Source organism: Streptomyces sp. MMG1121, assembly GCF_001280015.1.
Classification (GTDB): Bacteria; Actinomycetota; Actinomycetes; order Streptomycetales; family Streptomycetaceae; genus Streptomyces.
On the sequence record NZ_LGDV01000204.1, the window covers coordinates 1 to 57,304 of the forward strand.

General features: G+C 70.3%; 49 protein-coding genes, 9 tRNA genes, 2 pseudogenes and 1 riboswitch (1 of these 61 cut by a window edge). Of the genes and pseudogenes, 31 read left to right on the forward strand and 29 right to left on the reverse strand.

Going from position 1 to position 57,304, the window contains the following annotated elements:
- The 5 genes and pseudogenes from ADK64_RS27570 to ADK64_RS27590 form a co-directional block, all read left to right on the forward strand.
- Window positions 1-836 (forward strand): annotated as a pseudogene (locus ADK64_RS27570) (DNA polymerase III subunit gamma and tau); the annotation flags it as partial.
- An 837-nt stretch (window positions 837-1,673) separates the two neighbouring features.
- Complete coding sequence (purD, locus tag ADK64_RS27575) at window positions 1,674-2,951, forward strand: phosphoribosylamine--glycine ligase (protein ID WP_053663144.1); 1,278 nt, start codon at window positions 1,674-1,676, stop codon at window positions 2,949-2,951.
- Between the two features lie 299 nt (window positions 2,952-3,250).
- Window positions 3,251-5,032: a hypothetical protein gene (locus ADK64_RS27580; protein ID WP_053663146.1), complete on the forward strand. Its 1,782-nt coding sequence runs from the start codon at window positions 3,251-3,253 to the stop codon at window positions 5,030-5,032.
- Window positions 5,033-5,231: 199 nt separating this feature from the next.
- Entirely contained in the window at window positions 5,232-6,734 is a 1,503-nt protein-coding gene (locus ADK64_RS27585) for a N,N-dimethylformamidase beta subunit family domain-containing protein (protein WP_053663148.1), read from the forward strand.
- Between the two features lie 92 nt (window positions 6,735-6,826).
- Window positions 6,827-7,726, forward strand: a complete 900-nt coding sequence (locus ADK64_RS27590; RefSeq protein WP_053663150.1) for a phosphoribosylaminoimidazolesuccinocarboxamide synthase — start codon at window positions 6,827-6,829, stop codon at window positions 7,724-7,726.
- A 35-nt stretch (window positions 7,727-7,761) separates the two neighbouring features.
- On the opposite strand, the gene ADK64_RS27595 is transcribed toward ADK64_RS27590, so the two are convergent.
- The 8 genes from ADK64_RS27595 to ADK64_RS27630 all read right to left on the reverse strand — a co-directional run bounded on the left by ADK64_RS27595 (window position 7,762) and on the right by ADK64_RS27630 (window position 12,355).
- Window positions 7,762-7,837 (reverse strand) — tRNA-Gly (locus ADK64_RS27595).
- Between the two features lie 23 nt (window positions 7,838-7,860).
- Window positions 7,861-8,475, reverse strand: a complete 615-nt coding sequence (locus ADK64_RS27600; protein ID WP_053663152.1) for a response regulator transcription factor — start codon at window positions 8,473-8,475, stop codon at window positions 7,861-7,863.
- A complete protein-coding gene (locus ADK64_RS27605; protein WP_078992863.1) occupies window positions 8,472-9,704 on the reverse strand; it encodes a sensor histidine kinase in 1,233 nt (410 codons plus the stop codon). The genes ADK64_RS27600 and ADK64_RS27605 overlap by 4 nt, the downstream gene beginning before the upstream one ends.
- 46 nt (window positions 9,705-9,750) lie before the next feature.
- Window positions 9,751-10,581, reverse strand: coding sequence for an ABC transporter permease (locus ADK64_RS27610; protein ID WP_078992864.1), 831 nt, complete (start codon window positions 10,579-10,581; stop codon window positions 9,751-9,753).
- A complete protein-coding gene (locus ADK64_RS27615; RefSeq protein WP_053663156.1) occupies window positions 10,578-11,522 on the reverse strand; it encodes an ABC transporter ATP-binding protein in 945 nt (314 codons plus the stop codon). Before ADK64_RS27615 ends, ADK64_RS27610 begins: the two co-directional genes overlap by 4 nt.
- 125 nt (window positions 11,523-11,647) lie before the next feature.
- A tRNA-Gly gene (locus ADK64_RS27620) sits at window positions 11,648-11,720 on the reverse strand.
- Window positions 11,721-11,799: 79 nt separating this feature from the next.
- Window positions 11,800-11,871: transfer RNA gene (locus ADK64_RS27625), tRNA-Gly, on the reverse strand.
- 166 nt (window positions 11,872-12,037) lie between these two features.
- Entirely contained in the window at window positions 12,038-12,355 is a 318-nt protein-coding gene (locus ADK64_RS27630) for a histone-like nucleoid-structuring protein Lsr2 (protein WP_053663158.1), read from the reverse strand.
- Between the two features lie 310 nt (window positions 12,356-12,665).
- Here ADK64_RS27630 and purS point away from each other — a divergent pair, with 310 nt between their 5' ends.
- The 8 genes from purS to purM all read left to right on the forward strand — a co-directional run bounded on the left by purS (window position 12,666) and on the right by purM (window position 20,312).
- The gene (purS, locus tag ADK64_RS27635; protein ID WP_053663160.1) at window positions 12,666-12,938 is read left to right on the forward strand and encodes a phosphoribosylformylglycinamidine synthase subunit PurS; all 273 of its coding nucleotides are present in this window, start codon (window positions 12,666-12,668) and stop codon (window positions 12,936-12,938) included.
- Window positions 12,935-13,615, forward strand: coding sequence for a phosphoribosylformylglycinamidine synthase subunit PurQ (gene purQ, locus ADK64_RS27640; protein WP_053663162.1), 681 nt, complete (start codon window positions 12,935-12,937; stop codon window positions 13,613-13,615). The genes purS and purQ overlap by 4 nt, the downstream gene beginning before the upstream one ends.
- Window positions 13,612-15,870 carry a phosphoribosylformylglycinamidine synthase subunit PurL gene (gene purL, locus ADK64_RS27645; RefSeq protein WP_053663164.1) on the forward strand — a complete coding sequence of 753 codons (2,259 nt, stop codon included), beginning with the start codon at window positions 13,612-13,614 and terminating at the stop codon, window positions 15,868-15,870. The genes purQ and purL overlap by 4 nt, the downstream gene beginning before the upstream one ends.
- Before the next feature lie 82 nt (window positions 15,871-15,952).
- Window positions 15,953-16,141 carry a hypothetical protein gene (locus ADK64_RS27650; RefSeq protein WP_053663166.1) on the forward strand — a complete coding sequence of 63 codons (189 nt, stop codon included), beginning with the start codon at window positions 15,953-15,955 and terminating at the stop codon, window positions 16,139-16,141.
- Between the two features lie 9 nt (window positions 16,142-16,150).
- Window positions 16,151-16,948, forward strand: a complete 798-nt coding sequence (locus ADK64_RS27655; RefSeq protein WP_053663168.1) for a maleylpyruvate isomerase family mycothiol-dependent enzyme — start codon at window positions 16,151-16,153, stop codon at window positions 16,946-16,948.
- 56 nt (window positions 16,949-17,004) lie between these two features.
- Window positions 17,005-17,466, forward strand: coding sequence for an META domain-containing protein (locus ADK64_RS27660; protein ID WP_234384717.1), 462 nt, complete (start codon window positions 17,005-17,007; stop codon window positions 17,464-17,466).
- 213 nt (window positions 17,467-17,679) lie between these two features.
- On the forward strand, window positions 17,680-19,209 hold the full coding sequence (purF, locus tag ADK64_RS27665; RefSeq protein ID WP_053663172.1) for an amidophosphoribosyltransferase: 1,530 nt from the start codon (window positions 17,680-17,682) through the stop codon (window positions 19,207-19,209).
- Window positions 19,210-19,241: 32 nt separating this feature from the next.
- Complete coding sequence (gene purM / locus ADK64_RS27670; protein WP_053663173.1) at window positions 19,242-20,312, forward strand: phosphoribosylformylglycinamidine cyclo-ligase; 1,071 nt, start codon at window positions 19,242-19,244, stop codon at window positions 20,310-20,312.
- Window positions 20,313-20,378: 66 nt separating this feature from the next.
- On the opposite strand, the gene ADK64_RS27675 is transcribed toward purM, so the two are convergent.
- Window positions 20,379-20,630 (reverse strand): DUF3073 domain-containing protein, encoded by a 252-nt coding sequence (locus ADK64_RS27675; protein ID WP_053663175.1) that lies wholly within the window; start codon window positions 20,628-20,630, stop codon window positions 20,379-20,381.
- A 290-nt stretch (window positions 20,631-20,920) separates the two neighbouring features.
- The gene (locus tag ADK64_RS27680) at window positions 20,921-22,027 is read right to left on the reverse strand and encodes a Leu/Phe/Val dehydrogenase (protein WP_053663177.1); all 1,107 of its coding nucleotides are present in this window, start codon (window positions 22,025-22,027) and stop codon (window positions 20,921-20,923) included.
- A gap of 211 nt (window positions 22,028-22,238) precedes the next feature.
- Here ADK64_RS27680 and ADK64_RS27685 point away from each other — a divergent pair, with 211 nt between their 5' ends.
- Together ADK64_RS27685 and bldC are read left to right on the forward strand one after the other, a co-directional pair.
- Entirely contained in the window at window positions 22,239-23,081 is an 843-nt protein-coding gene (locus ADK64_RS27685) for a hypothetical protein (protein ID WP_053663179.1), read from the forward strand.
- A gap of 529 nt (window positions 23,082-23,610) precedes the next feature.
- Complete coding sequence (bldC, locus tag ADK64_RS27690; RefSeq protein WP_003949541.1) at window positions 23,611-23,817, forward strand: developmental transcriptional regulator BldC; 207 nt, start codon at window positions 23,611-23,613, stop codon at window positions 23,815-23,817.
- 460 nt (window positions 23,818-24,277) lie between these two features.
- Here bldC and ADK64_RS27695 read toward each other — a convergent pair whose 3' ends face one another.
- The 10 genes from ADK64_RS27695 to ADK64_RS27740 all read right to left on the reverse strand — a co-directional run bounded on the left by ADK64_RS27695 (window position 24,278) and on the right by ADK64_RS27740 (window position 31,889).
- Window positions 24,278-24,496: a DUF6274 family protein gene (locus ADK64_RS27695; protein ID WP_053663181.1), complete on the reverse strand. Its 219-nt coding sequence runs from the start codon at window positions 24,494-24,496 to the stop codon at window positions 24,278-24,280.
- 231 nt (window positions 24,497-24,727) lie between these two features.
- Window positions 24,728-24,802: transfer RNA gene (locus ADK64_RS27700), tRNA-Asp, on the reverse strand.
- Between the two features lie 97 nt (window positions 24,803-24,899).
- Complete coding sequence (hrpA, locus tag ADK64_RS27705) at window positions 24,900-28,844, reverse strand: ATP-dependent RNA helicase HrpA (protein ID WP_053663183.1); 3,945 nt, start codon at window positions 28,842-28,844, stop codon at window positions 24,900-24,902.
- 104 nt (window positions 28,845-28,948) lie between these two features.
- Complete coding sequence (locus tag ADK64_RS27710; RefSeq protein ID WP_053663185.1) at window positions 28,949-29,269, reverse strand: hypothetical protein; 321 nt, start codon at window positions 29,267-29,269, stop codon at window positions 28,949-28,951.
- Window positions 29,266-29,463 (reverse strand): DivIVA domain-containing protein, encoded by a 198-nt coding sequence (locus tag ADK64_RS46135; protein ID WP_053663187.1) that lies wholly within the window; start codon window positions 29,461-29,463, stop codon window positions 29,266-29,268. The genes ADK64_RS27710 and ADK64_RS46135 overlap by 4 nt, the downstream gene beginning before the upstream one ends.
- Before the next feature lie 66 nt (window positions 29,464-29,529).
- Window positions 29,530-29,603, reverse strand: a tRNA-Phe gene (locus ADK64_RS27720).
- Between the two features lie 24 nt (window positions 29,604-29,627).
- Window positions 29,628-29,702: transfer RNA gene (locus ADK64_RS27725), tRNA-Asp, on the reverse strand.
- Window positions 29,703-29,740: 38 nt separating this feature from the next.
- Window positions 29,741-29,813 (reverse strand) — tRNA-Glu (locus tag ADK64_RS27730).
- A gap of 80 nt (window positions 29,814-29,893) precedes the next feature.
- A complete protein-coding gene (locus ADK64_RS27735) occupies window positions 29,894-31,453 on the reverse strand; it encodes a metallophosphoesterase family protein (RefSeq protein WP_107093105.1) in 1,560 nt (519 codons plus the stop codon).
- 85 nt (window positions 31,454-31,538) lie between these two features.
- A complete protein-coding gene (locus tag ADK64_RS27740) occupies window positions 31,539-31,889 on the reverse strand; it encodes a metallopeptidase family protein (protein WP_053663189.1) in 351 nt (116 codons plus the stop codon).
- Window positions 31,890-32,013: 124 nt separating this feature from the next.
- Here ADK64_RS27740 and ADK64_RS27745 point away from each other — a divergent pair, with 124 nt between their 5' ends.
- The 4 genes from ADK64_RS27745 (at window position 32,014) to ADK64_RS27760 (ending at window position 36,618) form a co-directional block, all read left to right on the forward strand.
- The gene (locus ADK64_RS27745) at window positions 32,014-32,532 is read left to right on the forward strand and encodes a hypothetical protein (RefSeq protein ID WP_053663234.1); all 519 of its coding nucleotides are present in this window, start codon (window positions 32,014-32,016) and stop codon (window positions 32,530-32,532) included.
- A 228-nt stretch (window positions 32,533-32,760) separates the two neighbouring features.
- Entirely contained in the window at window positions 32,761-34,794 is a 2,034-nt protein-coding gene (locus tag ADK64_RS27750; protein ID WP_053663191.1) for a DEAD/DEAH box helicase, read from the forward strand.
- A 139-nt stretch (window positions 34,795-34,933) separates the two neighbouring features.
- On the forward strand, window positions 34,934-36,457 hold the full coding sequence (locus ADK64_RS27755) for an amino acid permease (RefSeq protein ID WP_053663193.1): 1,524 nt from the start codon (window positions 34,934-34,936) through the stop codon (window positions 36,455-36,457).
- A gap of 88 nt (window positions 36,458-36,545) precedes the next feature.
- Window positions 36,546-36,618: transfer RNA gene (locus ADK64_RS27760), tRNA-Lys, on the forward strand.
- Between the two features lie 34 nt (window positions 36,619-36,652).
- Here ADK64_RS27760 and ADK64_RS27765 read toward each other — a convergent pair.
- Window positions 36,653-37,789, reverse strand: a pseudogene (locus ADK64_RS27765) (site-specific integrase); the annotation flags it as partial.
- 144 nt (window positions 37,790-37,933) lie between these two features.
- A complete protein-coding gene (locus ADK64_RS46140; protein WP_159046341.1) occupies window positions 37,934-38,296 on the reverse strand; it encodes a hypothetical protein in 363 nt (120 codons plus the stop codon).
- Between the two features lie 439 nt (window positions 38,297-38,735).
- On the opposite strand from ADK64_RS46140, the gene ADK64_RS27770 reads away from it, so the two are divergent.
- The 7 genes from ADK64_RS27770 (at window position 38,736) to ADK64_RS27800 (ending at window position 45,941) form a co-directional block, all read left to right on the forward strand.
- Complete coding sequence (locus tag ADK64_RS27770; protein WP_159046342.1) at window positions 38,736-39,578, forward strand: TauD/TfdA dioxygenase family protein; 843 nt, start codon at window positions 38,736-38,738, stop codon at window positions 39,576-39,578.
- A gap of 64 nt (window positions 39,579-39,642) precedes the next feature.
- Window positions 39,643-40,542 (forward strand): 23S rRNA (adenine(2503)-C(2))-methyltransferase RlmN, encoded by a 900-nt coding sequence (locus tag ADK64_RS27775; RefSeq protein ID WP_053663197.1) that lies wholly within the window; start codon window positions 39,643-39,645, stop codon window positions 40,540-40,542.
- Complete coding sequence (locus tag ADK64_RS27780; protein ID WP_053663199.1) at window positions 40,539-41,642, forward strand: hypothetical protein; 1,104 nt, start codon at window positions 40,539-40,541, stop codon at window positions 41,640-41,642. Before ADK64_RS27775 ends, ADK64_RS27780 begins: the two co-directional genes overlap by 4 nt.
- A 116-nt stretch (window positions 41,643-41,758) precedes the next feature.
- Complete coding sequence (locus ADK64_RS27785; protein WP_053663201.1) at window positions 41,759-42,598, forward strand: TauD/TfdA dioxygenase family protein; 840 nt, start codon at window positions 41,759-41,761, stop codon at window positions 42,596-42,598.
- 14 nt (window positions 42,599-42,612) lie between these two features.
- Complete coding sequence (locus tag ADK64_RS27790; RefSeq protein WP_053663204.1) at window positions 42,613-43,428, forward strand: TauD/TfdA family dioxygenase; 816 nt, start codon at window positions 42,613-42,615, stop codon at window positions 43,426-43,428.
- Entirely contained in the window at window positions 43,425-44,543 is a 1,119-nt protein-coding gene (locus tag ADK64_RS27795) for a thioesterase domain-containing protein (protein ID WP_053663206.1), read from the forward strand. Before ADK64_RS27790 ends, ADK64_RS27795 begins: the two co-directional genes overlap by 4 nt.
- Before the next feature lie 159 nt (window positions 44,544-44,702).
- Entirely contained in the window at window positions 44,703-45,941 is a 1,239-nt protein-coding gene (locus tag ADK64_RS27800; protein ID WP_159046343.1) for an MFS transporter, read from the forward strand.
- Between the two features lie 570 nt (window positions 45,942-46,511).
- Here ADK64_RS27800 and ADK64_RS27805 read toward each other — a convergent pair.
- Window positions 46,512-47,090: a TetR/AcrR family transcriptional regulator gene (locus ADK64_RS27805; protein ID WP_053663211.1), complete on the reverse strand. Its 579-nt coding sequence runs from the start codon at window positions 47,088-47,090 to the stop codon at window positions 46,512-46,514.
- Between the two features lie 257 nt (window positions 47,091-47,347).
- Window positions 47,348-48,052 (reverse strand): TetR/AcrR family transcriptional regulator, encoded by a 705-nt coding sequence (locus ADK64_RS27810; protein ID WP_053663213.1) that lies wholly within the window; start codon window positions 48,050-48,052, stop codon window positions 47,348-47,350.
- 130 nt (window positions 48,053-48,182) lie between these two features.
- On the opposite strand from ADK64_RS27810, the gene ADK64_RS27815 reads away from it, so the two are divergent.
- Window positions 48,183-48,788, forward strand: coding sequence for an NADPH-dependent FMN reductase (locus tag ADK64_RS27815; protein WP_053663215.1), 606 nt, complete (start codon window positions 48,183-48,185; stop codon window positions 48,786-48,788).
- Between the two features lie 14 nt (window positions 48,789-48,802).
- Window positions 48,803-50,287 carry a DHA2 family efflux MFS transporter permease subunit gene (locus ADK64_RS27820; protein ID WP_078992869.1) on the forward strand — a complete coding sequence of 495 codons (1,485 nt, stop codon included), beginning with the start codon at window positions 48,803-48,805 and terminating at the stop codon, window positions 50,285-50,287.
- 2 nt (window positions 50,288-50,289) lie between these two features.
- Here the strand turns inward: ADK64_RS27820 and ADK64_RS27825 are convergent, their stop codons facing one another.
- A complete protein-coding gene (locus tag ADK64_RS27825; RefSeq protein WP_053663217.1) occupies window positions 50,290-50,934 on the reverse strand; it encodes a GTP cyclohydrolase II in 645 nt (214 codons plus the stop codon).
- A gap of 97 nt (window positions 50,935-51,031) precedes the next feature.
- On the reverse strand, window positions 51,032-51,589 hold the full coding sequence (locus ADK64_RS27830; protein ID WP_053663219.1) for a MarR family winged helix-turn-helix transcriptional regulator: 558 nt from the start codon (window positions 51,587-51,589) through the stop codon (window positions 51,032-51,034).
- Between the two features lie 64 nt (window positions 51,590-51,653).
- Here ADK64_RS27830 and ADK64_RS27835 point away from each other — a divergent pair, with 64 nt between their 5' ends.
- Complete coding sequence (locus ADK64_RS27835; RefSeq protein WP_053663221.1) at window positions 51,654-52,787, forward strand: dihydrofolate reductase family protein; 1,134 nt, start codon at window positions 51,654-51,656, stop codon at window positions 52,785-52,787.
- 72 nt (window positions 52,788-52,859) lie between these two features.
- Here ADK64_RS27835 and ADK64_RS27840 read toward each other — a convergent pair.
- A tRNA-Met gene (locus ADK64_RS27840) sits at window positions 52,860-52,933 on the reverse strand.
- A gap of 379 nt (window positions 52,934-53,312) precedes the next feature.
- Window positions 53,313-53,482, forward strand: a riboswitch (cyclic di-AMP (ydaO/yuaA leader).
- 7 nt (window positions 53,483-53,489) lie between these two features.
- On the opposite strand from ADK64_RS27840, the gene ADK64_RS27845 reads away from it, so the two are divergent.
- Together ADK64_RS27845 and ADK64_RS27850 are read left to right on the forward strand one after the other, a co-directional pair.
- Complete coding sequence (locus ADK64_RS27845) at window positions 53,490-54,509, forward strand: M23 family metallopeptidase (protein WP_053663223.1); 1,020 nt, start codon at window positions 53,490-53,492, stop codon at window positions 54,507-54,509.
- A 70-nt stretch (window positions 54,510-54,579) separates the two neighbouring features.
- Window positions 54,580-55,524 (forward strand): aldo/keto reductase, encoded by a 945-nt coding sequence (locus ADK64_RS27850; protein WP_053663237.1) that lies wholly within the window; start codon window positions 54,580-54,582, stop codon window positions 55,522-55,524.
- 12 nt (window positions 55,525-55,536) lie between these two features.
- Here the strand turns inward: ADK64_RS27850 and ADK64_RS27855 are convergent, their stop codons facing one another.
- Window positions 55,537-56,841, reverse strand: coding sequence for a PrsW family intramembrane metalloprotease (locus ADK64_RS27855; RefSeq protein ID WP_199829721.1), 1,305 nt, complete (start codon window positions 56,839-56,841; stop codon window positions 55,537-55,539).
- 67 nt (window positions 56,842-56,908) lie between these two features.
- Window positions 56,909-57,304, reverse strand: the end of a protein-coding gene (trmB, locus tag ADK64_RS27860; RefSeq protein ID WP_053663227.1) for a tRNA (guanosine(46)-N7)-methyltransferase TrmB. The gene runs 429 nt beyond the window's last position; the window shows 396 of its 825 coding nt (coding positions 430-825); its start codon lies off the right edge, out of view; it ends in the stop codon at window positions 56,909-56,911.

Consider the following 57,304-nt stretch of genomic DNA (forward strand, 5'->3'; position numbering starts at 1 on the left):
CGCCGGCGCAGCCCCCGGCCGCCCTTGCCGGTCCCGGCCCCGCCGCCCCCGGTGCCTGGCCCACGGCCGCTTCCGCGGGCGGCGGCCGGCGCCCCGGTGGCTGGCCCACGGCCGCGGCCCCGGCGGGCGGACAGCAGGGCCAGGCCCCAGGCCAGGGCCCGGGCCGCGGGCCCGCTCAGCCGCAGCCCCCGACAGGCCCGGCCCCCACGCCGTCCGCAGCACCCGCAGCACCCGCGGCCACGCCCCCGGCGGCGCCGGCCCCGGTGGCCTCCACCGGCGGCCTCGACCCCCGGGTGCTCTGGCCGAACATCCTGGAAGCCGTCAAGAACCGCCGCCGTTTCACCTGGATCCTGCTCAGCCAGAACGCCCAGGTGGTCGGCTTCGACGGCACGACCCTCCAGCTCGGCTTCGTCAACGCCGGTGCGCGGGACAACTTCTCTGGCAGCGGCAGCGAGGACGTACTGCGACAGGCGCTGGCCGAGCAGTTCAGCGTGCAGTGGAAGATCGAGGCGGTCATCGACCCGTCCGGCGGCTCCGCGCCCCCCGCGCCGGGCGGCTTCGGCGGCGCTCCCGCCGGCGGCGGTGGCTACGGCGCCCCGGCCGCACCCCGCCCCGCGGCTCCCCAGCCGGCCCCGCGGACGACCGCGCCCGCACCGGCAGCCCCGGCCGCGCCGACCCCGCAGCCCACGTCCGCCCCCGAGCCGCCGCCCGTCTCTCCCGAGGACGACATCCCCGAGGACGACGACCCCGATCTGGACGAGTCGGCGCTCTCCGGCCACGAACTGATCGTGCGGGAGCTGGGCGCGACAGTGGTGGAGGAAGTCTCGAACGAGTAGAGGGCCCTGAACCCCTCGGCTCCGGGCTTCTCCGACCCCGGGCCAGTCCGGGCCACCGGTTCTGTTCTGGACCACCGGTCTGTTCCGGGCCACCGGTCTCCCGGTTCCTGCCTGTTCCGGCTTCCGGCGTCCTCGCCCCGCCTCTTCCGGCCCTCTGCCTCGTCCGGATTCCGGGTCTCCGGGGCTCCGGGTTTCGCGGCTTCCGGGTCTCCGGTCCGGGCTTTCGGGTTTCCCGATCTCGGGGGCTCCGGGTTTCGCGGCTTCCGGGTCTCCGGTCCGGGCCTCCCGGTTTCCCAGTCTCCGGGTCTCCCGGCCTCCGAGACTCCCGGTTTCCGGTACGGGCCTCCCTGCCTCCAGGTCCCCTGCCATCCCGGTCTCTTCGCCCCGCCTCTTCCAGCTCCCGCCTCTCCGGCCCGGCCGCGCGCTCCGGCTTCTGGTCTCCAGGGCTGTGGCTTGTGCGGCTCCGGCCTCCAGGGCTGCGGCTTGTGCGGCTCCGGCCTCCACGGCTGCCGTCTCTCCGGCCCCGGCCTCCAGGGCTCCCGTCTCTCCGGCTCCGGCCTCCAGGGCTGCGGCTTGTGCGGCTCCGGCCTCCACGGCTGCCGTCTCTCCGGCCCCGGCCTCCAGGGCTCCCGTCTCTCCGGCCCCGGCCTCCAGGGCTGCGGCTTGTGCGGCTCCGGCCTCCACGGCTGCCGTCTCTCCGGCCCCGGCCCCCACGGCTGCCGCCTCTCCGCCCCTGCCACTTCAGGCGCCCGCTCCTGCCGTCCCCCACCCCCTTGGAGGAAACTCCAGCAAACCCGCCCCCGAACCTTCGGCAACCTTGCCAGTAGGCTGACCCCCGTGAAGGTCCTCGTCATCGGTAGCGGCGCCCGCGAACACGCCCTGTGCCGCTCCCTGTCCCTCGACCCCGACGTCACCGCGCTGCACTGCGCCCCCGGCAACGCCGGCATCGCGGAGGTTGCCGAGTTGCACCCCGTCGACGCGCTGGACGGAGCGGCGGTGGCCGAGCTGGCCGCGGGCCTCGGCGCCGAGCTGGTCGTCGTCGGCCCGGAGGCCCCGCTGGTCGCCGGTGTGGCCGATGCCGTACGCGCGGCGGGCATCCCGGTGTTCGGCCCGTCCGGCGAGGCCGCGCAGCTGGAGGGGTCCAAGGCCTTCGCGAAGGACATCATGGCGGCGGCCGGGGTGCCGACCGCCCGTTCCTACGTCTGCACGACGGCCGAAGAGGTCGCCGAGGCCCTCGACGCCTTCGGTGCCCCCTACGTCGTCAAGGACGACGGCCTCGCCGCCGGCAAGGGCGTCGTCGTCACCGAAGACCTCGACGAGGCCAAGGCGCACGCCGCCGGCTGCGACCGGGTCGTCATCGAGGAGTTCCTCGACGGCCCCGAGGTGTCCCTCTTCGCCATCACCGACGGCGAGAGCGTCGTACCGCTCCAGCCCGCCCAGGACTTCAAGCGCGCCCTGGACGGCGACGAGGGTCCGAACACCGGCGGCATGGGCGCGTACTCGCCGCTGCCGTGGGCCGATCCGAAGCTGGTCGAGGAGGTGCTGGAGACGGTCCTGCGGCCGACCGTGAACGAACTGCGCCGTCGCGGCACGCCGTTCTCCGGTCTGCTCTACGCCGGTCTGGCGATCACGGGCCGCGGGGTCCGGGTCATCGAGTTCAACGCCCGTTTCGGCGACCCCGAGACCCAGGTCGTGCTGGCCCGGCTGAAGACCCCGCTGGCCGGTGTCCTGCTCGCCGCCGCGAACGGCACGCTCGCCGATCTGGCGCCGCTGCGCTGGAGCGAGGACGCCGCCGTCACCGTCGTGGTCGCCTCCCACAACTACCCGGGCGCGCCCCGCACCGGCGACCCGATCACCGGCCTGGCCGAGGTGGCCGCCGAGGACGCGCCGCACGCCTACGTGCTGCACGCCGGGACGAAGCAGGACGGCGGCGCCGTCGTCAGCGCGGGCGGGCGCGTCCTGTCCGTCACGGCCACCGGGACGGACCTGACCGAGGCGCGCGAGCGGGCGTACCGGGCGGTGGACCGGATCCGGCTGGACGGCTCCCAGCACCGCACCGACATCGCTGCGAAGGCCGCACGGGAGGCCCAGGCAGCCCAGGCGGCCCGCGCCTGACCTGCGCCGCCTCCGGCCCGGTCGTCGGTCCCGTCGACGGCCCCGCTGCCACCCAGGCCCCGGATCCGAGATCCGGGGCCTGATCTTTGCTGTCTGTCACCCACCTCTGACCAAAGCCATTCCATCGAGTGAGCAATCGCCCATACGGCTGACGGGGGCCGGGGCCCCAACTAGGGTGCCGCGCAAGCGTTCCGGCACTTGGCCCACCGGCATTGCGATGTCAGTGGCGGGTGCCACAGTGGGGGAGTGAGCACCACCAGGCAAGCACGGCAACGGCAGCGAGGGGGTGAGGGCGGCACGTGAGCGGAATCGGTGTGGAGGCGTGCGTACAGGCCGCGCGATCCCGGGCCCTCGCCGTCCTGCGGGTCCGGGGCCGGGCGCTGGCCGCGGCCCTGCTGCCCGCGGGCGCCGCGGTGATCCTGCTGACCGGCGGCTCCACCGGCCACCTCGTCGGCCCGGGCTGGGACGCCGCCCGCTGGGCCGTGGGCGTGCTCGCCGTGCTGGTGCTGCTGGCCGCCGCCGGCATCGCCCTGGTCGTGGCCCGGGCCCGCCCCGCCACGACCCCCACGGTCCCGATCCCGGAGGAGTCCGCCCCGGACCTGTACCGGATGGTGCGCGACCTCGCCGAGCGGCTGGACGTGCCGGCCCCGTCGGCCGTGGCGCTCACCCCGGACTGCGACAGCTGGCTGGAGGACCGTACGCACGCGGCCCACGGCCCGCCCGCCCGCTCGGCGCCCGACGAGATAGCGGGCCCGAACGCCCACCGTCGTACGCCGGTCGCGCCGGTCCTGGTGATCGGCTCCCCGTTCCTGTGGTGGATGCGGGTGGGCGAACTGCGCGCGGTCCTCGCCCCGGTCGTCGCCGGTACGGGTCCTTCGGCCCACCCCGACATAGCTGCTGCCCGCCGTTTCGTGCGCGGGCTGGACGCGGCGCTCGCGGTCGCCTCGGCGCCCGGCCGCCGCCCGCCGGTCCGCGCGGTGTGCGCGGGGCTCGGCTGGGCGGCAGGGCTGATGCTGCGCGGCTGCCGGGAGCACGCGACGCAGATGGAGAGAGGGGTCGCCGCGGCAGCGGCCGAGCGCGCCCAGGCGGTCGACTACGGCCTCAGGATCGTCGCCCAGGAGCAGGTGGGCCTCGCCTACGCAGGCTGGGACCGGCTGCTGACCCGGGTCGCGCTGCCCGCCTGGCGCATGGGCCGCTGGCCCTCCCGGCTGGACGCGGGCGTGGTCGCGGCGCTCACCGAGCTGTCCCGGCGCGACCGGCTGGCCGAGGGTTTCGCCTCCCGGCTCGGCGAGCGTCCCGCCTGCGATCTGCTGGAGGAGCCCGGCGCGGTGGACGAGGCCACCTCGCTGCTCGCCGCCCGCCTCTTCCACGGCGGCCCCGCCGAGCCCGGCCCCGACTGGGCCCCGGTGGACTGGCAGGCGTATCCGGAGGAGGTCGTGGACCGCACCTGGCGCGCCGAGGCGGCCCGGCTGCACCGCGTGCTGGACTCCCTGGGCGTCCTGCCCACCCTCGATCCCACGGCCCCCGATCCCGGCGGTCCCACCCTGGCCCGGGTCCTGGACCATCTCACCGAGCCCGCCACCGCCCTGCCGCACCAGGCCCCCTTCACCGCCGAAGACCCCCGGGCCAGATCTCGCGAAGACGCCGAAGACCCTTACGGGGACGAGGACGGCGATCGCGGCACCGAGCGCAGCGCCGCCCTCGCCGCCGGCCTGAGCGCCGAGCTGGCCCGCGAGGAGGCCTGCGTGCCGAGGGGTGCGACGGCGGCGGGCCACGGTCCCGACAGCGCCCTGTGGGACGACGACGCGCTGCCCCTCGTCCCGCTGCAGCCCCCGCGCACCGGCCGCGATCTGCTCGCCGACCACGTGACGGCGATGGTGTGCTGTGCGGCCGTCGACACCGCCGGCGCGGTCCCGGCCCTGGACTGGCTGGACGGCCCCTCCCTGCTGCTGGACGGCGAGCGGGCCGCCGATCTCGCGCCCAAGGTGCTCAGCCTGATCGAGGAGGGGGACCCGGGCCCGCTGCGCGACTGGCTGACCGCGACCGGAATACGCCCAGAGAAGCCCGTACGACTGGTGTAAACGGGAGTCCTGTCTTCCACTTCAGGTCAATTCGCAACGACTAGTGACCGAGCCCGTGCGTTATGTGATGTGCTGGTGAGCGACCACGCACCTGGCAAAGGCGCGCGACATACGACAGTACGACCGAGCACAGTGCGCACGACGAGCACAGCGAGCACCACCGAGACAGGACACGGGGGCCTGAGGGAGGGGAGCGATCATGGCCTCGGACCACATCCGCCGCTGGGAGTCCGGAGCACTCGCGCACGCCGTCACGGACCCCTTCGGCCAGGGCCCGGTGCCCTGGCTGCGCGGCAGTGAGACCTATTTCGACGACACCGGGCACGTCGTGCCCTGGTACGTCGACGGATGCGTCGACTCCACCCAGCACACCACCACGGCCGCGCGCGTCCCCGCGCCGCGCAGCTCCACCGGCGGGCCCCGCTCGGCCGACGACGTGCACCGCCAGATCAAGGGCTTCACCTCCACCGGCGCGGTCGCGCCCGGCGAGGCGATCGACTTCCGCATCACGGTCGACCCGCCCCAGGAGTTCAGCGTCGACATCTACCGCATCGGCCACTACGGCGGTGACGGCGCCTCCAAGATCACCACCAGCCCGCGGCTGTCCGGCATCGTCCAGCCCGGGCCGCTGACCGCCGACCGCACGGTCTCCTGCCACCACTGGTGGCTCTCCTGGCGCCTTCAGGTGCCTCCCCACTGGAACATCGGCGCCTATGTGGCCGTCCTCACCACCGCCGACGGCTACCGCTCCCACGTGCCGTTCACCGTTCGCGACGACCACCCCGCCGACCTGCTCCTGCTGCTGCCGGACATCACCTGGCAGGCGTACAACCTCTACCCGGAGGACGGCCGCACCGGCGCCAGCCTCTACCACGCCTGGGACGAGAAGGGCCGGCTGCTCGGCGAGGCCGACGCGGCGACCACGGTCTCCTTCGACCGCCCGTACGCGGGCGCGGGCCTGCCCCTGCACGTCGGCCACGCCTACGACTTCATCCGCTGGGCCGAGCGCTACGGCTACGACCTCGCCTACGCCGACGCCCGCGACCTGCACGCCGGCCGTATCGACCCCACCCGCTACCGGGGCCTGGTCTTCCCGGGCCACGACGAGTACTGGTCGGTGCCGATGCGCCGGGCCGTCGAGGACGCCCGCGACCGGGGCACCTCGCTGGTCTTCCTGTCCGCCAACACCATGTACTGGCAGGTCGATCTGGGCGCCTCCCCGTCCGGCGACCCGGACCGGCTGCTGACCTGCCGCAAACGCAAGGGCCCCGGAAAGCCGGTGCTGTGGCGGGAGGTCGACCGGCCCGAGCAGCAACTGGTCGGCATCCAGTACGCGGGCCGGGTGCCCGAGCCGCACCCGCTGATCGTCCGCAACGCCGGCCACTGGCTGTGGGAGGCCACCGGCGCGCACGAGGGCGACGAGATCGACGGCCTGGTCGCCGGCGAGGCCGACCGCTACTTCCCGCGCACTCCGCTGCCCGAGCACGAAGAGCGCATCCTGCTCGCCCACTCCCCCTACACCGACAACGACGGCGTCCTGCGCCACCAGGAGACCTCCCTCTACCGCGCCCCCTCCGGCGCCTGGGTCTTCGCCTCCGGCACCTTCGCCTGGTCCCCGGCCCTGGACCGCCCCGGCCATATGGACCCCCGTGTCCAGCGGGCCACCGCGAACCTGCTGGACCGCATCTGCAAGCGCGACTGAATCCGCGCACTCGACCGACGACCCCCCCGGCCGCACTGGACCAGCCCATACGGGAGAATCGAGGCACTTGGACAGAACCACGGGGAGGAACCGTGTCCGGATTCGTAGAAAAGCCCGAGCCCATCCAGGTTCCGGGCCTGGTGCACCTCCACACCGGCAAGGTGCGCGAGCTGTACCAGAACGAGGCGGGCGACCTCGTGATGGTCGCCAGCGACCGCATGTCCGCGTACGACTGGGTGCTGCCCACGGAGATCCCCGACAAGGGCCGGGTCCTCACCCAGCTCTCCCTGTGGTGGTTCGACCAGCTGCGCGACCTGGCCCCGAACCACGTCATCAGCGCCGAGCTGCCCGAGGGCGCCCCGGCCGACTGGGCGGGCCGCACGCTGGTCTGCAAGCAGCTGAGGATGGTCCCGGTCGAGTGCGTGGCCCGCGGCTACCTCACCGGCTCGGGCCTGCTCGAGTACAACGAGTCCCGTACGGTGTGCGGCCTCGCCCTGCCCGAAGGCCTCGTCGACGGCTCGGAACTGCCCGCCCCGATCTTCACCCCGGCCACCAAGGCCGAGGTCGGCGAGCACGACGAGAACGTCTCCTACGAGGAGGTCGCCCGCCAGGTCGGTGCCGAGACCGCCGCCCAGCTGCGGCAGGCCACCCTCGCCGTGTACGGCCGGGCCCGGGACATCGCCAGGGACCGGGGGATCGTCCTCGCCGACACCAAGTTCGAGTTCGGCTTCGACGGCGACACGCTCGTCCTCGCCGACGAGGTCCTCACCCCGGACTCCTCCCGCTTCTGGCCGGCCGGATCCTGGCAGCCGGGCCGCGCGCAGCCCTCGTACGACAAGCAGTTCGTGCGCAACTGGCTGACCTCGGCGGAGTCGGGCTGGGACCGGAAGAGCGAGCAGCCCCCGCCGCCGCTGCCGGACGAGGTCGTCCAGAAGACCCGGCAGAAGTACGTGGAGGCGTACGAGCGCCTCACCGGCCTCGGCTGGGCGTAACGCGAAAGGCCCCCGGAGAACCGGGGGCCTTTTCATGGAGCGGACGACGAGGCTCGAACTCGCGACCTCAACCTTGGCAAGGTTGCGCTCTACCAACTGAGCTACGTCCGCACTGCGCCGTGGCGCGAGAGCAACTATACCCAACCTCGCTCCCGTGCGAGACGCACCGCCGCATGACGGTTCTCCGCACCGAGTTTCGTGACGGCCGAGGAGAGGTAGTTCCGCACGGTTCCCGGGGACAGCGCGGCCCGCTCGGCGATCTCCGTGACCGGCGCGCCGTCGGCCGCCAGCTCCAGCACCTCGGCCTCCCGCGGGGTCAGCGGCGAGTCCCCGGCGGAGATCGCGTCGGCGGCCAACTCCGGGTCGACGTAACGGTTCCCGGCGTGCACGGTCCGGATGATCTCGGCGAGCCGCCGGGCGCTGACGGTCTTCGGGACGAACCCGCGCACACCGGCCGCGAGCGCTCGTTTCAGATGGCCGGGGCGCCCGTGCCCGGTGACGATCAGCACCTGGCAGCCGGGCAGTTCGGTGCGCAGGGATGTGGCGACCTTCACACCGTCGGCGCCCGGCATCTGAAGATCGAGGACGGCCACGTCGGGTGTGTGGGCACGGGCCATGGCCAGCGCCTCGGGTCCGGTCGCGGCCTCGGCGACGACCAGCAGATCGTCCTCCAGCGACAGCAGCGCGGCCAGGGCGCCCCGGATCAGATGCTCGTCGTCGGCGAGCAACAGCCGTACCGGACTGCTCACAACGTGACTCCGCTCACTTCTTTCGTCTCCTGTGTCAGCGGCACTTCGGCCGTCAGCCGGAACCGGTCCGCGCCGACGCGCCCGGCCTGAAGCGTCCCGCCCACGACGGCCAGCCGCTCCCGCAGCCCGGCGAGGCCGGACCCCCCACCCCCGTCGGGGGTTCCGGCCACTCCGTCGTTCTCCACCGTCAGCACCACGCGCCCCTCCAGCACCTGAAGGCGCAAGGAACAGTGGCCCGGATCGCCGTGCCGCAGCACGTTGGTGGTGGCCTCGCGGACCACCCAGCCGAGCACGGACTGCACCTCGGCGGGCAGCCCCGCGGTCTGGGCGCCGACCTCGCAGTCGATCCCCGCGGCCGTCAACACGCCCTGCGCGCCGGCCAGTTCGACCCCGAGGTCGGCCTCGCGGTAGCCGCGTACGACGGCCCGCACCTCGCGCTGGGACTCCTGCGCGATGCGCTGCACCTCGACCATCTGCCCCACCGCCTCCGGCCGTCCGCGCCGGGCCAGTTGGACGGCCAGCTCGCTCTTGAGGGAGATGACGGAGAGGTTGCGCCCGAGGACGTCGTGCAGATCGCGCCCGAACCGCAGCCGCTCCTCGGCGACGGCGAGCCGGGCCCGGGTCTCGCGGGCCTCGTCCAGCTCGTACACGGAGTCGAGCAGCCAGACGGAGAAGAGGCAGGTGACGGCGAGGAATCCGGCGCACAGGAACACCAAGAACGCTCCGACCAGTGCGACGGGCCAGGGTACGCCCAGGGGCAGCGGGGCCAGGCCCGCGCCGGCGGCGAAGCCGGTGATGATCGCGAGCATGCGCCGTCGGCTGCGTACCCCGAGCGTCAGCATGCCCCCGCCCCAGGACATCAGACCGCCCGCGACTGTGCCCACGGAGGCCCCGGTGCCCCTGCCGACGGCGCCGTACCGGTGCACCGCGAGGACGGCCACCGTCAGGAGGACCGTGAAGGCGGCGAGCACCCACAGGGCCCGCACCGGCCGGGCACGCCGGCCTCGCGTCCAGTCCAGGGCCAGGGAGGAGGTCGCCGTGGTCACCACCGCGTGCACGGCGACGGCGGTGACCAGCCAGCCAGCGAGCCAGGACGGCACGTGCCCGACCGCGGGCAGTCCCACCCCGACGATCTCCACGACGGCGAAGAAGTAGAACGACCAGCGGGTGTACGTCTCCACCTGCTCCGGTCGGCTCTTGGCCCGCCACCAGCCGCGCGGCCCGCTCATCCCCGCATCCCCCGCATCCCCCGTCATCCCCGTCACAGTCGGTACGTCACCGCCGCGGTTCCCAGCGGAACCACCGCCGTCCAGCAAACACCGCCAGGATCGCCCAGGCCAGCGCGGTCCCCAGGGCGCCGAGGGCCTCGTACCCGCTCAACTGGCCGGTCCATCCCCCGCGGACCAGCCGGATCGCCGGAGTCAGCGGCAGCAGTCCGCAGACGGAGGCGAGCCGCTCGGGCATGACCTCGGGCGGGAAGGTGATCCCGGAGCCGATCATCGTCACGAACATGATCGGCAGTGCGGTGACCTGCCCGCTCTCCACGGTCCGGGTCCAGGCCGCGGTGAGTGCGGCGAGCCCGGCGCTGGTCACGAGCCCGGCGACCAGCCCCGGCAGCAGCAGATAGGGCGCCTTGGGCGCGCCCGTGTGCAGCAGCGCGGCGCAGGCGACGGACAGCACCACCGCCTGGGCGAGTCCGATGCCAACCGCGGGCAGCGCGGTGCCGGTGAGGATCTCGGCGTCGGAGAGTTCGCCGGTGCGCAGCCGCTTGAGGACGAGTTCCTCGCGGCGGGCGACGTAGGCGTTGACCAGCGAGCTGTAGACGGCGAAGAGGAAGGAGAAGCCGATCGCGGCCACCAGCAGGGTCGTGCCGATGCTCAGCCCGTGCTTCTTCAGATCGATCTGGTCGAGCGCCGGGCGCATGCTGAACGGCAGCAGCAGCGGCACGGCAAGCGCGGTGAACACGACTCCCCGGTTACGGCAGAGCAGGGCCAGCTCGGCCCGCCCCAGCGCCCGCAACCGGCGCCAGGCCGGCGCCCAGGCGCCCCCGGACCCGCTCAGGCGAACCGCCCTCGTCTCCCCGTGAGATGTCCCGGCCCCGCTCATGCCGCCGTCTCCCGTGCCTGTTCGCGCGCGATCCCGAGGAACGCCTCCTCCAGCGAGGCGGAACGCACATCCAGGGCGCGCAGTTCGACCCCGGCCCGCTCGGCCCAGGTCAGCACGCCGGTCGCGGTCCGCTGCGGCTGCGTCGTGCGCAGCAGTACGCCGCTGCCCTCGCTCTCGTGCCCGCAGACGCCGAGTTCGGCCAGCGGCGGCAGATCGCCGAGGAAGTAGCCGTCGGGCAGTTCGAAGGACATCCGGGACGGCCGGCCGGCGGTGACCTGGGCCGGGGTGCCGCAGAGCGCGATCCGGCCCTCGTGCAGGATCGCGAGCCGGTCGGCGAGGCCCTCGGCCTCCTCCAGATAGTGCGTGGTGAGCAGCACGGTGGTGCCCGCGTCGCGTAGCGCGCGCACCAACTCCCAGGTGTCCTGGCGGCCTTCCGCGTCGAGCCCGGTCGTCGGCTCGTCGAGGAAGAGCACCTCGGGGTCGCCGAGCAGGGCGAGCGCCAGGTCGAGCCGGCGCCGCTCACCGCCGGACAGCTGCTTGACCCGCACCGCGTGCTTGCCGGCGAGCCCCACCAGCTCCAGCACGTCCGCCTCCGGCCGCGCCCCGCTCGTGCACCCGGCCCACATGCGGGCGGTCTCGGCGACGGTCAGTTCGGCAGGGAATCCGCCCTCCTGGAGCATCACACCGGTGCGCGGCCGTACGGCGGCCCGCTCGCGGTAGGGGTCGTGGCCCAGGATCCGGATGCGGCCCGCGGCCGGTGCGGCGAGCCCCTCCAGCAGTTCGACCGTGGAGGTCTTGCCCGCGCCGTTGGTCCCCAGCAGGGCGAAGATCTCCCCGCGCGTCACGGAGAAGGAGATTCCGCGTACGGCCTCGAACCCGCCCCCGTAGACACGCTTGAGATCGGTGACCTCAATGACGTGTTCGTGTTCGTCGTAGTCCATGGCACCAGAGTCCCGGCGGCCGGAGCGGTTCGGCAGTGCGCGGTGTCATCACCCGGCATGACAAATGTCAGAGAGTCAGGGATACGAAAAGACCCCGGTCCAGAAGGACCGGGGTCTTATTCCCGAGCGGACGACGAGGCTCGAACTCGCGACCTCAACCTTGGCAAGGTTGCGCTCTACCAACTGAGCTACGTCCGCACTGCCTCCGACCGGCTCCCACCGATCGGTGCGAGCACCAGCCTACCTGATCCACAAGAGTGGTCGTGACCGGTGCCAGAGCGGGTGACAGGAATCGCACACTGCGCCTTCCCCCTGGAAGGAGGATGTTCTACTACTGAACTACACCCGCATGGTCCTCGGGGTTTCGGCCTTTCGGCCTCGCCCCTCGGCGTGTCCCAGACATTAGCTGATCGAGTGGGGGGTTGCGCAAGTCGGTCCCCCTGCGCGGCCCGTACAGCCAAGTGCACGGCCCTCAGGGTCCGCTGACGGACCCTGAGGGCTGCCCCTTCGCGGGCTCACTGCGCGGCGCTGAAGGCCTCGTAGACCTTCTTGGGGATGCGTCCGCGGGCCGGAACGTCCATCTTGTTGGCCTGGGCCCAGGCGCGGACGGCCGCCGGGTCGGGGGCGACCTCCGTCTGCTTGTACGCCTTGCCGGACCGCGACCGCTTGCGGCCGGCCTCGACGTAGGGCGCGAGCGCCTTGCGCAGTTTCTTGGCGTTGGATGTGTTCAGGTCGATCTCGTACGACTTGCCGTCGAGTCCGAAGGCGATCGTTTCCGCCGCTTCCGAGCCGTCGATGTCGTCAAAGAGAGTGACCACGACCTTTTGCGCCACGAATATCGGTCCCTTCGTGCGGCACGTCGATACAGCTCAACGCCGATGACATGCCGAGTATCGGCTATTGCCAATTCATTTGTACAGTGCCCGGCAATGCAAAGTGAAGCCCGACTAAATCCGTCTGCGTGTCCCAGTGCAATAGACGGACGGGGCGGACTGTGGAACTTTCCCAGAACTTTTCGCGACGGCACGGCTTCGACACCCGATCGTGATGCGCCTCACGTACTTTCCTCCAACTCTACTCGCGTAGAAATTTTGTACGGGTAGTCTGAAGGAACCTGCTCAGCACCACACACCGGGAGTGCCAGTGGCACGCGTCGTAGTCGACGTCATGCTCAAGCCGGAGATCCTCGACCCCCAGGGCCAGGCGGTCCAGCGTGCGCTGCCGCGCCTGGGTTTCGACGGGATCTCGGATGTACGTCAGGGAAAGCGTTTCGAACTGGAAGTTGACGGGCCTGTCGACGAGGCCGCGCTCGCCCGCATCCACGATCTTGCGGAATCCTTCCTCGCCAACACCGTGATCGAGGACTTCACCGTCAAGGTGGAAGAGGGCGCGGAAGTCGCGGAGGCGGCCAAGTGACCGCTCGTATTGGCGTCGTCACTTTCCCCGGGAGCCTGGACGACCGGGACACCCGGCGCGCGATCCGCCTCGCGGGCGCCGAACCGGTCGCCCTGTGGCACAAGGACAAGGACCTCCACCAGGTCGACGCCGTGGTGCTGCCCGGCGGTTTCTCCTACGGCGACTATCTGCGGGCGGGTGCCATCTCCCGCTTCTCGCCGGTGATGGGGACGATCATCGAGCAGGCGAAGTCCGGCCTGCCGGTCCTCGGTATCTGCAACGGCTTCCAGGTGCTCACCGAGGCCCATCTCCTCCCGGGCGCGATGCTCGGCAACGACCACCTCCACTTCATCTGCCGCGACCAGAAGCTGCGGGTGGAGAACGCGGAGACGGCCTGGACCGGTGATTACCGCGCCGGCCAGGAGATCCACATCCCGCTGAAGAACATGGACGGCCGGTACGTCGCCGACGACTACACGCTCGACAAGCTGGAGGCGGAGGGGCGGGTCGTCTTCCGTTACGTCGACTTCAACCCCAACGGCTCGCTGCGGGACATCGCCGGCATCACCAACGAGGCGGGCAACGTGGTCGGCCTCATGCCGCACCCCGAGCACGCCGTCGAGCCGCTGATCGGCACGGGCCGCACCGACGGCCTCCCCTTCTTCACCTCGATCCTCAAGAAGCTGGTCAACGCATGAGCCGGACGCCTCTGGACACGGTCGAGCACGCGGCCGCGACCCCCGACGTCGAGCTGCCCTGGGCCGAACTCGGCCTGAAGAAGGACGAGTACGAGCGTGTGGTGGAGATCCTCGGCCGCCGCCCGACCGGCGCCGAACTCGCCATGTACTCGGTCATGTGGTCCGAGCACTGCTCGTACAAGTCCTCCAAGGTCCATCTGCGCCAGTTCGGCGAGAAGGCGCCCGAGAGCGACGCCCTGCTCGTCGGCATCGGCGAGAACGCGGGCGTCGTGGACGTCGGCCAGGGCTACGCGGTCACCTTCAAGGTCGAGTCGCACAACCACCCGTCGTACGTGGAGCCCTATCAGGGTGCGGCGACCGGTGTCGGCGGCATCGTCCGCGACATCATCGCGATGGGCGCGCGCCCGGTCGCGGTGGTCGACCCGCTGCGCTTCGGCGCGGCCGACCACCCCGACACCAAGCGCGTCCTGCCGGGCGTCGTCGCGGGCATCGGCGGCTACGGCAACTGCCTGGGCCTGCCCAACATCGGCGGCGAAGTCGTCTTCGACTCCTGCTACCAGGGAAACCCGCTGGTCAACGCCGGTGCCATCGGCGTGATGCGGCACGAGGACATCCACCTCGCCAAGGCCTCCGGCGCGGGCAACAAGGTCATCCTCTACGGCGCCCGGACCGGCGGCGACGGCATCGGCGGCGCCTCGATCCTGGCGAGCGAGACCTTCGACGACGCCAAGCCGTCGAAGCGCCCCGCGGTCCAGGTCGGTGACCCCTTCCAGGAGAAGCTCCTCATCGAGTGCACCCTGGAGGCCTTCCGGGAGAAGCTGGTCGTCGGCATCCAGGACCTCGGCGCGGCGGGTCTGTCCTGCGCGACCAGCGAGCTGGCGTCGAACGGCTCCGGCGGTATGCGCGTCACCCTGGACGACGTACCGCTGCGCGACTCGACCCTGTCTCCTGAGGAGATCCTCATGAGCGAGTCGCAGGAGCGCATGTGCGCGGTCGTGGAGCCGGCGAAGGTCGACCGCTTCCTGGAGATCTGCGAGAAGTGGGACGTCATCGCCACGGTCATCGGCGAGGTGACGGACGGCGACCGGCTTGAGATCTTCTGGCACGGCGGCAAGATCGTGGACGTCGACCCCCGCACGGTCGCGCACGACGGCCCGGTCTACGAGCGCCCGTACGCCCGCCCGGACTGGCAGGACGCCCTCCAGTCGGACGACGCGAACAAGCTGCCCCGGCCGTCTTCGAGCGAGGAGCTCCGAGCCCAGGTCCTGAAGCTGGTCGGCTCCCCGAACCAGGCGTCCAAGAAGTGGATCACCCAGCAGTACGACCACTTCGTGCAGGGCAACACTGTGCTGGCCCAGCCGGAGGACTCCGGCATGATCCGCGTGGACGAGGAGACCGGCCTCGGGGTCGCGATCGCGACCGACGGCAACGGCCGTTACGCCAAGCTCGACCCGTACACGGGCGCGCAGCTGGCGCTGGCCGAGGCCTACCGGAACGTGGCGACGACGGGCGCGAAGCCGCTGGCCGTCTCGGACTGCCTGAACTTCGGCTCGCCCGAGGACCCGGCGGTGATGTGGCAGTTCGCGGAGGCCGTGCGCGGGCTGGCGGACGCCTGCCAGCAGCTCGGCACGCCCGTGACCGGCGGCAACGTGTCCTTGTACAACCAGACGGGCGAGGCGGCCATCCACCCCACCCCGGTGGTCGCGGTCCTCGGCGTGATCGACGACGTCGCCCGCCGCACCCCGGTCGCCTTCCAGGAGGAGGGCCAGCTGATCTACCTCCTCGGCGACACCCGCGAGGAGTTCGGCGGCTCGGCCTGGTCCCAGGTGGTCCACGACCACCTCGGCGGCCTGCCTCCGAAGGTCGACCTGGAACGTGAGCGCCTGCTGGCCGAGATCCTGATCTCCGCCTCCCGCGACGGCATGATCGACTCCGCGCACGACCTGTCCGACGGCGGTCTGGTCCAGGCCGTGGTCGAGTCCGCCCTGCTGGGCGGCAAGGGCGCGCGTCTGGTCGTCCCCGACGGCCTGGACGCCTTCACCTTCCTCCTCTCCGAGTCGGCCGGCCGCGCGATCGTCGCCGTGCCGCGCTCGGAGGAGGTCCGCTTCAACGACATGTGCGGCGCGCGGGGCCTGCCGGTGGCCCGCATCGGTGTCGTGGACGGTGAAGCGGTCGAGATCCAGGGCGAGTTCGCGCTGACCCTGGAGGAACTGCGCACGGCACACGAGGAGACGATCCCCGCGCTGCTGGCGTAGTCCCTCGAACGACGGTGCAGGCCCCGCCCGGTGATCGGCTTCCGGGCGGGGCCCGCTGCCGGGCCGGGTCGGTTCGGCGGACGTGGTTCTTGAGGATCTGCGTGTCGGGTTCGATGCCGACCGGGGCGACGTCCACGCCCTCCCGGCGACCGGCAACGCCCCCTCGTACGGCATCTGCACAACCCTCGGTTTCCGGCTCGCCGGCGACCGGGACGTGGACTTCGCCGGCCGGGTCGTCCACGGCGACCACTGGGTCTTTCCCACCCCATAGGCTCACCCCATGTCTCCGGCCAAGAAGCGTGCCCGCAGCTACGACCCCGCCAAGACCCGCGCCGCCGTCCTCGCCCAGCTCGGCAACGCGAGGGAGGCCGTCGGGGGCCTCAGCGCCGAGCAACTCGCCCTGCCCACGCGGCTCGGCGCCTGGACCGTACGCGATCTGGTCGCGCACATCGGCATGGCCGTCACCGCCGTCCCCCGCTCCCTCGACCGGCCGGCCCCGCCCCGGCAGAGCGTGACCGTCGAGCAGTGGCCCTTCGCCACCGCCGCCAACGCCTCCGCGATCGACGAGTTCACCCGGGGCCTCACCGACCGGCACCCCGACCTCGACGCCTACCTCGCCGACGTCGACGCGTCCCTGCGCACACTGCTCGACGCACACCCCGGCAGCCGGCTGCTGGAGACCAACGCGGGCGCGCTGCCCCTGGACGACTACCTCGTCACCCGGGCCGTCGAACTCGTCGTCCACACCGACGACCTCAACGCCGCCGTCCCCGGCCTGGACGTGCCGTACGACCGCCGGGCCCTGGCCGCCGCCACCCGGCTGCTCGCCGACGCCCTCGCCGTGAAGGCGCCCGGCGGCTCCACCGAGGTGCGGGTGCCGCCGTACGCCGTCGTGCAGTGCGTGGAAGGCCCCCGGCACACCCGCGGCACCCCGCCGAACGTCGTGGAGACCGACCCCCTGACCTGGATCCGGCTCGCCACCGGCCGCGTCGGCTGGAAGGACGCCCTGGCGGAGGCCAAGGTGAGCGCCAGCGGGGAGCGGGCGGACATCGGGGCACTGCTGCCGCTGATGTCGTAGCGGAACCGGCAGGACCGGTCCGGCGTCGAATCGCTATGAACCGGTACAAGCAACGCATGATCCTCGCACCCGCGGCCGCCGTGCTCGTCGCGGTCTCGGTGGCGTGCGGCACCGGGAAGGCGGACAGTGGTCCGGTGAATTCCCCACAGCCGGTGGCGGGCAGTCCCCAGCAGCCGGTGACCGGCATCGACTGGCGGGTCGACGGCCTCACCGTCGGCGGTACGACCCGGCACGCGCCCGCCGTCGCCCGGCTGCGCATCGACGCGGACGGCAAGGCAGCCGGCAACCTCGGCTGCAACCAGTTCAGCGCCCGGGCCACCGTGCACGGCGACCGGGTCACCTTCGGTGACCTGCGCACGACCCGGATGGCCTGCGCGCCGGAGCGCATGGACTTCGAGCGCGCCCTCGCCCGCGCACTGACCACCGGCACGCTCGTCGCCAGGACCGACCACGGCACGCTGACGCTCACCGACGGCGACGGCGACCGCGTGCACCTCAGCCGGCAGAGCCCCGGTTGACGTCCCGCACGGTGTGCGACACCTCACTCGCGCAGCGGGCAAACCCACCCGTGGGCGACGCCCCGCGACCCTGCGCCGACCGCCCCGGAACCCGCGCTACCGCGCTGACCAGGGCAAACGAAGAAACCGACAAGGTGATCCGTACGGCCTGATCCGTTACGGTCGCGTATCCCCAATTCGGACCAGTGGTCGACCTCGCCTACACTCGGTGGCGTGCCACGTGGTGACGGTCGACTCAATCACGATCTGCTTCCCGGCGAGAAGGGCCCCCAGGACGCTTGCGGCGTCTTCGGCGTCTGGGCTCCGGGCGAAGAGGTCGCAAAGCTCACGTACTTCGGGCTCTACGCCCTCCAGCACCGGGGTCAGGAATCCGCGGGAATCGCGGTCAGCAACGGCTCCCAGATCCTCGTCTTCAAGGACATGGGCCTGGTCTCCCAGGTCTTCGACGAAACCTCGCTCGGTTCGCTCCAGGGTCATATCGCGGTCGGACACGCCCGCTACTCGACCACCGGCGCCTCCGTGTGGGAGAACGCCCAGCCGACGTTCCGTGCCACCGCGCACGGCTCCATCGCGCTCGGCCACAACGGCAACCTGGTCAACACGGCGCAGCTCGCCGAGATGGTCGCCGCCCTCCCGAACGACAACAACAGCCGCTCCACCCGGGTCGCGGCCACCAACGACACCGACCTGCTGACGGCCCTGCTGGCCGCCCAGGTCGACGAGGACGGCAAGCCGCTGACCATCGAGGAGGCCGCCCACGCGGTGCTCCCGAAGGTGCGGGGCGCCTTCTCCCTCGTCTTCATGGACGAGCACACCCTCTACGCCGCCCGCGACCCGCAGGGCATCCGTCCGCTGGTCCTCGGCCGCCTCGAGCGCGGCTGGGTGGTCGCCTCCGAGTCCGCCGCCCTCGACATCTGCGGCGCGAGCTTCGTGCGCGAGATCGAGCCGGGCGAGTTCATCGCGGTCGACGAGAACGGCCTGCGCAGCTCGCGATTCGCAGACGCGAAGCCCAAGGGCTGTGTCTTCGAGTACGTGTACCTGGCCCGCCCGGACACCGACATCGCCGGCCGGAACGTGTACCTCTCCCGCGTGGAGATGGGCCGCCGGCTCGCCAAGGAGGCGCCGGTCGAGGCCGACCTGGTGATAGCGACGCCCGAGTCCGGCACCCCGGCCGCCATCGGCTACGCGGAGGCCTCCGGCATCCCCTTCGGCGCGGGTCTCGTCAAGAACGCCTATGTCGGCCGCACCTTCATCCAGCCCTCGCAGACCATCCGCCAGCTGGGCATCCGCCTGAAGCTGAACCCGCTGAAGGAAGTCATCAAGGGCCAGCGCCTGGTCGTCGTGGACGACTCGATCGTGCGCGGCAACACCCAGCGGGCCCTGGTCCGCATGCTCCGCGAGGCGGGCGCGGCGGAGGTCCACATCCGGATCTCCTCTCCCCCCGTGAAGTGGCCCTGCTTCTTCGGCATCGACTTCGCCACGCGCGCGGAGCTGATCGCCAACGGGATGACCATCGAGGAGATCGGCACCAGCCTCGGCGCCGACTCCCTGGCGTACATCTCCATCGACGGCATGATCGAGGCGACCACCATCGCCAAGCCGAACCTGTGCCGCGCCTGCTTCGACGGCGAGTATCCGATGGAGCTGCCGGACCCGGAGCTGCTCGGCAAGCAGCTGCTGGAGACCGAGCTGGCGGCCGGCCCCGCCGCCACGGCCGCGGCCGACGCGATCCGTCGCCCGTAAGCCCCGTCATTCAACCCGAAAGATCCCAGGCAATGTCTGAGAGCCAGTCCGGTGCCTCCTACGCGGCTGCCGGTGTCGACATCGAGGCGGGCGACCGCGCCGTAGAACTCATGAAGGAGTGGGTGAAGAAGACCCAGCGGCCCGAGGTCCTCGGCGGCCTCGGCGGGTTCGCCGGGCTCTTCGACGCCTCCGCCCTCAAGCGCTACGAGCGTCCGCTCCTCGCCTCCGCCACGGACGGCGTCGGCACCAAGGTCGACATCGCGCGCCGCATGGGCGTCTACGACACCATCGGCCACGACCTGGTCGCCATGGTCATGGACGACATCGTCGTGTGCGGTGCCGAGCCGCTGTTCATGACGGACTACATCTGTGTCGGCAAGGTCCACCCCGAGCGCGTCGCGGCCATCGTGAAGGGCATCGCGGAGGGCTGTGTGCTCGCGGGGTGCGCCCTGGTGGGCGGCGAGACGGCCGAGCACCCGGGGCTGCTGGGCGCGGACGACTTCGATGTCGCCGGTGCCGGCACGGGCGTCGTGGAGGCCGACCGGCTGCTGGGCGCGGATCGCATCCGTAAGGGAGACGCGGTGATCGCCATGGCGGCCTCCGGGCTTCACTCGAACGGGTACTCCCTGGTCCGGCACGTCCTGCTGGACCGCGCCGGCCTGGCCCTGGAGGCGGAGGTCGCCGACCTCGGCCGCACCCTCGGCGAGGAACTGCTGGAGCCCACGAAGATCTACTCGCTGGACTGCCTGGCCCTGACCCGCACCACGGACGTGCACGCGTTCTCGCACATCACCGGTGGCGGCCTGGCGGCCAATCTGGCCCGTGTGATCCCGGACGAGCTGCACGCCACCGTCGACCGCTCCACCTGGACCCCGAGCGCGATCTTCGACCTCGTCGGCAGGACCGGCGGCGTCGAGCGCCTGGAGCTGGAGAAGACCCTCAACATGGGCGTCGGCATGATGGCGATCGTCCCCGAGGAGTCCACCGACGTGGCCCTCGCGACGCTGGCCGACCGTGGCGTCGACGCCTGGGTGGCGGGCGAGATCACGGACCGCGGCGACAAGGAGACCGGCGCGGAGCTGGTCGGAGACTACGCCCGCTGAACCTGCGGGTAGCACAGAACCCGGTCGGTGGCAGTGCCACCGACCGGGCGGGTGCTGAGTACTAGGTCAAGCGCCGCGACGGTGCTGTGAGGGACCTTCGTCCTCGTCCTCGGCGTCGTCCTCATAGAGGTCGGCGTATCGAGAGTAAAGATCGTCGTCGTCGTTCTCATCGTCCTCGAACGGCTCGCCGTTCGGCGGCTGGCTCGAAGTCGATGCGCCCAGTTCACTGGCCAGACGTGACAGGTCAGTCCCACCGCTGTTGTACTTCAGCTGGCGGGCGACCTTTGTCTGCTTGGCCTTGGCCCGGCCGCGCCCCATGGCTCGACCCCCTCGGTGACGGGGCTCGACGGCCCCAGAGTCTGACACGCGTTCATGATCCGGAACGGACCCTCCGTGGAGAGGCCGGTCCGTAGGGCTTCCACGGTACCTGAGCCCGCGCCCATACGGTACGTCGCCCGCACCACGCGCGTGTGCACAGGACCTGCGAGGCGCCCTGTCCTCGCTGGTCAGTGGCGATTTTAACCACTTCTCGGGGAACGACCCGCCGGTGGAAGTGAGAGTTCTCTCTAAGTTCCCGCCGACGGGTACCGCTCACGTGTGCGACCGGCTCACTGCGCCGCGCGGCTCGCACGGGCCTCGGCCATCCGCTGCTCGGCGATCCGGTCGGCCGCGGCGGCCGGCGGAATGCCGTCTTCCTTCGCACGTGCGAATATGGCCAGCGTGGTGTCGAAGATCCCCGCCGCCTTCGCCCTGCACCGGTCGAAGTCGAACCCGTGCAGCTCGTCGGCGACCTGGATGACCCCGCCGGCGTTCACCACGTAGTCCGGCGCGTAGAGGATCCCGCGGTCGGCGAGGTCCTTCTCCACACCCGGGTGCGCGAGCTGGTTGTTGGCCGCGCCGCACACCACCTTGGCGGTGAGCACCGGCACGCTGTCGTCGTTGAGGGCACCGCCGAGCGCGCAGGGGGCGTAGATGTCGAGCCCCGCCACCCGGATCAGCTCCTCGGTGTCGGCGACCGCCGTCACGCCCTCGGGGTACTGCGCGAGGATCCGCTGGACGGTGTCCGCGCGCACGTCCGTGACGACGACTTCGGCGCCCTCGTCCCGAAGGTGCTTCACCAGGTGGTGGCCGACCTTGCCGACGCCCGCGACGCCGACCCTGCGGCCGCGCAGCGAGGGGTCGCCCCACAGGTGCTGGGCGGAGGCGCGCATGCCCTGGTAGACACCGAAGGCGGTGAGCACGGAGGAGTCGCCGGCGCCGCCGTTCTCGGGGGAGCGGCCGGTGGTCCAGCGGCACTCGCGGGCGACGACGTCCATGTCGGCGACGTAGGTGCCGACGTCGCACGCGGTGACGTAGCGCCCGCCGAGCGAGGCGACCATGCGGCCGTAGGCGAGCAGCAGTTCCTCGGTCTTGTCACGCTCCGGGTCGCCGATGATCACGGCCTTGCCACCGCCGTGGTCGAGGCCGGCCATGGCGTTCTTGTACGACATCCCGCGCGCGAGGTTGAGCGCGTCGGCGACGGCCTCGGCCTCGGTCGCGTACGGGTAGAAGCGCGTGCCGCCGAGGGCCGGGCCCAGGGCGGTGGAGTGGATGGCGATCACGGCCTTGAGGCCGCTGGCGCGGTCCTGGCAGAGCACGACCTGCTCATGGCCGCCCTGGTCCGAGTGGAACAGGGTGTGCAGGACATCAGCAGACGCGCCGGTTACGTCGGTCACTGTGGTGACTCCTGTGTACTAGCGGCGAGTGGGGCACAGCCCCCGTGCAGGTGGCGGTGGCTGTGGCATGAGCGTAGAGCCTCCGTCCGACCACCATCTGCGCAGTGTTCAGGATCACTCTCGCGGGCCGCTCGTGCACGCATGTCCGTGGGACGATTTGCAGTGGTTTTGCAGCGGTTTTCGAGCCGGGCCCGTTGGGGAGGGAGCAGGCGTGCCGAAGGTGTCCTCCGTGGTCGTCCCCTATGCCGCGTACCTGCGCGTGTACGAGCCGCTGGGTGCCTTCCCCGAGCCGGAGCGCAGCCACTGGACGCGCTACGCCCGGCGCCCCGAGCGCCCCTCCTACCAGGACGAACTGCGCCGCTCCCTCGCCGACTTGCTGCCCACCCCGCCGGTCGCGGTGCCGGTGCACGAGAGCAGCGACGCCTTCGTGGCGGAGGTCGGCGGGGTGGTCTGCGTGTGTCCCTGGCGGACCCGGCTGCGCGGCTGGCAGGCGCTCGGCGAGCTGGCGGACGAGCTGCCCGCGCCCGTGCTGGACGCGGCGCTGCCGCCGCTGGTGCGCCACCAGGCGGCCCAGGACTACGAGCGCTGGCTCGCCCGTAATCCCGACGCCCGCCCCTGGATCCGCACGGCGACCTGGCAGGTGCCGCTGAACTGGTTCGTGCTGGTCTCCGACGAGGAGCGGCGCTACGAGAAGGGGACCGCCGAGGTGCCCCCGCTGCTGCGCTACCGCACGCCCATGGTGCAGGCCAGGCGCCGGGTGGCGCGGGGGCTGCGCACGCTGAGGGACACCGTCGAGGAGGGTCCGCTGATCGACGGCCTCGTGGATGTCGGCCGCTGGCTGGAGGAGTTCCACCCGCGCTCGCTGGTGGAACTGGACTACGGCGGCCTGGTGCACGTGCTGCCGGCCGGCGAGCTGGAGGGCGACCACTCGGCGGCCGACGTGGCCGTCGGCATCGAGGCGCTGCGGCGGGGCGACGGCGCGGCGGCCGGAGAGGCGTACGGCCGGCTGGTGGAACGCTGGCGGTCGGTACGGGACCGGCGCTCCGCGAACTGAGTGACGTACGTCACGGCTGATGCGGCGTCGGACGGCGTACGGTCAACCGCACTTCGCCTGCTGACGGGACGTTGGTCCCGATCCGGGCGTATGTGTCAAGGATGGGTGAAGCGTGACGGACCGCACGTACAGGGCCCTTGCGTCCCTTGCCCCTCCTCATGCCAAAATAGGACAAGGAGTCCGGGGAGGGCTCTGTTCGCCCAACTGTGCTCCCTGGTGGGCGGAATCTCAGCATTGCACGCTTTGGGGGGTCTGGTGACTCCTGATCGCCCTGTGACTGATCGTCACAGTGGCGTGACTGTCCGCTATGGCATGGTCCATCGGCTTCCGTCGCTGATGAACACCTGGGAGGGCAATTCCATCGGTTTGGCCGACGCGGCTGGACAGATGGTGTAGTTGTAGTGCCGAGGACAAGCCGTTCGTCCTATAACCGACTCGACTCGCGTCCGCCATTTCGGGCAACGCGGGTCAAGGTGCAGAATTTAGAGGAAAGAACCGAGAAGGTTCGGTTCTCCCGAGGAGGCCGCTCATGACCGCTCGCACCCCTGATGCCGAGCCGCTGCTGACCCCGGCTGAGGTCGCCACCATGTTCCGCGTCGACCCCAAGACGGTCACGCGGTGGGCGAAGGCCGGCAAGCTCACTTCGATCCGCACGCTCGGCGGGCACCGCCGTTACCGCGAGGCTGAGGTCCGCGCTCTGCTCGCGGGCATCCCGCAGCAGCGCAGCGAGGCCTGAACAACTGAATAACCGGGCGAAACGGCAGGTCCCCCAACCTGCCGAGGCGCCCGAACCCTAGCTCCGAGCGACGCGGGACCTGCCCCAACAGGGCCCACGCCCAAGCCGAAGAGAACGTTGTAGGCAGCGACACAGGGTGCGTCGTAGATCGCGCTGGACTCCGCCGGGTCCAGCGCGATCTTTTTTGTGCGCTGGTCGGGGGCGTGGAGGTGGCCCTGTGAGCGGCCTTGTCGGAGTCTGGGGAGGGCTGTCGGAACCGCTGTGCGCGACCTCTGGGACGGGTGCAATTGCACATATTAAATTGACCAGTTGTAGGCCGGGGGTAAGTTCCGCACTTTCAAAAACTCATGCGGTGACTCCCGTCACATGGCCGGGCAGTTGTTGCCGACGGCATGCGTGCGCTAGGGGAAAGTCATGTTCCAGAGTCCCACGCGTGGCGGCCTGTTGGGACCGGCGTTGGTCACGCGCTACGAGGACTTTCGTCCTCGACGTCCTCGAGGTCCCCGACGCCCTCGACGTCCTCCTCGCCCGCCTCCCGGGCTCGTGGGCCGGCGGTCATCGCCAGCCGCAGGAGGTGGTGGCAGACGGGGCAGTGGCGGGTCAGATGCCGGTAGGACGAGGCGGCCGACAGATGCGCCCTCAGCAGCGCCCGCGTCTCATGCCTGGCCGATGCCGCCATACGCCACCTCCAGGGGCCACACGGAGGGAAGCGGGCCCTGTCTTCTGGGTACAGACGGAATGTGACGCCGTCAAGGGAACGGGACACCCACGGCGGGCTCCATCGGCCTGGGAGAGGGCCTGGCGGCACTGGCGGCGACGGGGGGCGGGCGCTCCACCGGAAGCGGCGGCCCTCCCTGCGGGCACGAGAAAGGGCCCGCGTCCGTTGCCGGATGCGGGCCCTTCTTCGAAGCGGTCCTGACGGGATTTGAACCCGCGGCCTCCACCTTGACAGGGTGGCGAGCACTCCAAACTGCTCCACAGGACCAGGTTTCGCGGCGCTTGGTTTGTTTCCTTGCGCTGCGAGATGAGACTGTACAGGAGGTGGGGCCGCCTGGTCGAACTCACCCCCTGTGCCCGAGCCGTTACGGTACGGCGGCGTCGATCGCCTTCACGATCCGCTTGTCGGAGACCGGGTACGCCGTGCCCAGCGCGTGGGCGAAGTAGCTGACCCGGAGCTCCTCGATCATCCAGCGGATGTCCAGGACCGAGGAGGGCACCGGGCGGCCCTGGGGGAGCTGTTCCACGAGCCAGGCGTACTCGTCCTGCATCTCGTGGACCTTCTCCATACGGCTGGTGTCCCGCTGGGCGCCCGTCGGCATCTGCTGCAGCCGCCGGTCCGCGGCCACCAGATAGCGCATGAGGTCGGGCAGGCGGCGTATGCCGGCCCAGGTCACGAAGCCCGGCTTCACGAGGGCGTCCAGCTGCTTGCGGACGTCCGTGAGGTTTGCCAGGAGGGTGGGGCTCTGTACGGCCTTCAGGCGGCGCTCACAGGCCTGCCAGGCGGCCAGGACCTGCTGGACCTGGCCGACCGTGCGGACCGTCGTGTCCACGATCTCCGCGCGGACCTTGTCGTACAGCTTCCGGTACGACTCCTCGTCCCACACCGGCCCGCCGAAGTCCGCGATCAGCTTGTCCGCCGCGGCCATCGCGCAGTCGTCGAAGAGGGCCTGGATGGAGCCGTGCGGGTTCGCCGACAGGGCGAGCTTCTGGGCGTTGGTCAGCTTCTCGGACGCGAACTTCGCCGGGTTCACCGGGATGTTGCGCAGGATCAGGCGCCGCGTGCCCTTCCACATGGCCTCCGCCTGCTCGGCCTCCGTGTCGAAGAGCCGTACCGAGACGGTGTCGCCGTCGTCCACGAGTGCCGGGTACGCCTTCACCGGCTGACCGGCCCGGCGGGTCTCGAAGACCCGGGTGAGCGTGCCGATCGTCCAGTCGGTCAGGCCGCCCCGCTCCAGCGACTCCCCGCCCTGGCGTTCGGCGGTCGCTGCCGCCGCCTGGGAGAGGGCCTTCCGCGCCTTCGGCCGCAGACGCAGCTTCAGCGCCTCCAGGTCCTTGTCCTCGTCGAGCTTCCGCCGCCGTTCGTCGACGATCCGGAAAGTGATCGTCAGATGGTCCGGGATCTTCGCCCAGTCGAAGTCGTCCGCGTCGAACGGCACTCCGACCATGAGCTTCAGTTCGCGCGCCATCGTCACCGTCAGCGGCTCCTGCAACGGCACCGCCCGCTCCAGGAACGCCTTCGCGTAGTTCGGCGCGGGCACGTAATGACGGCGGATCGGCTTGGGCAGGGAGCGGATCAGCTCCGTCACGACCTCCTCGCGCAGGCCCGGGATCTGCCAGTCGAAGCCCTCGTCCGTGACCTGGTTGAGCACCTGGAGCGGGATGTGGACGGTCACACCGTCCGCGTCCGCGCCCGGCTCGAACTGGTAGGTGACCCTGAACTTGAGGTTGCCCTGCTGCCAGGAGTCCGGATAGTCGGCCTTCGTCACCGCCTCCGCCGACTCCCGGATGAGCATCTCGCGCTCGAAGTCCAGGAACTCGGGCTGCTCGTGCCGCTTGTGCTTCCACCAGGAGTCGAAGTGGGCGCCCGACACCACGTGTTCGGGGACGCGCTGATCGTAGAAGTCGAAGAGCGTGTCGTCGTCGACCACGATGTCCCGGCGCCGGGCGCGGTGCTCCAGCTCCTCGACCTCGCTGAGGAGTTTGCGGTTGTCCGCGAAGAACTTGTGGTGCGTGCGCCAGTCGCCCTCCACGAGCGCGTTGCGGATGAACAGCTCGCGCGAGACCTCCGGCTCGATCCGGCCGTAGTTCACCTTCCGCTGGGCGACGATCGGTACGCCGTACAGCGTGACCTTCTCGTACGCCATCACGGCCGCCTGGTCCTTCTCCCAGTGCGGTTCGCTGTACGTCCGCTTCAGCAGGTGCCCGGCGAGCGGCTCGACCCACTCCGGCTCGATCTTGGCGTTGACCCGGGCCCACAGCCGCGAGGTCTCCACCAGCTCGGCCGACATCACGAACTTGGGCTGCTTGCGGAACAGCGAGGAGCCCGGGAAGATCGCGAACTTGGCGCTGCGGGCGCCCAGGTACTCGTTCTTGTTGCCCTCCTTCACGTCCTTCATCCCGATGTGGGAGAGGAGGCCGGCGAGAAGGGAGACATGGATGCGGTCGCCGGGGGCGTCTTCCTCGGCGAGGTGGATGCCCATCTGCTTGGCGACCGTGCGCAGCTGGGTGTAGATGTCCTGCCATTCGCGGATCCGCAGGAAGTTCAGGTACTCCTGCTTGCACATCCGCCTGAACGAGCTGGAGCCGCGTTCCTTCTGCTGCTCGCGGACGTACCGCCACAGGTTCAGATAGGCGAGGAAGTCGCTGGTCTCGTCCTTGAAGCGGGCATGCTGCTGGTCGGCCTGGGCCTGCTTCTCGGCCGGGCGCTCACGCGGGTCCTGGATGGACAGCGCGGCGGCGATGACCATGACCTCGCGGACACAGCCGTTCTTGTCCGCCTCCAGGACCATGCGGGCCAGCCGCGGGTCGACGGGCAGCTGGGCCAGCTTGCGGCCGGTGTCGGTCAGCCGCTTGCGGGGGTCTTTCTGCTCCGGGTCCAGCGCGCCCAGCTCCTGGAGCAGCTGCACGCCGTCGCGGATGTTGCGGTGGTCCGGCGGGTCGATGAAGGGGAACTTCTCGATCTCGCCGAGGCCGGCCGCGGTCATCTGGAGGATGACGCTCGCCAGGTTCGTACGGAGGATCTCGGCGTCCGTGAACTCCGGGCGGGCGAGGAAGTCGTCCTCGCTGTACAGCCGGATGCAGATGCCGTCGGACGTACGGCCGCAGCGGCCCTTGCGCTGGTTGGCGCTGGCCTGCGAGACCGGCTCGATGGGCAGTCGCTGGACCTTGGTGCGATGGCTGTAGCGGCTGATCCGGGCGAAGCCGGGGTCGATGACGTACTTGATGCCGGGGACGGTGAGGGACGTCTCGGCGACGTTGGTCGCCAGAACGATCCTGCGTCCGGTGTGCGGCTGGAAGACCCGGTGCTGCTCGGCGTGCGAGAGCCGCGCGTACAGCGGCAGTACCTCCGTGAACCGGTATTTCTTCTTCTCCAGCGCGTCGGCGGTGTCCCGGATCTCCCGTTCACCCGAGAGGAAGACGAGGACGTCTCCCTTGCCCTCGGCCATCAGCTCCTCGACGGCGTCCGTGATCGCGGTGATCTGGTCCCGGTCGGCGTCCTCGGAGTCCTCCTCCAGGAGTGGCCGGTAGCGCACCTCGACCGGGTACGTCCGTCCGCTGACCTCGATGATCGGCGCGTCCCCGAAATGCCGCGAGAAGCGCTCGGGGTCGATGGTGGCGGAGGTGATGACGACCTTGAGATCCGGCCGCTTCGGCAGCAGCTGGGCGAGATAGCCCAGCAGGAAGTCGATGTTGAGGGACCGCTCGTGGGCCTCGTCGATGATGATCGTGTCGTAGGCGCGCAGCTCGCGGTCGGTCTGGATCTCGGCGAGCAGGATGCCGTCGGTCATCAGCTTGACGAAGGTGGCGTCCGGGTTCACCTGGTCGGTGAAGCGGACCTTCCAGCCGACGGCCTCGCCGAGCGGCGTGCTCAGCTCGTCCGCCACCCGCTCGGCGACCGTGCGTGCGGCGATACGGCGGGGCTGGGTGTGCCCGATCATGCCGCGCACGCCCCGGCCCAGCTCCATACAGATCTTCGGGATCTGGGTCGTCTTACCGGAACCGGTCTCACCGGCGACGATGACGACCTGGTGATCGCGGATGGCGGCCGCGATGTCGTCCTTCTTCTGGCTGACGGGCAGCTGCTCGGGATACGTGACGGCGGGCACACGGGCACGCCGTTCACCGATCCGTGCCTCGGCCTTGGCGACCTCCGCCTCGATCTCGGCGAGGACGGCGGCGCGGGCCTCCGGCTTACGGATCTTGCGCGCGCCCTCGAGCCGCCGGCCGAGCCGATGCGCGTCGCGCAGCGACAGCTCGGTCAGACGGGGGGCGAGGGTGCCGAGGGCGGGGGCGGGATGCGTAGACATACGCGGTCCAGGATCTCACCCCGTCCGAAAAACAGGCGAACGATTTGTCGGCGCCCCACGACGGGAAGCCGAATACAGCACTGACTGCTGCACTGACTGCTGCACTAGGGAGTGCGCTGGGCCGGTGGCACGGCGGCCGGTGGTGTCGAGGCCGGCGCACCGCCCTGCTGCGCCAGCACGATCGACTTCGCCGTGTTGGAGATGGCCTTGATCCCCAGGTAGGCGGTGGTCATGCTGCTCACCGCGGTGAACGCGGCGGTCAGGATGCCGATGATCACCGACTTGTCCCCGTCCAGCCGCCACACGCCGACGATCGCGACCACGACGATCGCAAGATTGCTCGCGATGACCGCGAACAGCCCGTACCGCGCCCGGACCTTCTCCAGCTGGGTGTACGCCGTGATCGGAGCCTGGTCCTGGCTCATCTCCCCGCTCCCCCGTTCAGCAGCTGTGCGATCCGCGCGTCCACCTGCGTCCGGTCGTATCCGCGTCGGACGATGTCGAAGACGGGCGGCGTCCCGTGCGGCGTACCCGTGCTCAGCCGGGCCAGATAGTCGTCCACCTGGGCGCGATCGTAGCCGCGCCGGGCGATCTCGAAACCTCGGAAGTCGTCTGCCACGAATGCCCCCACATGCGGCCGCGATACGACGAAGGCCCCGTTCGTCGAACGGGGCCTTCGTGGCTGTGGCTGGGGCCGGGGTCGAACCGGCGACCTTCCGCTTTTCAGGCGGACGCTCGTACCAACTGAGCTACCCAGCCACGGTGTTTCACGTGAAACACCAGCGGTCCTGACGGGATTTGAACCCGCGGCCTCCACCTTGACAGGGTGGCGAGCACTCCAAACTGCTCCACAGGACCAAGCTTGTGCATGCAACAGTGTCGCACACGATCTTGCGTGCCCCCAACGGGATTCGAACCCGTGCTACCGCCTTGAAAGGGCGGCGTCCTAGGCCGCTAGACGATGAGGGCTATCGGCCCGCCTGGGCGCTTCTCAGCGCGTCGGGGACGTGAGAAGCATATGGGATGGCGAGCGCTATCGCCAAAACGGTTTACGGCGAGGGGGAGGAGGAGGTCGGCGAGCCGGCGGAGGAGGGGGCGGCACCGGGCTTGACCGGGACGGCCAGATGGCGGCTGACCTCGGCCGTCGTCTCGCCCAGGCCGCCCAGTTTGATCGCGTCCCAGGCCTGGAGGCGGCGGCTGTCCCGGTCGAAGTAGAGGATCGAGGCCTCGATGGGGGCCGGGTACTTCCCCTCCACCGCGCGCAGCCCGCTCCCGCCCGTGGAGCCCTCCATGCGCAGCCGGGTGCCGTAGGGCAGCATCTCGTCCCCCTCGTGGTGCAGATGGCCGCAGAGCACCAGCGGCACCTCGCCGTCCGTCTCGCGCGCCGCCGACGGCTCGTGGGCGACGGCGACGTCGACCGGGGTGTGCCGGGCCTTCTGGTCGCGCAGGGCGCTGGCCAGCCGGTCGCCGGCCAGTTGCTCGGCCGCGTTGCCGCCCGGCACCGCCGAGCGGTCGGGGGTGAACTGCGGGTCGCCCATGCCCGCGAAGCGCAGGCCGGCGACCGTCTGCGCGCGGCCGTCGTCCAGGACGTGCACGTTCCTCATCCGCTCCAGATAGTGCTGGGTGGCCGACGAGTCGTGGTTGCCGCGCACCCAGACGTACGGCACGCCCAGGTCCCTGATCGGGTCCAGGAAGCCGTTCTCGGCCGCTGTGCCGTGATCCATCGTGTCGCCCGAGTCGACGATCACGTTCACTTTGTACTGCTCCACCAGCGAGGCGACGATCTTCCAGCTCGCCGGGTTGAGGTGGATGTCCGACACGTGCAGGACCCGGATGGTGGAGGGGTCCGGCTGGTAGGCCGGGAGCGTGGAGGTGACGTCGTAGAGCTTCGTCACGTTCGTCACCAGGCGGGCCAGCTCCTTCTGGTAGACGTCGAACTCGGTGACGATGCTGCGCGCGTTGCCGACCACGGACGGCGCCGAGGACAGCAGTCCCGAGTACTTGGGCTCCAGCACCGACTTCGGGTTCCAGGTGGCGTACGCCGACGCGCCCGAGGCGGCGAGCAGCGCCAGGGCCAGTCCGCCGGCCGCCAGGGCCCGGCGCGGGCGGCGGTAGACGGCGAGACCGAGGACACCGGCGCCGGCGACCACGGCGACGCAGGAGCGCACGGCCAGGTCCAGCGTGCCGTGCTCGACGTCCGCGGCGACCTCGTCCTGCAGGCCGGAGAGCCGCTCGGGGTGGGCGACCAGGGCCTGGGCACGGAGCGGGTCGAGCTGGTCGACGTTGACGTCGAGCCGGACCGGGGCCACATGGCTGTCCAGGGTGAGCGCGCCCAGCGGAGAGATGTTGATCCTCGTGCCGCCGGTGAGGGAGGGGCGCAGCGCCATCGTCGTGTTCATCGGGCCGACCGGGGTTCGGACGTTCCCGACGATCAGCAGGCCCAGCCAGGCGCCGACGAGGACGACGGCCATGAGGCCGAGGGCGCTCGGCCAGCCGCGGCCGGGCCGGGCGGCGGCCGGATCCGGGGCGGGGAGCGTACGGGTGCTCCGGCGGGCGGGGCGTACGCGGTTCGTCAGCGTGCGGAGGGCTGCGACGGGAACGCGGACCATTGGTCCCGTATGCCCATGTCCGGGGGTGGATATGCGGCATCGCCCCGCCATGGGCCCACCGCCCCGGACCCCTGGCTGCTCCCCGTCAGCCCCAGCCCAGTTCGTGGAGCCGGGCGTCCTCGATGCCGAAGTGGTGCGCCACCTCGTGGACGACCGTCACGGCCACTTCGTGGACCACGTCCTCGGCCGTCTCGCAGTAGCGCAGGGTCGGACCCATGTAGACCGTGATGCGGTCCGGGAGGACCCCGGCGTACCACTCCCCGCGCTCCGTGAGCGGGGTCCCCTCGTACAGGCCCAGCAGCTCCGGATCGGCGGCGGGCGGCTCGTCGTCCACGAAGACGGCCACGTTGTCCATGACCCGCGTCAGCTCCGGCGGGATCCGGTCCAGGGCCTCGCTCACCAGCTCTTCGAATCTGTCACGTGTCATCTCCAGCACATGACCATTGTCGGGGAGGACTCGGTGGACCGGGGGGCGTCGAAGTGGGCGCGGCGCGTGTCCTCTTGCGGGCGGCGGGAGTTGGGAAGGTTGACTTCTTTCCTTGCCCTCGGAGGTGGCCGCCGTGCGCCCCTTGTACGTACCCGTCCGGCTCGCCGTCACCATGCTGGCCGTCGCGGCGGCGGCCGGCTGTGTGAACGTGGGTGACGACGCCGGCCGGGCCCGGCCCTCGCACTCGGCCGGGCAGCACGGCGGCGAGGCGCCCGACGGCGGCCCGGTGGACGGCGTCGGCGGCCGGGAGCGCGGGGCCGCGGCGGGCGACGGCAAGCACGGGAACGGCGGCAAGGCGAAGCCCGGGGAGTCGCCGAGCGCGTCGGCCAGCCCGTCCGGCTCGGCCAGCGCGTCCGCGACGCCCGCGCAGCCCGGCAGGCCCGGGAAGACCGTCAAGCCAGGGGACCCGGCGCCGACCAAGGCCCCGCCGGCCCCGCCGGTCACCTCCGCGCCGCCCGTGCCCCCGCCCTCCACCCCGCCTCCGGCGACGTCCGAGCCCCCGTCGGCCGAGCCGTCCTCCTCGGCGCACGAGGAGACGGGACCGCAGCTGGTCCAGCGTGAGCCGGCCCCGGCGGCAGGCGTACCGGCGTGAGTGGCCGGATCAATGGCTGACCTGCGGCGATGAGGACCGGTTTGCCTTCAGGGGTGGTGGGTGCGTATGGTGGTAGATCGTTTGATCCCATTTGCCCGGCGCCACTGCAGAGCGCGCCGTGTGGCGCGTACTCTCCTTTGCCGTGGCGGACCGCATTGAGGCGGTCGTGAGCGAATCACGGAGTTGACGGGCGCGTGCCGAAGAGACTCCGGAAGGTTTCGCATTCGCATGTCCGTGTCCAGTACTGACCAGTTCGTCGTGTCCGAGAACGAGCTCAACGAGCTTGAGAACGAACTCACCGACGAGACGACCGAGGTCACCGAGGCCCCCGAGGCCACTGACACCACCCCCCAGACCACCTTTGCCGACCTCGGCCTGCCCGAGGGAATCGTGCGCAAGCTCGCACAGAACGGCGTCACCACCCCCTTCCCGATCCAGGCCGCGACCATCCCGGACGCCCTGGCCCGCAAGGACATCCTCGGCCGTGGCCGCACCGGCTCCGGCAAGACCCTCTCCTTCGGTCTGCCGACCCTGGCCACGCTGGCCGGCGGCCGCACCCAGAAGCACAAGCCCCGCGCGGTCATCCTCACCCCCACCCGCGAGCTGGCCATGCAGGTCGCCGACGCCCTCCAGCCGTACGGCGACGTCCTCGGCCTGAAGATGAAGGTCGTCTGCGGCGGTACGTCGATGGGCAACCAGATCTACGCCCTGGAGCGCGGCGTCGACGTCCTCGTCGCCACCCCGGGCCGTCTGCGCGACATCATCAACCGCGGCGCCTGCTCCCTGGAGGACGTGCAGATCGCCGTCCTCGACGAGGCCGACCAGATGTCCGACCTGGGCTTCCTGCCCGAGGTCACCGAGCTGCTCGACCAGGTCCCCTCGGGCGGCCAGCGCATGCTCTTCTCCGCCACGATGGAGAACGAGATCCAGACCCTGGTCGACCGCTACCTGAACAACCCCGTCTCGCACGAGGTGGACGCGGCCCAGGGCGCGGTGACGACCATGTCGCACCACATCCTCATCGTGAAGCCCAAGGACAAGGCGCCGGTCACCGCCGCGATCGCCTCCCGCAAGGGCCGCACGATCATCTTCGTGCGCACCCAGCTGGGCGCCGACCGCGTCGCCGAGCAGCTGCGCGACGCCGGTGTGAAGTCCGACGCGCTGCACGGCGGCATGACCCAGGGCGCGCGCACCCGCACGCTGGCCGACTTCAAGGACGGTTACGTCAACGTCCTCGTCGCGACCGACGTCGCCGCGCGCGGTATCCACGTCGACGGCATCGACCTGGTCCTGAACGTGGACCCGGCCGGCGACCACAAGGACTACCTGCACCGCGCCGGCCGTACCGCCCGCGCGGGCCGTACCGGCACGGTCGTCTCGCTCTCGCTGCCGCACCAGCGCCGCCAGATCTTCCGCCTGATGGAGGACGCCGGCGTCGACGCCGCGCGCCACATCATCCAGGGCGCCGGCGCCTTCGACCCGGAGGTCGCCGAGATCACCGGCGCCCGCTCGATGACCGAGGTCCAGGCCGAGTCCGCGGGCAACGCCGCGCAGCAGGCCGAGCGCGAGGTCGCCCAGCTCACCAAGCAGCTGGAGCGTGCCCAGCGTCGCGCCACCGAGCTGCGCGAGGAGTCCGACCGTCTGGTCGCCCGGGTCGCCCGCGAGCGCGGCGAGGACCCGGAGGCCGCGGTGGCCGAGGCCCAGGCGACGGCGGCGGAGGAGCTGGCGGTGGCCGAGGCCGCCGCCGAGCAGCCTGCCGCGCGCGAGGAGCGTCCGGCGGCTTCGGCGCCGTACGAGCGCCGCGAGCGCCGTGACGACCGTGGTGGCGACCGTGGTGGGCGTGGTTTCGAGCGTCGTGACGAGCGTCGCCCGTTCGACCGTGACCGTGGTGGCGACCGTGGTGGCCGTTCCTTCGAGCGTCGTGACGACCGTGGTGGCGACCGTGGTGGGCGTGGTTTCGAGCGTCGTGACGAGCGGCGTGACGAGCGTCGTCCGTTCGACCGTGACCGTGGTGGCGACCGCGGTGGCGACCGTGGCGGCCGTTCCTTCGAGCGCCGTGACGACCGTGGCGGCTTCCGCCGCGACGAGCGCGGTGGGCACCGGGGCAGCGACCGTCCGTTCAACCGCGACCGCCGCGACGACCGCCCGGGCTTCCGCTCCGGTGGCCACGACCGCCCCTACGGCCGTCGTGACGACCACCGCGGCGCCAGCGGCTCCTTCGGCCGCCGCGATGACAAGCCGCGCTGGAAGCGCAACGGCTGACGCCGCGTGAGCACTGCCGCGTGAGCACCGGCGAGTGATCTGAGAAGGGCCCGTACGACATGGTCGTACGGGCCCTTTTTCGCCATCGAGGCCGTCCGGTGGCGCATGTCATGCCTGTGCGGAGGGAATTGCTGGGGGCATGACAGATGACGAGAGAGCGAGCGGAGCACACGGCGCACACGGCCTGTCGGACGAGGAACGGCTGGCCCAGCTCGGCTACACCCAGGTCCTCGCCCGCCGGATGTCGGCGTTCTCGAACTACGCCGTCTCCTTCACGATCATCTCGGTGCTGTCCGGCTGTCTGACCCTGTACCTCTTCGGCATGACCACCGGCGGCCCGGCGGTGATCGTCTGGGGCTGGGTGGCCGTCGGCCTGATGACGCTGTTCGTGGGTCTGTCGATGGCCGAGATCTGCTCGGCCTACCCGACGTCGGCGGGTCTGTACTTCTGGGCGCACCGCCTCGCACCGCCCCGCTCGGCAGCGGCCTGGGCGTGGTTCACCGGCTGGTTCAACGTGCTGGGCCAGGTCGCGGTGACCGCCGGCATCGACTTCGGCGCGGCCTCCTTCCTGGGCGCGTACCTGAACCTCCAGTTCGACTTCGAGGTGACGCCCGGCCGCACGGTCCTCCTCTTCGCCGCGATCCTCGTCCTGCACGGCCTGCTGAACACCTTCGGCGTGCGGATCGTCGCGTTCCTGAACAGCGTGAGCGTGTGGTGGCACGTGCTCGGCGTCGCCGTGATCGTCGGCGCGCTCGCCTTCGTCCCCGACCACCACCAGTCGGCGTCCTTCGTGTTCACGAAGTTCGTCAACGAGACGGGCTGGGGCAGCGGCCTGTACGTGGTCCTCCTCGGCCTCCTGATGGCCCAGTACACCTTCACGGGCTACGACGCCTCCGCCCATATGACGGAGGAGACCCACGACGCGTCCACGGCCGGTCCGAAGGGCATCGTCCGCTCGATCTGGACCTCCTGGATCGCGGGTTTCGTCCTCCTCCTGGGCTTCACCTTCGCGATCCAGTCCTACGACAAGGAGCTGGCGTCCCCGACGGGCGCGCCCCCGGCCCAGATCCTCCTGGACGCGCTGGGAGCGACCACGGGCAAGCTGTTGCTGCTGGTGGTGATCGGCGCCCAGCTCTTCTGCGGGATGGCCTCGGTGACCGCCAACAGCCGCATGATCTACGCCTTCTCGCGTGACGGCGCGCTGCCCTTCTCGCACATCTGGCACACGGTCAGCCCGCGCACCCGCACCCCCGTGGCGGCGGTCTGGCTGGCCGCGCTGGCCGCGCTCGCCCTCGGCCTGCCGTATCTGATCAACTCGACGGCGTACGCGGCGGTGACGTCGATCGCGGTGATCGGGCTGTACATCGCGTACGTCATCCCGACCTTCCTCCGGGTCCGCAAGGGCACCGCCTTCGAACGCGGACCGTGGCACCTGGGCCGCTGGTCGGGCCCGATCGGTGTGGTGTCCGTGCTGTGGGTGCTGGCGATCACGATCCTCTTCATGCTCCCGCAGGTCTCCCCGGTCACCTGGAAGACGTTCAACTACGCCCCCGTCGCCGTCCTGGTCGTCCTGGGCTCCGCGGCGACCTGGTGGCTGGCATCGGCCCGCCACTGGTTCCTCGACGGGGACCGCGCCTCGGCTCCCGAGCTGGTCGAAAAGTGACAGACCGTCCCGGCGACGCGGCCGTGTCCCCGATACCCGATCGGAGACACGGCCACGTCCGGCTATGCTCGGACAGGCAACATCGCCCGGGCCCTTAGCTCAATTGGCAGAGCAGTGGACTTTTAATCCATTGGTTGTGGGTTCGAGTCCCACAGGGCCTACGGGTTGCAGGAGGGGGACATGGCCTCTGACCTGCTACGCAGCGCTCGGGTCGGCTTCGGTCGGCTCGGGCGCTGAGTCGTTTTCGGGCCCGTGCGTGAGCGATGCGTGAGCGGATGTACCTGTGGCCTGCGGATCGGCTGCCGCCGGGGCGGACGATTCGGCAGCTGCCGGACGCGACCGGGGGATCAGCTTCGCTGCCTTCTCGGCGATTTCACGGTCCAGCTCGGGGAGCAGACTCGTGTACGTGTCCGACGTCAGCGTGATGGTGGAGTGCCGGAGCGTCTCCTTCACCGTGTGGATGTCGCCGCCCCCTCCGTGCGTGAGCGTCGCGACCACGTGGCGCAGGTCCCGCAGGGTGATGGGCGGTAGGTCGGTCGTGGCGAGGATGCGGCGGAAGGTCTCCGAGACCGTCTCGGGGTGGAGCCAGGAGCCGTCCTCCTTCGTGAAGACCTTGCCCGTGTCCTTCCAGGCGCCGCCCCAGTCCGCACGCTCCTTGTCCTGGCGGGTCTTGTGGTCGCGCAGGACGGCGATGTTCATGCTGTCGAGCGCGTTCGTGTTCGCGCTGCCGTCCGTCTTCGGCTCGGACTCGTAGAGGTCCCAGCCGTCGACCACGATCTCCTTGGCCGGAGTGATGAGGCCAGCGCCGAGGTCGATCTCGTGCCAGTCCTGGCCGACCGCCTCGCCGCGACGGAGGCCGCGGGAGCCCATGAGGTGGTAGATCGCGTAGAGCCGGTCGCCTTCGGCGGCGTCGAGGAAGACGCCGAACTGCCGGGGGGTCCACACCATGACCGGGCCGGGGATCTCGCCCGTCTCGCGCCAGCGCCGGACCCGCTCCTCGGTCCAGAGGAGGGGCTTGGGGCGCTTGCCGGACTCCAACTCGACGTGGGAGACCGGGTTGAGGATGATCAGCTGCTGGGCGATGGCGGAGTTCAACGCCGTACGCAGGGTGCGGTGGATCGCCTGCCGGGTGGCCGGACCGGTGATCTTCCGGAACGGCTTCATCTCCGCCAGCTTGGCCCGTTCGGCCGCGAGCAGCTTCCGCTCGGCTCCTACGGGGCGGTGGGCCTTGCTGGGCTTGCAGCGGGCGATCTGCTCGCGGCGAGCTTCGTGCTCGGCCGCGATCACTTCGCTCTCGTCGGCGATCGCGTCGAACATCTCCACCAGGCGACCGCCGTGGCCGACAGCTCCACCGGTTCCAGGGCTTTGGCCTGCGCGATCTGACCAGGCAGGGTTCGGGCCAGTGCGTCGTAGCGGGCAGCCCGGAAGTTCCGACGGGACGTCTTCACCGCGGCAGCTACGCCGGCCGGTGACACATCACTGTCCTTGGGCACAGTGGGGTGCCGTAGAGCAGGAGATCTTCGAGCGGTGCGAGCGTGCGGCCGCGGCTGGTGTGGCGCCGGCCAGGGGAGAGGTGAAGACCACCGCCGCAGCGGCCAGAAGTTCACGGCGTCGCACGGGGTCGTCGCCCTCCTCCGGAGCGAGATCGCGGACAACCCTAGTGGAGGCGGACCGGCGGTGAGCCGATACCGGCGGTTGCCCGGGTGGTGGTGCGGCGCCGAGGAGTTCAGACAGTGGGATGTCCAGGACATCGCAGAGGTGGCGCAGGGTCCCCAGGCTGTTGACCGGGATCACGTCCCGCTCGACCTGGGACATCCAGCTCTCCGACTTGTCGAGCATCACGGCCACTGGGCAAGCCCCCGAGGTCCCGTATCCCCACCGAGTGAGCAAGCCACAGTACTGGCGCAAGACTCCCGGCTGTAGGGGCATCACGCCGACGCCGGCCTTCCCTGGTAGGACGACGTGTGCGGGCCTCATTGCCGGTCGCGCGTCGAGCGCCGCCTCCCACTGCTCGGTCAGGCCGCGCATGACACCTTCTCGGCACCCAGGTTCTCCATCATCGTCCGCTTGGTACGGCGCAATCACATGGGCGAATTTGGCGAGCTTCGATTGCTCCATAGGCGGAGACTGCTGCTGCATATGCCCTTGGGGATGGCGGTCAGGCATTACGGTTGATTCTGCCCGAACGGTGCCGTTTGAATGTCAACAGTTTGAGTTCCGTGCAGGCGAATAGTGATCGTCACCCGTCATGACGTCTGTCAAAGCGAAGGATATGATCATGGAATCGAACAGTCTTCACCCTCGATTCGGTCTTGAGGTTACCGGATTCGACGTGCGCACTCTCGATGTCCAAGCCATTAAGGAAATCCGCACCACATTGGCTGGGTGCGGCGTCCTGGTGTTCCGTGACCAAGTACTGGACGATGACGCGCTGGAACGGGTGAGCAGACAACTCGGCGACGGGCGACTGGAGGAGCCTGCGCGCACGTGGTCGCATGCACCGTCCACCCGCTTCGTCAGTTACCTCACCGGGTTTCAGGACGCGTCGGGGAAGCCGATCGGTGTCGCCGACAACCACACCGACTACTGGCACTCAGACCAGGAATTCCGCTGCGATCCGGCCACTCTGGCCTCGCTGTACTGCCTGGTCCCGCCGACGCGCGGCGGGGCGACGAGCTTTGCCACGACGGCCGTGGACCAGCTCTCGCTCCCGGCCGAACTCGTCGAACGCATCCGCCCCTTGTGGTCGACCCGGCGACCGGCGCCCACACACGACAACGTGGAACACGTCGAGGTCTCGCATCCGGTACTTCTCACCTCTCCCCAAGGGAACGGCGAGTTCGTCTATGCCAGCGAGAACACCGAGCGGTTCCTCGGCGTATCCGATGAAGAAGGCAGCGCATTGAAGGATCAGCTGCTCCGGCACTGCCTGAGCGACCAGAACATTTACAGCCATGAATGGCGCATGGGTGACTTCGTCGTCTACGACAACGCGCAGGTTCTCCACCGGCGGGAGCTTTTCGAGGGGGTGCGCTGGCTCAAGGGGACGAAGATCTTCGCCCCTTCGGAGTATTTCGCGGTGCCGGAGGGTGAAGTCGTGGGAGTGGCATCTCCGGCATAGCGAGGCGTGTGAGGCACGGCGGCGGACGGCCGCGGTGACGGAGAACTGAGGAGCCTGACAGCGCATGAAGATTGCCGAAAAGAAAACCTCGACCGACGGCAGCATCAAGTATCTGTGGAGTGTTCCCAGTTCCGGGAGCACGGTGGAAAGCATCTACTACAAGCTCGGCGACGAGCCGCACACCTGTATCTCCACGGAGGCCGGCTGCAACGTCGGATGCGTGTTCTGCGAGACCGGTAAGCAGCGCAATCTCGGCGATCTCACCAGCCAGGAGATCTACGACCAGGTGGCGCTGACCGCCGCCGACCTGCCCGACGGGATCCCGGGCGGCAGGTTCACCAAGGTCGTCGTGGCCGGAATGGGCGAGCCGCTGCTCAACTTCGACAACCTGCGGGACGCGGCCACGCGGCTGCTCGCGGACGGGCTCACCGAGCAGGTGACGGTGACGACCTCCGGCATCGTCCCCCAGATGCGCCGACTGCCCAGCATGCCGATCAGCCTGCTGAGCGTCTCCCTGCACGCGACGACCAACGAGGTACGAACCCGGCTGATCCCCACGAACAGAACGTATCCGCTGGAAGACGTGCTGGCCGCCGCCCGGGAGTACCGGCTGAGCTCCGGGGTTCCGGTGATCGTGAACTACCTGCTCTTCGACGGTGTCAACGACTCCGACGCCGATCTGGACAGGCTGGTGAAGCTGCTGGACCGCGACGTGTTCTCGGTCAAGCTCAAGTCGTGGAACGAGGTGCCGGACGCGGGTCTGATTCCGTCGCCGCCGGCCCGGTACGAGCACTTCCGTGATGGCTTGGACGCCGCCGGATTCGATGTGAGCATCTGCGTGAGCGCGGGCGTGGACGTGGGCGGCGGCTGCGGCCAGCTGCGCAGTGTTCACCGTGAACTCAAGCGGGCACGCCGGACGTTCGTCGGCACGCCGTCGGTCGCCGGCGCCGGGAGCGACGCATGACGGCCGCGCGTGCCGCGACGGTCGCGAGGGAACTGGCAGAGCTCGCCGACGGCAGTGACGAGGCGGCGAAGCGGCTGCGGCGGCTGGCGGCCGGTGCGTACCAGCCCTATGGCAAGGGCGCTTCGCTGAAGGTCCCGGAGGGGAGCCTCATCCGAGCAGGGCGTGCCGGCGGACTGCCCTTCGATTCGCTCACCACCGACCTGATGCTGGGCTGCCTGCCGGCAACGCAGGTCTGCTACGGCAGCTGCTTCGCTGCCAAGGGAGCTTTCGAGTCCGGCTACGACTTCGGCACCCGGGTCCCCAATGTGCTGGACGAGGAGGTGCTCCGCACCGACCTGGCGGCGATCCCGGCCACCCAGGGCTACCTCCGTAACGGCTGGAACAGCGATGCCTCGTGGGACTGGCCGAAGGCCGTACGGCTGACCGAACTCATTCGGGAATCGGGCCATCACACGGTATTTATCACCAAAGTGTTCCGGGCATTGCCCGACGAGGTCGCCGTCCGCCTGGCCGAGCTCCGCGCGGAGTTGCGCGTCTCTGTCAGCGCCTTCGACAGCAAACCGCAACTGCAGATGAGAATGACAGCAGTTGAGCAATATCGCGACGCGGGTGGAGTGGCGGTACCGACGATCATGACGGCCGCGTTCCGCGACAAGTCGCTGGTCCGAAGGCAGGACCGCATCGTGGCCTACTTCGGCCGCCGGGATTTCCCGACGGGGGAGAACAGCCTGCGCTTCGTTCCGGGCTCTCCGGTACTCGACGCGATCGACCACCGTGCGTGCCGTCCTACGGCGGACACCAAGGACCTGTGGAGCGGTCGGCTCTATGACCTCCGGGTGCCGACCCTGACCTGCGTACCGCCCGGGTACGAAGGACTGCAGAGCCCCTATCTGTCGCGGAACGACTCTGAGTTCCTCGCCTCGCTCTGGCACGAATCCGTGCCCCTGCATGCAGAAGTGCTGTCCGCAGCGGAGCGGCCCAAGCCGCGGCAGTGCGGTGTCGCCCTCGACTGGGCCCGCACGATCGCACCCGGATCGACGGATGGTGACCGCGGCATCGAAGTGAGCGGAGCCGCGGTGTCGGCGGGCGGCGCGCCATGACTTCCGGGATGCGTACGGGTACCTCGGCTTCGGCGGCATCGGCTGATCCTGTGAAGTCCGGATCTGAGTCCGGGCCCGGGGCCGTAGTGTCTTTGGCGGCCCTTCGCGTGAACGCCATGAACGGCAGGTTCGGTGCGGAGGTCACGGGGGCGGACCTCTCCGCCCTTGACGATGCCACCTTTGCCGCTCTCGCCGAGATGCTGCGCGACAGGCACGTGCTGTGTGTCAGAGGGCAAGAACATCTTTCGCCCGCGGAATTCCTCGGTTTCGCACGACGCTTCGGAACGGTCGCTCCCTACCCGTTCGGCGAACCGATGGCGGGCCTCCCGGAAATCCTGCGCATCATCAAGGAGCCGACCAGCAAGGGGAACTTCGGCGGCGTCTGGCACACCGACTCCCCGTATCACGAGATTCCGCCGTCGCACACGGTGCTCATGGGGATCGACATCCCCGAGAGCGGCGGCGACACCATGGTGGCCGATATGAGCGCCGCATACGAGGCACTCACACAGGAGATGAAGAACCGGATCCACGATCTGGACGGGGTATTCACGGCGACCAAGGTGCACGGCAGTGCCGCACCCGAACTACACCTGGGAGATGTGGCACGGATTGCAGACACGGTACGAGCCGATCAGGAATACCGGCACCCCCTCGTCCGTGCTCACCCGGAAACCGGACTGCCCACGCTCTACGTCAGTGCCTGCCACATGTCGGGGCTGGCCGGCCTCCCGCACGTCCAGGCGCAGGCACTGATCGACTCCCTGGCGGGTCATATCGTGAAAGATGAATTCACCGCCCGGATCCGTTGGGCTCGAGGAACCGTGGTGGTCCTGGACAACCGCTGTGTCCAGCACAAGGCGCTCAACGATTACCCGGGGCAGCGCCGCGAAATCCACCGGATCCAGATCACCGACGGTTCCCGCCCGAGGCGTTGGGTGCGGGGCACATCATGAGAACGGACCAGTCCATGCAGACGTTCACCGACTTCCAGACCACGGTGCCGTACCGCAGTGAGGAACGATTTGTCGAGGACGTGGCCTCGGCGCTGAGCCGCACCAAAGTGGTCAGGATTTCCGGAGTTCCCGATGAATTGGACCACGGTAACCTCTACCACGGACTGGCCTCCCGTCTAGGTGACTTCCACTTCAAGAACGAGGACGCGGAAACAGCTTCTCTGGAATCCGATGGCTGGCTGGACATCCGATACGACCCCGCCGCCATCGACCAGTCCCTGTACCGCTACGGCAACACTCGGATGCCCCTGCACATCGACGGAGCGTATACCGACGTCGATTTCGACATCTTCTTCTTCTACTGTGTGCAGCAGGCACAGTTCGGCGGCGCGACAGTAGTCGCCGACGGGGTCGACGTATACAACTATCTTGCGGCCTTCGACCCCGAGCTGTTCCATCAGCTCCTGGAGACGGAGGTGCTTTTCGAGAAGGGCGAGAAGCGACGTATCTCCACGATTCTCTTCTACGAGGATGGAGTCCCTTCCTTCAACTGGAGCAGCACTCGCGTCTCCGCGGAGAATCCGCCCGAAGTTGTAGAAATGGCACGTCGCTTCGCGGACTTCTGCGAGCAGAAGATTGTCGACGGTGGGCTGGCGGAACCCGTTCTGCTGAAGCGAGGAGAAGCCGTGTTCATGCACAATCGCCATGTCCTCCACGGCCGTAACTCGTTCTTCGGCGAGCGCTGTCTGCTGAAGGGCGTCCTGCGGTTCGCCCCCGATTCCGTCGCGTCGGGCAGTGCCGACCGGATTCCCGCCGAGTCGGCGCGATGACCGTGGAAGCGCGCGAACACGGGTCGGGCAGCGGCTCGTTCCGGAGCCCTCGCACCCCCCAGGAGCACACCCTGTGCTCCCTGTTCGCCGAGGCACTGGAGCGGGACCGGGTCGGTATCGAGGATGATTTCTTCGAACTCGGTGGGGACTCATGCGTGGCGCTGGAGCTCACTGCCGCTATCCGCGCCACACTCGGCGCGGACGTCTCGATCAGCATGTTCTATGACTACCCCACCGTCGCCGCGCTGGCAGGCCGATGCGAGGTGCTGGCTGACGCCGGCGCCGCCCTCGATGTCGTACTGCCGCTTCGGCGCCTCGGGTCGAGACCGGCCCTGTTCTGTGTCCATCCCGCTTCTGGTCTGAGCTGGGGCTATGCCGGTCTGCTCCGCCACTTGCGGGACCGGCCGGTCTACGGCCTGCAATCGAGGGCCCTGAGTGCAGGTGCGCTGCCCGGATCGGTCGAGGCGATGGCGGCCGACTACGTTCAGCAGATCAGGAAGGTGCAGTTGCACGGCCCGTACCACGTCCTGGGCTGGTCGTTCGGCGGGCGGGTCGCGTTCGAAGCAGCGGTGCAGCTTCAGCAGGCCGGAGAGAGCGTACCGCTCCTCGCCCTGCTCGACAGCGCACCGCCGCCGGACCTGCGGGAGGTCCCCGCAGACGGCGAATCCGATGGATTCGTCCTGGAAAACGCCATCAGACGGTATTTCCTGGTGATGCTCGGCGAACTCGACGACGATGCCGAATCTCCCGGCGACACTGACCAACCGTCGGAGGTGGAAGAGCTGGACCTCGATGCCCTCAGGGGCGAACTGGCTGCTGCGGGGAGTCCCTACGGGCTTCTGGGACAGAACACCTTCCATCGCATGTTTGAGGCACATCGGCGACATTACACGCTGTCCCGCCGGTACATCCCAGCCGAACGGTTCAACGGGCCCATGGCCTATTTTTCCGCAACGCAGGGCGAAGCGAAGGGCCGCTGCGCGAAGAACTGGCAACCGTTCGTGACGGGTCCGGTCACTGAATATCCCGTGGAGTGCTCTCACCTGGAGATGACTCGGCCGGCCCCGCTTGCGCACATTGCCTGCGTGCTCACGACATTGCTCTCGGCACACTGACACCGAAGCGCATGGGCGAGGGGGGGCCGGCTGGTCCTGTTCGGTATGACGTTCGCCGTGTGGTGTGACCGGGGAAAGCGGAGGCTGTTGACCGTGACGATGTTCGGAGCCAAAGGCGGGGAAAGCCAGGGTGGAGTGGGCCCAGGCTATCCGCGGGTGGTGACCGCTCTGCTGCGAAACCGGCCGTACCGGATGTACTGGATGGGTCAGGTGATGTCGCAACTGGGTTCCGACATCTCCGTCGTAGCCCTTGCCTTCGCGGTATTCGCTGCTGGTGGGGGCCCCGCCGACCTCGGTCTGGTGCTCGCGGCGCGCATGATTCCGCAGCCGCTGCTGGCGGTGGTCGGAGGGGCGATGGCCTACCGGACCTCCACGGAGCGCGTCATGGTGGGCGCGCATCTCACTTCCGGACTGTCGCAATCGGCGGCGGCCGTTCTCCTTCTCAGCGGGACCGCCCAGGTATGGCACCTGATTCTGCTGGCGCTCGTGACCGGAGCTGCCAATGGCTTCTTCGTCCCGGCGCAGCAGAGCGTCGTCCCGCAGATCGTCGGTCCCGAACTGCTACAACAGGCCAATGCCATGCTCAGGTTTCCGCAGAACGCCTCGAAGATGGCGGGCCGCGCGGTGGGCGGTATCGTGGTCGCTTTTGCCGGGCCCGGCTGGGCCATCGCCTGCGACGCGTTGAGTTTCTTCTGCGCGGCGCTGCTGCTCTCCCGTGTGGGTGTTCCCCTACTGCGGAAAGAAAGCACCGGACATACCAAGGCCGTCAAAGATGTGGCCGAAGGCTGGCGGGTCTTCCGGAGCCAACGATGGATGTGGGTGATGGTCCTGCAGAACGCCATCGCACTGATGCTGTGGTTGGCCGGCGTCCAGGTGATGGGACCGGTCTACGCGACCGAGGAACTGGGCGGCCCGCAGCCCTGGGGCCTGGCGGTCACAGCACTCGCAGTGGGGCTGGCCGTCGGATCGGCGGTGGCCATGGCATGGCGCCCCCGCTGCGCCGGTCCGCTCATCTGCGGATGCATGGCGACGATGGCGCTTCCGATGGCAGTGATGGCCACGCACGGACGCCTTGCGGTCCTGTCCCTGGCCATGCTGATCGCGGGCGCCGGGGTGGACACGGCCATGGTGACCTGGACCGGCCTGATGCAAGAACGCATCCCCGTGGAACAGCTCAGCCGCGTCCTGTCCTTCTCGAACGTGGGCCCCTTGGCGCTGGTACCACTCGGATACGTCCTTGCCGGCCCGGCCGTACAAGTGGTGGGGCTGAACGCCGCACTGGCCCTCAGCGCAACCGGGATCCTCGCCGTGGCCGTCATCCCACTCGTGCTGGGCGACATCCGCACGCTGTCCCGCCCGCAAATCGAGCCTCGAACCAGGGAAGCGGCAGTAGCGTGACCGCCGTTGCCAGGGACGGCGAGTCCGGCCTGTAGCCACGGACGGTTCGGCAAGGTTGGCGGTGGGTGGGGCTGCGTGACGGTCGACGGTCATAGGTGTAGCTCTTCCGCGGGGACGGGCTGAGCTGGGAAGTTGTGGGTGGACAGAGGGCGCTGGCCATCCTGTGCCCTCTGCCGTAGGTACGCGACGAGTCGAAGGAACGCACCGTCGCCGAGCGGGTCGCGCGTCGACCGTGCTGCCGGTCCGAAATCCGCGCGGAACCGCAGGTCAGCCGCCCGCCATGCGTGAGCGATGCGTGAGCGGACGGCGTGGCAGAGACCGTCCATCGCTGGACCTGGTGTCAGGGAAAACCTCCCTGACCAGGCAAAACCGGACCGTGGTGGAGCAAGCAGGAGCGTCGATCAGGAAACCGCCGGGACTTTTCATCCATTGGTTGTGGGTTCGAGTCCCACAGGGCCTACGGACGGTGGTTGGGGGACATTCCCTCTGACCTGCTCCGTTTTCGGGCCCGGGGCACCCTGTGGCCGCGGTGACCCGGGCTGTCCTCCACCGGCAATCGCGGGCGTCCGCTCACGGTTCCGGTACGAGCCGTTCGACCGCGGCCGTCACCAGCTCGTCCCGTTCCGCCTCCGTAAGGACGTCCGGCAGGGTGAGCTGTTCGACGATCAGCCAATTCAGGGCGAGGTAGAGCAGTTTGACGGCCGTGGCGTCGCCGGGCAGGCCGGAGGACTCGTGGTAGGCGAGGTTGGCGGCGAGGTCGGTGCGGACCCGCTCGGTGAGCACCGCGCGCAGTCCGGGGCGGCGAGTGGCCTCCAGACGGAGTTCCAGCAGCGCGAGGTAGCCGGTGCGGAAGGAGGCGATCCGGCCGACGAGTTCGCGCATCAGCTCCGCGTACGTCTCCCGGTCGCGGCCGGCCGTGCGCTGGCGGGCGATCGTGGCCTCGTCGGGCTGGAGCCGTTCGTAGACGCGGGCGCCGGCCTGGGTGAGCAGGTCGTCGCGGCCGGTGAAGTAGTTGGAGGCCGTGCCGGTGGGTACGGCGGCCTCGGCATCCACCGCCCGGAACGTCAGCCCGCGTGCCCCTTCCCGGGCCAGCACCTCGATCGCGGCGTCGACGAGCACGGCCCGCCGCTGGTCGTTGCGTCTCACCATGGACTCCGGCTCCCGTGTGGGGGTACTTCCTGGCAAACCACTTCGGGGAGAGTACTGCGTATGGAGTTGTGCGGGATGGGGGGCGGGGTCACGCCGGACTGCGACCGTGGCTCCGGCTGCTGCCCCGCCATCGCCCTCGCCCCCTTGGCCGTACCACCATGTGCCGGTCGTCGCACGTCTGTGGTGCCGTGCTCGGAACCGGAGCCCTCGTAGGTGAGCCCCGCCGCGGTGGGCCGGGCCGTTCGCCGAGCCGGTGTTCAACCGGCGGGACCGGCCTCCGCGCGTCCGTAGGCCCGCAGGAACGCCGCGACCCCGGCCCTGACCACCCGGTCCGTCTCGGCCGCCGGCAGCGGCAGGACGCCGTAGTGGGTGGACTGCACGATCGTGAGCGAGGTCAGGGCCGTGAAGTGGGCGGCGGTCATGGCCGGGTCGCTGTGCGGGTCGAGCAGGCCGGCGTCTGTGAGGTGGGTCATCGCCTCGGCCACGGCCCGGCCGACGGGCGCCGGGCCCGCCTCGTGCCAGGCCGTGAGGACCTCCGGTGGTACGTGGTCGGCCTCGGCGTGGATGTGCCGTACGAGGGCGAAGTGGTTGGGGTAGTCGGCGAGCAGGCCGACGAACGCGCGGGCCAGGGCGACCAGGTCGCGTTCCAGGTCGTCGGGGCGCGGAGGGCGCTCCGGGTCCAACACCGCGCGCAGTCGGGCCAGTTGGGCGTCACGCACCTCGCTGGACGACCAGGTCACCACCGTCTGGAAGAGCTGCGCCTTGCCGCCGGGGAAGTGGTTGTAGAGCGTGCGCGTGGAGACGCCGGCCTCGGCGGCGAGCGCGTCGACCGAGGCGCGCGCGTAGCCCTCGCGGCCGAAGACCGTGCAGGCCGCGCTCGCGATGGCGATCTGCTTCTCCAGCTTGCGCGGTGAGACCTCGCGCCGTGCCTGGTCCCGCCGGGACTCGTTCGTCTCGCTCACCGGCCACCTCCTTCTGTCGGGCCACTCTACTCGAACTACAACGGCCGTTGTAATTTTTACAACGACCGTTGTACCTTGCTGAGCAGTCGGCCGCAACGAGTGGCCGGCCACCACGAACAGGGGGACGCCCATGTCCACGCACGACACCGCAACACCGCTGCGCCTCGCCGTCGTCGTCGGCAGCGTCCGGGAAGGGCGGCAGGGCCGTGCCGTCGCCGACTGGTTCCTCGGCGAGGCCGCCGCCGACCCCGGCCTCGACCTCGACGTCATCGACCTCGCCGAGGCGGACCTGCCGCTCGTGCTGCCCGGCTACGGCGGCACGCCCAGCCCCGAGACCGCGGCCGTGCTGGGCGACATCTCGCCCCGGCTCGCCGCCGCAGACGCGTTCGTCGTCGTCACGCCCGAGTACAATCACAGCTTCCCGGCGTCCCTGAAGAACTTCATCGACTGGCACTACACGCAGTGGCAGGCCAAGCCGGTCGGCTTCGTGTCGTACGGCGGTCTCGGCGGCGGGCTGCGCGCGGTCGAGCAGCTCCGCCTGGTCTTCGCCGAGCTGCACGCGACGACGGTGCGCGACTCGGTCAGCCTGCACGGGCCCTGGTCCGGCCTCGCCGAGGACGGCACCCCGCGCGATGCCGACGTCTGCGCCGGCGCCGCCAAGGGCATGCTCGGTCAACTGGCCTGGTGGGGACGGGTGTTGCGGACCGCGCGCGCCGAGCGTCCCTACGCGGGCTGAGGGCGGGGACGGCGATGAACGGCCCCCGGCCCGTCGAGGCCACCCCCACCACCCCCACCTTGTCCGCCACGCCCGCGCCGTCGGCGGTGCTGCCGGACCCGGCCACTGCCACCGTCACGGCCACCGCGACCGTCCTGCGGCGCACCCTGACCGTCACCGTCATCGGCTCGGTGATGGCCGTGCTCGACATGACGATCGTCAACGTCGCGATGCGCTCGCTGTCGGAGTCCTTCCGCGCCCCGCTGGCGACCATCCAGTGGACCGCCACCGCCTACACGCTCGCGCTCGCCGCCGTCATCCCGGTCGCCGCCTGGGCGATGGGCCGGATCGGCGCCCGCCGTACCTATGCGACCGCGCTCGTCCTGTTCACGCTCGGCTCCCTGCTCGCCGCCTGCGCCTGGGACGCGGGCAGCCTCATCGCCTTCCGCGCGGTTCAGGGGCTGGGCGGCGGGCTGCTCCAGCCCGTCGGGATGACGCTGGTGATGCGGGTCGCCGACCGCGACCGGCTCGGCCGCGCGATGGCCGTGGGCGGCCTGCCCCTCCTGGTCGGGCCGGTCGCCGGCCCGGTGCTGGGCGGCTGGCTGGTCGACACCGCCTCCTGGCACTGGATCTTCCTGGTGAACCTGCCGGTGGGCCTGCTCGCCCTGGCACTCGCGGTACGGCTGCTGCCCCGCGACGAGCCCGAGGCGCGGGGGCGCGGCACCGCCCGACGGCAACGCCTGGACGTCCCCGGCCTGCTGATGCTCTCTCCCGGCCTCGCCCTGCTGCTCTACGGCCTGGCCCGGGGCGGCGAGCGAAGCGACTTCACGGCACCCGGCGCCCTCCTGCCCACCCTCGCCGGTGCGGTCCTGACGGCCGCCTTCGTCCGCCGGGCGCTGACGGTCAGGGAACCGCTGCTGGACCTACGGCTCCTGCGCGACCGTACCTTCGCCGCCGGCATCGCCACGATCGCCCTGTTCACCTGCGGTTACTTCGGCTCGATGCTGCTCGGCCCGCTGTACTGGCAGCAGGAGCGGGGCCTGAGCGCGACGGCGGCCGGTCTGCTGGGCGCCCCGAGCGGGCTCGTCGTCGGTACGGCGATGCAGTGCGCGGCGCGCTGGATCGACAAGGCGTCACCGCGCCGGCTGATCCCGGCCGGTATCGCCCTGGCCGCTCTCGGCATGGTGTCGCTGGCCTGGCAGGCGGGCGTGCCCGGGGTCGCGCCCTGGCGGATGGTGACCTCGGCCATGCTGCTGGGGGCCGGTGTCGGCATGGTGCTGATGCCGACGATGACGACCGCGACCCGGCAGCTGCCCGCCGACCGGATGGCCTCGGCGAGCACCGCGCTCAGCATCAACTCCCAGCTCGGGGCCTCGGTGGGCACGGCGGTGCTCTCGGTGGTCCTGGGCGCGGCGGGCCAGCACCCGGCCGGCTTCCGCCTCACCTACGCGGTGGCGGCGGTCCTTCTGGCCCTCTCCGCCCTGCCGGCCCTCCGGCTGCCCGGCCGCCGTCGGCCATGAGGTCAGCCCGCGCTGCGCTCCGCGAGGTCCGTCAACTCGGCCAGCGGCAGCGTGTGCTGGGTCTGGAGGACCTTCGCGCGCAGGTAGCGGACGTTGTGGGCGGTGGTGAAGACGCCGGTCGGCACCCGGTCCCGTACGACGACGCCCAGTGCGCGCAACTGCTCGGCCTTGTCGGGGTTGTTGGACAGCAGGTCCAGCTCCCCGATGCCGAGGGCGGCGAGCATCTGCGCGGCGGCCGTGTAGTCGCGGGCGTCCTCCGGCAGACCGAGCGCGGCGTTCGCCTCGTACGTGTCGAGGCCCTGGTCCTGGAGGGCGTACGCGTCGAGCTTGTTGTAGAGGCCGATGCCGCGGCCCTCCTGGCGGAGGTAGAGCAGCACGCCGCCCCGGTCGGCGATGCGCTCGACCGCCTCCCGCAGCTGGGGACCGCAGTCGCAGCGGTCCGAGCCGAAGACGTCACCGGTGAGGCACTCGGAGTGCAGCCGCACCAGCGGGACGGGGCCGGGGTCGCCGAGGACGACGGCGACATGCTCCTGGCCGTCGGCCAGGCCGTGGAAGGTGACGAGGTCGGCGTCGACGCTGTAGCCGTCGTGGAAACGCAGCGGTACCCGGACGCGGGCGCGCGGCGTGGCGGCGGGGGTGTCGGGCATGCGGGTCCCTCCGGGGCTGTTGCTTCAGTTTTGAAGCAGTGAGACGGACAGACCCTACCTCATGCTTAAAAGTTCAAGCAATTGTTTTCAGAGTGACTCAGGAGCACGCCGGAGGCGGCGACGACGAGGGCGACGAGGGCGACGAGGACGAACAGGACGCACGGCGTCGCCAGGGGACGTCCCCCGGCCCGGCCTCGGTGTCCTCGTCCTGAAGCCCGCGCGCGACCCCGGTGAAGATCTCCTCCAGCTGCCCCACCTGCGCGGGCGTCAGCCGGTCGAAGAGGGTGCTGCGCACGGTCGCGACATGCCCGGGCGCCGTACGCTCCAGTACGGCCATCCCCTCGTCCGTCAGCACGGCGAGGCTGCTGCGCTTGTCCCAGCGGCACTCCTCCCGGCGCACCAGCCCGTCCCGCTCAAGCCGGGTCACCGCGTACGTCAGCCTGCTGCGCGTGATCTTCACCGTCTGGGCGAGATCGGTCATGCGCAGCCGTCGGTCGGGCGCCTCGGAGAGGTTGGCCAGCACCGAGTAGAAAAGGTGGGGCATGCCGGCGTCCTGCTGGAGCTGCCGGTCCATCGCGTCCTCCAGGAGGTGGGTCGCGGCCATGTACGCGCGCCAGGCGCGCTGCTCCTCGGGACTGAGCCAGCGGGTCGTCATGCCGCCAGTGTAGGTTTGTTTCAAACTTGAACCAAGAGTGCCACCTCACAGGGAGAGCGCGCCGATGTCGTACCCGTACGTGCTGCTGTCCGCCGCCGTCTCCCTCGACGGCTACCTGGACGACACCGGTCCCGAGCGCCTGCTGCTGTCCGGCCCGGCCGACTTCGACCGGGTCGATGAGGTGCGGGCCGGCTCCGACGCCATCCTCGTCGGCGCCGGCACGATCCGCGCCGACAACCCGCGGCTGCTGGTCAACTCGGCCGAGCGCCGCGCGGCCCGCATCGCGGCGGGCAGGCCCGAGTACCCGCTGAAGGTGACCGTCACCGCCTCCGGCGACCTCGACCCGGCCGCGAAGTTGTGGCACACCGGCGGCGAGAAGCTCGTCTGCACGACCGACGAGGGCGCCGAGCGCGCCACCCGCCTGCTCGGCGACACCGCCGACGTCGTACCGCTCGGCCCCGACCTCGACTGGCGCGCGCTCCTCGCCCATCTGCACGATGTGCGCGGCGTACGGCGCCTGATGGTGGAGGGCGGCGGAACCGTCCACACCCAGCTCCTCCAGCAGGGCCTCGCCGACGAACTCCAGCTGGTCCTCGCCCCGCTCTTCGTCGGCGACCCGGCGGCACCACGCCTGTTCGGCCCGGGGGCGTACCAGGGCGGCCGGCTCCGGCTCACCGAGACCCGCCGTATCGAGGACGTCGTCCTCATGCGCTACGAGCCCACGGCCCCCGGCATCGGCCCCGCCCCCACCGCCGCCGACCGGCACTGGCTGCGCACCGCCTGCGAGCTCGCCGCGCTGTGCCCGCCCTCCGGGACGGCGTTCAGCGTCGGCGCGGTGGTGGTCGCGGCCGACGGCACGGAGCTGGCGCGCGGCCACTCACGCGAGGGGGGCGACCCGGTGGTCCATGCGGAGGAGGCGGCCCTCGCCAAGCTCGACCCGGCCGACCCCCGGCTGGCCGCCGCCACGGTCTACAGCAGCCTGGAGCCCTGCGCTCGGCGCGCTTCCCGGCCGGCGCCCTGTGCCGAGCTGATCCTTCGGGCGGGGGTGCGGAGAGTGGTGACGGCTTGGCGTGAGCCGGACACGTTCGTGGAGGCGGCCGACGGGACCGGGGTTCTGCTGAAGGGGGGCGTCGAGGTGGTCGTACTTCCGGAGTACGAGGAGCGGGCCAAGGCGCCCAACCGGCATCTGGTGGATTGAGTGCGCCTGCGCCCTTCGGGGCGCAAAGCACTCAGGGCCGGAATCCGTTGGATTCCGGCCCTGAGCCTTCAGTAGCGGGGACAGGATTTGAACCTGCGACCTCTGGGTTATGAGCCCAGCGAGCTACCGAGCTGCTCCACCCCGCGTCGTTGTGACTCCAGAGTACCCCATGTTCAGGGCCGCACGCACACCCGCTTCCTCGCGGGCCCCGGCGGGTGCTGCGCGGCCTGCCCGCCCCGAGAGGATTCACCGCCGTCCCGTTCTTCACCGCCGCCCCCGGCGGGGCCGTGATCGGCTTCACCGACGGTGATCGGACGACCGCCGTCCGCATAACATCTGAGACACCATCAAAAACACCGAGACTCCTGAGCGCCGGCCAACTCGCCCGGTTTGGCATTGTTCTGGCAGGTAAGTCCTGGCCGAAAAACGTTAATGATCAAGCCGAACGGCTTGGAAAGTGACTCGCAAGTCTATTAACGTTCGATAACGCAGCGCGGTCGTCCCAGCCGTCACAAGAGACGGCTCCGTGCGCACGCGCCGAATCCCGCAAGGGAACCGGGGAACCACCACCTTGGGGTGAATCACGCGGACGCCGGCAGTGAACTCAGTGAGTCCACACCCGGTATACGCGCGTAGGAGACCTTCCTGCTCCGAACCCGTCAGCTAACCCGGTAGGCGACGGAAGGAAAGGAGTACGCCCGCGTGGCGTCCAACCCGCCTGCCCCAGAAGCCCCGTTCATACCGGCGCCCACCGAGTCCGAGACCTTCGGCTACGACTCCTACCGCGCCGAGGAGGGCCCCTGGGAGGAGTGGAACCCCACCGAGGACTCCGTCCCCCAGGTCCGCGGCCGGCACCGCGTCGCCAAGCAGCGCGGCGGCTTCGCCCGCAGCTCCACCGTCCTCGGCGTCGGCGTCATGGCCGCGGTCGGCGCGGGCGGCATGGCCAGCGCCCACACCGGCAAGCCGCCGGTCTCCATCTCCCTGCCGGACTCCGTGAGCCACCTCTTCGAGGGCGGCTCCGCCGAGGCTCCGAAGTCCACCGCCACCGGGCTCTCCCAGGCCGGCGTGGTTTCCGAGAGCGGCAAGAGCGACGCCGGTGAGGCGCTGCGCAACCGGATCATGGCCCAGGCCGAGCAGCAGCAGAGCAAGGCCGACAGCAAGGCCACCGCCGCCGCGCTCGCCGCCAGCGAGAAGCAGACCGCCGACGCGGCCGCCAAGGCGGAGAAGGACGCCGCCGCCAAGGCCGCGGCCGCCAGGGACAAGGCGGAGGCCGACGCCAAGAAGGCGGAGGAGGCCAAGCGCCTGGCCGCGCTGGCCAAGCAGTACACGCTGCCCGTCGTGTCGTACACGATCACCGGCACCTTCGGTCAGCCCGGTGCGATGTGGTCCTCCGGCTACCACACCGGCCTCGACTTCGCCGCCCCCACCGGCACCCTCATCAAGGCCGTCCACGGCGGCACGATCACCGAGGCGGGCTGGGCCGGCGCCTACGGCTACCGCACCATCCTGACCCTGGACGACGGCACCGAGCTGTGGTTCTGCCACCAGTCCTCGATCAACGTCTCGGTCGGCCAGAAGGTCTCCACCGGCGACGTCATCGGCCGCATCGGCGCCACCGGCAACGTCACCGGCCCGCACCTGCACCTGGAGGTCCACCCCGGCGGCCAGGCCACCGGCATCGACCCGGCGCCGTGGCTGCGCGACAAGGGCCTCAACCCCTGATTCCGCCATTCGCGGGAATCCGGCGCCGACGGCGGAATGAGATCATCCGCCGTCGGCGTTGATGTCGACCATGACGTCTCTGCGCACACTCGGCTCTTCCGACCTCGAGGTCTTCCCCCTCTCCCTCGGCGGCAACGTCTTCGGCTGGACCGCCGACGAGGACACCTCCTTCGCCGTCCTCGACGCCTACGCGGCCGCAGGCGGCAACTTCATCGACACCGCCGACTCCTACACGGCCTGGATCGAGGGCAACCAGGGCGGCGAGTCCGAGACGATCATCGGCAAGTGGGTCAAGGCCCGCGGCAACCGCGACAGCGTCGTCATCGCCACCAAGGTCAGCCAGCACCCGCAGTTCCAGGGCCTGTCCGCCGCCAACATCAAGGCCGCCGCCGACGCCTCCCTGCGCCGCCTGGACACCGACCACATCGACCTGTACTACACCCACTTCGACAAGCCCGAGGTGCCGGTCGAGGAGATCATCGGCGCCCTCGACGAGCTGGTGAAGGCGGGCAAGGTCCGGCACATCGCCGCCTCCAACATCACCCCCGAGCGCCTCAAGGCCTCGCTCGACTTCTCCGAGCGCGAGGGCCTGGCCCGCTACGTCGCCCTCCAGCCCCACTACAACCTCGTCTCCCGGGACACCTACGAGGGCCCGCTGCAGGAGCTGGCGGCCAAGGAGGGCCTGTCCGCGGTCCCGTACTTCTCCCTCGCCGCGGGCTTCCTGACCGGCAAGTACCGCCCCGGTACGAAGGTCGACAGCGCCCGCGCCGGCCGGGCCCAGGAGTACGCGGACTCCGAGCGCGGCCAGAAGGTCCTCGCGGCCCTGGACGAGATCGCCGCCGCTCATGAGGCCCCGCTCGCCACCGTCGCCCTCGCCTGGCTCGCGGCCCAGCCGACGATCACCGCCCCGATCGCCTCGGCCCGCACGGTCGAACAGCTCCCGGACCTGCTGGGGGTGGCGGACCTGAAGCTGACGGACGAGGAGATCGCGAAGCTCACGGCGGCGTCGGCATAACCCACCGGACGGTCACGGCCGGTACGGGTGGTAAGCGGGGTAGGGCGCTGCCGGATACCCGTATCCGTACGGCGCCGGCCCCGTGTACACCGGCCGGGCCGGCAACGCCGCATGCGCCGCGTACTCCAGCGCGGGCCGTGCGACGTCCTTGCGCTTCCACAGCTCGTCCAGCAGCTCCCGCTCCCGTACGGCGAAGTCGGCCCCGGCCTTCCCGCGCCGCCCCCGCAGACGCAGCAACGCGAGCGCCGTGGCGTACGCCTCGTAGTGCGCCACCTCCCGCGCCGCCGCCTTGCCGCAGTGGTGGCGGGCGTAGTCCCGGGCCACGCGCCGCGCCCGCATCGACCCCAGCGCGAACGGCTCGGCTGGTCCCAGCCACCCGGCCAGTACATACGCCGGCAGCTCCTCGCGCACGGTCCGCAGCTCGCGCTGCCGCGTCCAGACGGCCAGCCAGGTCAGCAGCCCGAACACGGGCACCATGAAGCCGCCGTAGACGGCGAAGAAGCCGAACTCGCCGAAGGTGGAGGAGCCGTTCCAGAAGGCGTGCATGCTCATCGCGAGCAGCAGACCGCAGAGCGGCAGCAGCACCCGCCGCGCGCGGTGCCGCTCGGCGGAGAGCGCGGCGATGCCGAAGCCGAGGCCGGTCATGGTGGTGAACAGGGGGTGCGCGAACGGCGACATCACGATGCGCACGAAGAAGGTGGCGGCGGTGACGGAGGCGATGCCGCGGTCGCCGGTGAGCTGGTCGGCCCCGAAGGCCGTACCGAGGTAGAGGATGTTCTCGGTGAACGCGAACCCGGTGGCGGTGATCCCGGCTATCACCATTCCGTCCACGATCCCGGTGAAGTGACGCCGGCGGAAGAGGAAGACCAGCAGTACGGCCGCGGCCTTGGCGGACTCCTCGACGATCGGCGCTATCACGGTGGCGCCGAGGGTGTCGGCACTGGCCGGATCGGCGGTGGCGGTGGCTATCCACTTGGTCGCGAAGCTGTTGGCGACGATGGCGATGAGCGCCGCCGCGCAGGCTCCCCAGGCGAACGCGAAGATCAGGTTCCGCCAGGGTCCCGGCGCGACCCGGTCCAGCCATCGGAAGGCGGCTATGAGCCATGGCACGGGCAGGACGGCCAGCCCGAGCCCGACGAGGAACCCCTCGGTACCGGTCTGTTTGCGCACCAGCGCGAGGATCACCAGCCCGGACAGGGCCAGCAGCGTGATCAGCGCTCCGTACCGCACCGACCTGCGCTGCCACCAGTGCGGATGGCGGAGCACAGCACCGCCGGGGCTGGGCGGATACGTCGGATACGCAGGACTGGTGGCCACGGCATCGACCCTAACGGTGGCGGGACGAGGGGCTGGAGCGGATTACCGGACCTGACGACCGGGCCGGCTACGCGCTCCGGTGCGATACGCGCCGGAACAGCAGATCGTTCACCACATGTCCCTTGTCCAGTCCCTGCCCCTCGAAACGGGTCAGCGGCCGGAACTCCGGGCGCGCCGCGAAACCGCCGTCCGCCTGCGTGTTCGCGAAGTCGGGATGCGCGGTGAGCACCTCGAGCATCTGCTCGGCGTACGGCTCCCAGTCGGTCGCGCAGTGCACGAGCGCGCCGGGCCGCAGCCGGGTGGCGGCGAGCGTCAGGAACTCGGGCTGGATGAGCCGGCGCTTGTGGTGCCGCTTCTTGGGCCAGGGGTCCGGGAAGTACACGCGCAGCCCGTCGAGCGCGTCGGGCGCGAGCATCTCCCTGAGCAGGATGATCGCGTCGCCGTTGCCCACCCGGACGTTGGA

Coding starts and splice junctions, on each gene's coding strand:
- ADK64_RS27825 (WP_053663217.1), bottom strand. CDS start 50,934: ATGCCCGACACCCCCGCCGCCACGCCGCGCGCCCGCGTCCGGGTACCG.
- ADK64_RS27660 (WP_234384717.1), top strand. CDS start 17,005: ATGATCCTCGCACCCGCGGCCGCCGTGCTCGTCGCGGTCTCGGTGGCG.
- ADK64_RS27830 (WP_053663219.1), bottom strand. CDS start 51,589: ATGACGACCCGCTGGCTCAGTCCCGAGGAGCAGCGCGCCTGGCGCGCG.
- ADK64_RS27615 (WP_053663156.1), bottom strand. CDS start 11,522: ATGGACTACGACGAACACGAACACGTCATTGAGGTCACCGATCTCAAG.
- ADK64_RS27775 (WP_053663197.1), top strand. CDS start 39,643: ATGAAGATTGCCGAAAAGAAAACCTCGACCGACGGCAGCATCAAGTAT.
- ADK64_RS27850 (WP_053663237.1), top strand. CDS start 54,580: ATGACGTCTCTGCGCACACTCGGCTCTTCCGACCTCGAGGTCTTCCCC.
- ADK64_RS27610 (WP_078992864.1), bottom strand. CDS start 10,581: ATGAGCGGGGCCGGGACATCTCACGGGGAGACGAGGGCGGTTCGCCTG.
- ADK64_RS27770 (WP_159046342.1), top strand. CDS start 38,736: ATGGAATCGAACAGTCTTCACCCTCGATTCGGTCTTGAGGTTACCGGA.
- ADK64_RS27805 (WP_053663211.1), bottom strand. CDS start 47,090: ATGGTGAGACGCAACGACCAGCGGCGGGCCGTGCTCGTCGACGCCGCG.
- ADK64_RS46140 (WP_159046341.1), bottom strand. CDS start 38,296: ATGCTCGACAAGTCGGAGAGCTGGATGTCCCAGGTCGAGCGGGACGTG.
- ADK64_RS27735 (WP_107093105.1), bottom strand. CDS start 31,453: ATGGTCCGCGTTCCCGTCGCAGCCCTCCGCACGCTGACGAACCGCGTA.
- ADK64_RS27820 (WP_078992869.1), top strand. CDS start 48,803: ATGAACGGCCCCCGGCCCGTCGAGGCCACCCCCACCACCCCCACCTTG.
- purL (WP_053663164.1), top strand. CDS start 13,612: ATGAGCCGGACGCCTCTGGACACGGTCGAGCACGCGGCCGCGACCCCC.
- ADK64_RS27695 (WP_053663181.1), bottom strand. CDS start 24,496: ATGGCGGCATCGGCCAGGCATGAGACGCGGGCGCTGCTGAGGGCGCAT.
- purM (WP_053663173.1), top strand. CDS start 19,242: ATGTCTGAGAGCCAGTCCGGTGCCTCCTACGCGGCTGCCGGTGTCGAC.
- hrpA (WP_053663183.1), bottom strand. CDS start 28,844: ATGTCTACGCATCCCGCCCCCGCCCTCGGCACCCTCGCCCCCCGTCTG.
- ADK64_RS27755 (WP_053663193.1), top strand. CDS start 34,934: ATGACAGATGACGAGAGAGCGAGCGGAGCACACGGCGCACACGGCCTG.
- ADK64_RS27710 (WP_053663185.1), bottom strand. CDS start 29,269: ATGAGCCAGGACCAGGCTCCGATCACGGCGTACACCCAGCTGGAGAAG.
- ADK64_RS27780 (WP_053663199.1), top strand. CDS start 40,539: ATGACGGCCGCGCGTGCCGCGACGGTCGCGAGGGAACTGGCAGAGCTC.
- ADK64_RS27605 (WP_078992863.1), bottom strand. CDS start 9,704: ATGAGCGGGCCGCGCGGCTGGTGGCGGGCCAAGAGCCGACCGGAGCAG.
- bldC (WP_003949541.1), top strand. CDS start 23,611: ATGACCGCTCGCACCCCTGATGCCGAGCCGCTGCTGACCCCGGCTGAG.
- ADK64_RS27815 (WP_053663215.1), top strand. CDS start 48,183: ATGTCCACGCACGACACCGCAACACCGCTGCGCCTCGCCGTCGTCGTC.
- ADK64_RS27750 (WP_053663191.1), top strand. CDS start 32,761: ATGTCCGTGTCCAGTACTGACCAGTTCGTCGTGTCCGAGAACGAGCTC.
- ADK64_RS27795 (WP_053663206.1), top strand. CDS start 43,425: ATGACCGTGGAAGCGCGCGAACACGGGTCGGGCAGCGGCTCGTTCCGG.
- ADK64_RS27785 (WP_053663201.1), top strand. CDS start 41,759: ATGAACGGCAGGTTCGGTGCGGAGGTCACGGGGGCGGACCTCTCCGCC.
- ADK64_RS27585 (WP_053663148.1), top strand. CDS start 5,232: ATGGCCTCGGACCACATCCGCCGCTGGGAGTCCGGAGCACTCGCGCAC.
- ADK64_RS27655 (WP_053663168.1), top strand. CDS start 16,151: ATGTCTCCGGCCAAGAAGCGTGCCCGCAGCTACGACCCCGCCAAGACC.
- ADK64_RS27675 (WP_053663175.1), bottom strand. CDS start 20,630: ATGGGGCGCGGCCGGGCCAAGGCCAAGCAGACAAAGGTCGCCCGCCAG.
- ADK64_RS27790 (WP_053663204.1), top strand. CDS start 42,613: ATGCAGACGTTCACCGACTTCCAGACCACGGTGCCGTACCGCAGTGAG.
- ADK64_RS27835 (WP_053663221.1), top strand. CDS start 51,654: ATGTCGTACCCGTACGTGCTGCTGTCCGCCGCCGTCTCCCTCGACGGC.